This window comes from Bradyrhizobium liaoningense, assembly GCF_018130825.1.
GTDB classification, from domain to species: Bacteria; Pseudomonadota; Alphaproteobacteria; order Rhizobiales; family Xanthobacteraceae; genus Bradyrhizobium; species Bradyrhizobium liaoningense_B.
Genome location: NZ_JAFCJS010000010.1, coordinates 112,964 through 167,177, shown reverse-complemented (window position 1 = coordinate 167,177; position 54,214 = coordinate 112,964). Strand labels below are relative to the sequence as shown.

The window sequence follows — 54,214 nt, the reverse complement described above, 5'->3', positions numbered from 1 at the left end:
ACGGCGCGAACGCCGAGCAGACGCGTGCCCTTGGCAGCCCAGTCGCGCGACGAGCCGTTGCCGTATTCGGCGCCGGCGAACACCACCAGCGGCGTTTCTTCCCGCTGGTACTTCATAGCGGCGTCGTAGATCGACATCTGCTCGCCGTCCGGCCAGTGCTTGGTGAGACCGCCTTCCGGAATGTTGCCGTCGGCGCCCTTCAGCATGAAGTTCTTGATGCGGATGTTGGCGAAGGTGCCGCGCATCATCACTTCATGGTTGCCGCGACGCGTGCCGTACTGGTTGAAGTCGGCGGGACGCACCTGGCGCTCGCTGAGATACTTGCCCGCGGGCGAGGTGAGCTTGATCGAACCGGCCGGCGAGATGTGGTCGGTGGTGATCTTGTCGCCGAACATGGCGAGAATGCGCGCCTCGACAATGTCGGTGACCGGCTCCGGCTCCTTCTTCATGCCTTCGAAATAGGGCGGGTTCTGCACATAGGTCGAAGACATGTTCCAGCGATAGGTCTCGCTCTCGACCGTCTTGATCTTGCGCCAGTTGGTGTCGCCCTTGAACACGTCGGCATACTTCTTCTTGAAGATCGCCGAGGTCACGAACTTCTTCATGAAGGCGTTGATCTCCTTCGTCGTCGGCCAGATGTCCTTGAGGTACACCGGCTTGCCGTCCTTGCCTTCGCCGATCGGCTCGACGGCGAGGTTCTTGGTGACGCTGCCGGCGAGCGCGTGGGCGACGACCAGCGGCGGCGAGGCCAGATAGTTCGCCTGCACGTCCGGCGAGACGCGGCCTTCGAAGTTGCGATTACCCGAGAGCACGGCGGCGGCGACGATGCCGTTGTCGTTGATCGACTTCGAGATCTCCTCCGGCAGCGGACCGGAATTGCCGATGCAGGTGGTGCAGCCGAAGCCGACCAGGTTGAAGCCGACCTTGTCGAGATCCTTCTGCAGACCGGAGTCGGCGAGATAGCCCGCGACCACCTGGCTGCCCGGGGCGAGCGAGGTCTTCACCCACGGCTTGGCCTTGAGGCCCTTCGCGGCGGCGTTGCGCGCCAGCAAGCCGGCGCCGATCAGCACGCTCGGATTCGAGGTGTTGGTGCAGGAGGTGATGGCGGCGATCACGACGTCGCCATGGCCGATCTCGAAGTTCTTGCCCTCAACGGTGAAGCGCTTGGTCGGCTCCTCGGCCTTCTTGTACTCGGTGCCGAGCGCCAGCGAAAAACCTTCGGCGACCGAAGGCAGCGCGATGCGGCCTTCGGGACGCTTCGGGCCGGCCATCGACGGCACGACGTCGGCGAGGTCGAGGGTCAGCGTTTCCGTGAACACCGGATCGGCCGACTTGGCGGTACGGAACAGGCCTTGCGCCTTCGCATATGCCTGCACCAGCGCGACGCGCGGCGCCGCACGGCCGGAGGTCTTGAGATAGTCGATCGCGGCGGCGTCGACGGGGAAGAAGCCGCAGGTCGCGCCGTATTCCGGCGCCATGTTGGCGATCGTGGCCTTGTCGGCGACCGAGAGATTGTCGAGGCCGGGGCCGAAGAACTCGACGAACTTGCCGACCACGCCGAGCTTGCGCAGCATCTGGGTCACGGTCAGCACGAGGTCGGTGGCGGTGACGCCTTCCTTCATCGCGCCCTTCAGCTTGAAGCCGACGACGTTGGGCAGCAGCATCGACAGCGGCTGGCCGAGCATGCAGGCTTCCGCCTCGATGCCGCCGACGCCCCAGCCGAGGACGGCCAGACCGTTGACCATGGTGGTGTGGGAGTCGGTGCCGACCAGCGAGTCGGGGTAGGCGACCTCGAAGGTGCCGGTCTTCTTGCCGACCGTCATCTTCTCCTTCTTGGTCCAGACCGTCTGGGAGAGATATTCGAGATTGACCTGGTGGCAGATGCCGGTGCCGGGCGGCACGACGGAGAAGTTCGAGAACGCCTTCTGGCCCCACTTCAGGAACTCGTAGCGCTCCTGGTTCTGCTTGTATTCCTCGGTGACGTTCTTGGCGAAGGCCTTGTTGTCGCCGAAGAAGTTCACGATCACGGAGTGGTCGATGACGAGATCGACCGGCACCAGCGGGTTGATCTTCTCGGCGTCGCCACCAAGCTTCTGCATGGCGTTTCGCATCGCAGCCAGGTCGACCACGGCCGGAACGCCCGTAAAATCCTGCATCAGCACGCGGGCCGGGCGGAAGGCGATCTCATGCTCCAGCGACTTCTTGCGCAGCCACTTCGACACCGCGACGATGTCTTCCTTCTTGACCGAGCGGCCGTCCTCATTGCGCAGGAGGTTCTCGAGCAGGACCTTCATCGAATAGGGGAGTTTCGAAATTCCCTTCAGACCATTCTTCTCGGCCGTGGGCAGGCTGTAATAGACATAGGTCTTGGCGCCGACCTTGAGGGTCTTTTTGCATTTGAAGCTGTCGAGCGAGGTCATGTAGGAAATCCCAATTGTTAGTTATACCCGGCAGGGTATTTTAACACCGTCAGCGTAGCAGGCTGGGTCGCTTGCAGGGGCAGGTTGAGTTGCTGCATCAAGTAGTTCCGGGCTTATAGAAGCTTTCTAACCGCACCGCCACAGCCACAATCGTGCCGCAGCAATTGCTGAGCCAAAAATTCCCATGCGCTACCCCAAGATTTCCTGAGGCCTGGCTTTGAGCGGATTGGACCAAGGCAAGATGCAACTGTCCGGACGCGGGGTCGCCTGCGTGCGCGGCGGCCGCGAGGTGTTTTCGGGGCTCGATTTCGCGGCGGTCTCCGGCGAGGCGGTGGCGGTGACGGGTCGCAACGGATCGGGCAAGACCTCGCTGCTGCGGCTGATCGCAGGCCTGCTCATTCCGGCCGGCGGGACGATCGTACTGGACGGGGGCGACATCGAAATGACGCTGCCCGAGCAGTGCCACTATCTCGGCCATCGCGATGCCCTGAAGCCGGCGCTGAGTGTGGTGGAAAATCTGGCATTCTGGGCCGATTTTCTGGGCGGCCAGCGCTTTGACGCCGTCGAGAGCCTTGCGACCGTCGGCCTCGACCACGCCACCCATCTGCCCGCCGCCTTCCTGTCCGCCGGCCAGCGCCGCCGCCTCTCGCTGGCCCGCCTGCTCACTATCCGGCGCCGGATCTGGCTGCTGGACGAGCCGACCACGGCGCTCGACGTGGCCGGCCAGGACATGTTCGGCGGCCTGATGCGCGAGCACCTTTCGCGCGGCGGCATGATCATCGCCGCCACCCACGCGCCGCTGGGGATCGATTCGCGGGAGCTTCGAATCGGGGGTGCGGCGTGATTCCCATGGACCCTCAGCTTTCCAAGCGGCCAGGCGCCGGCCTCTCCGTTCCCTCCCCCCTTGCGGGGGAGGGTCAGGGAGAGGGGTGCCACACGGGGATTCTCTCGTTCGGTCCAAGTCCTGTTCTGACCCAACGCGCACCATTTCCTGGGCTACCCCTCTCCCCCGCCCTCCCCCGCAAGGGGGGAGGGAGCACACCGCCTTTGCGGCACGATGGGAGCGCCCCATGACCGCCCTTGCCGCCCTGATCCGCCGGGACATCAGGATCGCGCTCCGCGTCGGCGGCGGGGCCTTGATCGGGGTGCTGTTCTTCCTGACCGTGGTGGTCCTGATGCCGTTCGCGGTCGGGCCGGACCTGGCGCTGCTGTCGCGGCTGGGGCCGGCGATCCTCTGGCTCGGCGCGCTGCTGGCGAGCCTGCTCACCCTCGACCGGCTGTTCATGGCCGACCATGAGGACGGCTCGCTCGACCTGATCACGATGAGCCGGACCCCGCTGGAACTCGCCTGCGCGGCCAAGGCGCTGGCGCATTGGCTGGCCGCCGGCCTGCCGCTGATTGTCGCAACCCCCGTGCTCGGCCTGTTGCTAAACCTCGACATGGTCGCGACCGGCGCGGTGGCGCTGACTTTGCTCGCCGGCACGCCGGCCCTGACCTTCACCGGCATGATCGGCGCCGGGCTCGCGGTGACGCTGCATCGGGGCGGGCTGCTCATGGCGGTGCTGGTGCTGCCGCTGTCGATTCCGGTGCTGATCTTCGGCGTTGCCGCCTCGCAGGCCGCGATCGTCGGTCCCATGACGTTCGGGGCGCCGTTCTCGATCCTGTGTGCGCTGTCGCTGGTCAGCCTCGTGGTCGGGCCCTTCGCGGCGGCGGCGAGCCTGCGGCATGGGCTGGATTGAGTTGGACTGGACTGACCTTGACCCCGATCAACTTTCGTGACGCGCTTTTATGCTGATTGCGTGAGCATCAACCGGTGATTATCAGGATACCATGACGCTGATCGACCTCGCCAACCCCACGCGGTTCCTCGCGCTGACAGCGCGGGTGTTGCCGTGGCTTGCGGCCGCGACCGTCATCCTGCTCACCATCGGCCTCTATCAATCCGCCTACGCGCCCGACGACTACCAGCAGGGCGCGACCGTCAAGATCATGTTCATCCACGTGCCCAATGCGTGGCTGTCGATGTTCGTGTGGGGCGTGATGAGCATCGCCTCGCTGGGCACGCTGGTGTGGCGGCATCCGCTCGCCGACGTCGCGGCGAAAGCCGCAGCCCCGATCGGCGCCAGCTTCACCTTCCTCGCGCTGCTGACGGGCTCGCTGTGGGGCCGGCCGATGTGGGGCACCTATTGGGAATGGGATGCGCGTCTCACTTCTGTGCTGATCCTGTTCCTGATGTATCTCGGCCTGATGGCGCTGTGGCGCGCGGTCGACGATCCCTCGCGCGCGGCGCGCGCCGCGGCGGTGCTGACGCTGGTCGGCGCGATCAATCTTCCGATCATCAAGTTCTCGGTCGACTGGTGGAACACGCTGCACCAGCCGGCATCGGTGATGCGCATGGGCGGCTCGACGCTCGACAAATCCTTCCTGATTCCACTGCTGCTGATGGCGATCGGATTCACGCTGCTGTTCGTGACGCTGCATCTGGCGGCGATGCGCAACGAGATCCTGCGCCGCCGGGTCCGCTCGCTGCAGATGATGCAGGCGAGCCGGGTCGCGTTTTCGAGCGAAGTGGGCACCGCTTCGCATCAGGAAAACGCGTCAACAGGAGCGGCGTGATCATGTCGCTCGGTCCCTACGCCTCCTTCATCGTAACGTCCTATGCCGCTGCGGCTCTCGTGATCGCGATCCTGATCGGCTGGATCGTGCTCGACTATCGCAGCCAAACCCGGCGCCTGCGCGAGCTCGACCGTAGTGGCGTCACCCGCCGCTCGGGCCGCAGCGCGATGGACGCGTCATGAGCCATCAGTCGACCTCCGTCCCGCCGCAGCGCCGCACCTTCCTCATGGTGCTGCCGCTGATCGCCTTCATCGGCCTCGCCGTGCTGTTCTGGTTCCGGCTCGGCAGCGGCGATATCTCGCGGATTCCCTCCGCGCTGATCGGACGACCGGCGCCGCAAACCGTACTGCCGCCGCTGGAGGGATTGCAGGACAACGGCACGCCGGTGCCGGGGCTCGATCCCGCTGCGTTCAAGGGCCAGGTCAGCCTGGTCAATGTCTGGGCGTCCTGGTGCGTGCCCTGTCACGACGAAGCGCCGCTCCTGACCGAACTGGCAAAAGACAAGCGCTTCCAGCTCGTCGGCATCAACTACAAGGACGCCGCCGACAACGCGCGCCGCTTCCTCGGGCGCTACGGCAACCCGTTCGGCCGCGTCGGCGTCGACGCCAACGGCCGCGCCTCGATCGAATGGGGCGTCTACGGCGTGCCGGAGACGTTCGTCGTCGGGCGCGAGGGCACCATCGTCTACAAGCTGGTCGGCCCGATCACGCCGGACAATCTGCAGAAGGTGTTGTTGCCGCAGATGGAGAAGGCGTTGAAGGCGGGGAGCTAGCGCCGCGCGCTCGTGCCACACGCTCAACTGTCATCGCCCGACTTGATCGGGCGATCCGGTATTCCAGAGACGTCAGTCGTATACGGAGAAGCCGCGGCGTACTGGATGCCCCGGTCAAGCCGGGGCATGACAGCGGTATGCTGGGGGGGCGCTTCGCCCTACCCCTTCCGCACATCCCCGGCTTCGGCCTCGCTGGTCTCCAGCGAGGCCGGCTCGATCCCGTAGCGCTTGGTCAGCGGCATCTGGGCGATGGCGAAGATCATGGTGATCGGGGTGACGCCGAACACCTTGAAGTTCACCCAGAAATCCGTGCTCTGGGTGCGCCAGACGATCTCGTTCAGCACTGCCATGCCGGCAAAGAACAGCGCCCAGCGCAGCGTGAGGATACGCCAGCCCTGCGGCGTCAGGTTGAACATCTGGTCGAACATCACGGCGATGAAGGAGCGGCCGAACAACAGGCCGCCGCCGAGGATCGCGGCGAACAGACCGTAGATGATGGTCGGCTTGACCTTGATGAAGGTCTCGTCGTGCAGCACCAGGGTCAGCGTGCCGAACACCAGCACGATCACGCCGGTCACGATTGCCATGATCGGGATGTGGCGCGTCACCACATAGGAGGCAGCCATCGCCGCGACGATCGCGACCATGAAGGCGCCGGTCGCGGCGAACAGGTTGAATTTCGCATTGACGAAGAAGAACACGAGCAACGGACCGAGCTCGGTCGCAAGCTTGAACAGCGGATGCGGCTGGGTCTTGTCCATTCTCAGCTTTCGATTCCGGCGATGGCGCGGGCGAAATCGCGCGCAGTAAACGGCGCGAGATCGTCGACGCCTTCGCCGACGCCGATGAAATGCACCGGCAGTTTGAACTTCTCCGCAAGCGCCACCAAAATGCCGCCGCGCGCGGTGCCGTCGAGCTTCGTCATCACGAGGCCGGTGACACCGGCGGTGCGATGGAACGCCTCGACCTGCGACAGCGCGTTCTGGCCGACTGTAGCATCGAGCACCAGCAGCACGGCATGCGGCGCAGTGTCATCCACCTTGCGGATCACGCGCACGACCTTTTCGAGCTCGTTCATCAGCTCGGCCTTGTTCTGCAGCCGGCCGGCGGTGTCGATCAGCAGCACGTCGATGCTCTGCTCCTTAGCCGCGGTGAGCGCGTTGAAGGCAAGACTGGCCGAATCCGAGCCCTGCGCGCCCGCGATGACCGGCGTCTTCGTCCGCTCGCCCCACACCTTGAGCTGCTCGATCGCGGCCGCGCGAAACGTGTCGCCGGCGGCGAGCATCACCTTGCGGCCTTCGGATGCGAATTTCTGCGAGAGCTTTCCGATGGTGGTGGTCTTGCCGGAACCGTTGACGCCGACGACGAGGATGACGAACGGCTTCTTGGCCACATCGATCTCAAGCGGCTTTGCCACCGGCGACAGCACCTTCTCGACCTCGGTGGCAACGACGTCCTTGACCTCGTCCGCCGAGATCGCCTTGTCGTAGCGGCCTGCGCCGACGGCATCGGCAATGCGCACCGCGACGGAGGTCCCGAGGTCGGCCCGCAAGAGCACGTCCTCGATGTCGTCGAGCATGGCGCGGTCGAGCTTGCGCTTGGTGACGAGGTCGGCGACCGCGGTCCCGAGCGAGGACGAGGTACGCTTCAGCCCGTTGGACAGGCGGCGCCACCAGCTCAGCTTGGGGGTCTCGGAGGTGGTATCGTTCATGGTGGCGTGTTAGCCGTTCCGGCTCGCAAACGAAAGCCTTGACCGAAAGTCTTGCAATTGCTCGATGTTCCCGCATTGACCGCCGACGAGATCCTGGCCCGCGTGCTCCATCGCGATGGGTTGATGCTGATCATCGACAAGCCGGCCGGCCTGCCCGTGCATCGCGGCCCCAAGGGCGGCGCCAATCTGGAGGATTCCTTCGACGCGCTCCGCTTCGGCCTGCCGCGGCCGCCGGTGCTGGCCCACCGGCTGGACAAGGACACCTCCGGTTGCCTCGTGCTCGGGCGCCATCGCAAGGCGACCGCCTCGCTGGGCCTGCTGTTCAAGCATGGCAAGATCGGCAAGACCTACTGGACCGTGGTCGAGGGCGGCCCTGCCGAAGATGAGGGCACCATCGACATGCCGCTCGGCCGGCTCAATGCCGAACGCGGCTGGTGGCAGAAGCCGGATCCGGACGGGCAGAAGGCGATCACCAACTGGAAGGTGATGGGCCGGGGCGATGGTTTCACCTGGCTCGCCATGGAACCGGTGACCGGGCGGACCCATCAATTGCGCGTGCATTCGGCCGAGAGCGGCTGGCCGATCTTCGGCGATAACATTTACGGCAACGGCCCGCGCTTCGGCGAGCCGAAGCTGCATCTGCATTCCCGCGAGATCGTGGTGCCGATCTCCCGCAACAAGGAGCCGGTCCGCGTGGTCGCGCCGGCCCCGCCGCATATGCACGAGAAGCTCCGTGCGTGCGGGTGGAATGGGGAATAGGTGTCGACCCTCATGGTGAGGAGGCGCGTCGGCGCAGTCTCGAACCATGAAGGCCCAACTGTCGCCCGCGGCCATCCTTCGAGACGCCGCTACGCGGCTCCTCAGGATGAGGAGTGGTGGCCGGTCTGGGAGCAGGGCAGTGCTCCGCCATCCGCGCCATGGTTTACGAAACGTTCAGGGCTCGCCTCTAATGATAACGGTCGCTTAGAACAAGCTTCCGTCAATCCGCTCAGGACGAGCCGCGCGTCATGCCCAAGGCCGAGCTATCGATCATCGACGAGGTCGAATCCGCACTTCGGATCGGCTCGCCGGAAAAGGGCCTGGAAACGGCGCGGCGCGTCACCGACCTGTTCCTGTCCTCCGCCGGCAGTTTCAGCGACGAGCAGATCGCGTTGTTCGACGACGTGCTCGAGCGTCTGATCCGCACCATCGAGCTGCGTGCGATTGCCGACATGGGCGCACGCGTGGCGCTGGCCGAGATCAGCGCGCAGCTCGCGCCGATCGCGCAGGCGCCGCCTTCCGTGATCCGCCGCCTCGCCAACAATGACGAGATCCGCATCGCCGGTCCCGTGCTGCAGGAATCCGCGCGCCTCGACGATGGCGAGCTGGTCAAGATTGCCTCCAGCAAAGGCGAGCCGCATCTGCTCGCAGTCGCCGGCCGCTGGTGGCTGAAGGAGATCGTCACTGACGCATTGCTGGCGCGGCGCTATCCCAGCGTCAGCCGCCGGCTCGCCGCCAATCCCGGCGCGCGTGTCTCCGGAAGCGGATTCACCGTCATCGTCGGCCAGGCCGAAAGCGATCCCGAGCTCGCCGTGAGCGTCGGCGTCCGCGTCGACCTGCCGTCGGAGCTACGCCGCCAATTGCTGCGCTCGGCGACGGACGTGGTCCGCACGCGCCTGTTGTCGCGCGCGCCGCCGCATCTGTTCGAGGAAATCCAGAGTGCGATCGCCGCCGTCGCCGTCGGCGTCGAGCGCGAGATGTCGGGCGTTCGCGATTTCGAAGGCGCCAAGCGTGCCATCGCCCATCTCAAAGCCACCGGCCAGCTCAACGAGGCGACGTTGCTCGGCTTCGCCAGGCAGCGGCGCTATGAGGAGACCGCCGCGGCCCTGGCGGCGTTGTCCGGATCGACCGTCGAGGTGATTCGCCCGCTGATGCAGAGCCTGCGCGAGGACGGCCTACTGGTGCCGTGCAAGGCGGCGCAGCTCAGCTGGGACACGACGGTCGCCGTGCTCGAAAGCCGTTTTGCGACCGGTGCGATGAAGCCGGCCGACCTTGCCAAGGCGCAGGGGCATTACGCGCGCATGACGCCGGACAACGCAAGGCGCACGCTGCGGTTCTGGCAGGTCAGGGCGTCGTAGGCGGCGCGCTTTTTCGTACGGCTCATCCACACCCTCGGTGTCGTCCCGGCGAAGGCCGGGACCCATAACCACAGGAAGCAGTTAAGCTACGGCTGCCAGTTACTCTGCTTTGTTGGGACAAGCACCGCTAGCAATCGATAGATCACGCGGTATGGGTCCCGGCCTTCGCCGGGACGACGTTGGGGAAACAGCGCGTCGCAACTCTCTACAGCCGGATTATACGGTCAACCGTTCGCCATCGCTGCCGGCGATCATCACCGGCACGATGCTGCCCACCCGCTCGTCCGCAATCGCCACCGGCAGATAATGCTCCGTGCGGCCCTGCCCCTCGCTCTCGATCAGCACATCGCGCGTCGCGCCGATCTCGGCTTGCAACCGCTGCCGTAATGCCGCGTCTCCCACCGCGCGCAGCCGCTTCGCACGCTCCTTGATCACGCCACCCGCCACCTGCGGCATCCGCGCGGCGGGCGTGCCGGGGCGCGGGGAATAGGGGAAGACGTGCAGGAACGTCAGTCCGCATTCTTCGACGAGATCGAGCGAGCGCGAGAACATCTCCTCGGTCTCGGTCGGGAAACCCGCGATGATGTCGGCGCCGAAGGCGACATCAGGGCGCAGGCGGCGGACCTGGTTGCAGAACGCGATCGCATCGTGCCGCAAGTGCCGCCGCTTCATGCGCTTCAGGATCAGGTCGTCGCCTGACTGCAGGGACAGGTGCAAATGCGGCATCAGACGCGCATCCTCAGTGATCGCGTCGAGCAGGTCGCTGTCGGCCTCGATCGAATCGATCGAGGAGATGCGCAGGCGCTTCAACTCGGGCACGTGCCGCAGGATCTGCTTGGTCAGCATGCCGAGCTTGGGAGCGCCGGGCAGGTCAGCGCCATAGCTGGTGAGATCGACACCGGTCAGCACGATCTCGGCATGGCCGCGCTCGGCCAGCGCCCGCACCTGCTCGACCACGGCACCCATCGGCACCGAGCGCGAATTGCCGCGACCGAACGGGATGATGCAGAAGGTGCAGCGATGATCGCAGCCGTTCTGCACCTGCACGAACACGCGGGGCAGGCCGGTCGCAAAGCCGTCGACGAGATGCGGCGCCATCTCCCGGACGGACATGATGTCGCTGACGGCGATCTTTTCGCTGGCGCCGATGTCGAACGCATCACGCGTCTGCTGCCACGCCTCGCTGCGCATCTTGTCGTCATTGCCGACGACGCGATCGACCTCGGCCATGCCGGCGAACATCGCAGCTTGCGTCTGCGCCGCGCAGCCGGTGACGACGATGCGCGCCTCCGGGCGCTCGCGCTTCAGCTTGCGGATCGACTGACGCGCCTGCGCGACCGCCTCGTTGGTGACGGCGCAGCTGTTGATGACGATGGTGTCGGAAAGGCCTGCGCCTTCCGCCTTGCCGCGGATCACCTCGGCCTCGAAGGCGTTGAGGCGGCAGCCGAAGGTGACGATGTCGACGGCCATCAGCCGACCGGCGCGAACAGCGCCGGATCGAAATTGCCCTCAAATTCGAAGGTCGCCGTGCCCGTCATCAGCACGTGGTCATCGCGCTCGCGCCATTCGATGCCGAGCTTGCCGCCGGGCAGCGTGATCTCGACCTTGCGCTCGGCGCGCTTCAGGCGCGCGGCCGCAACCGCCGTCGCGCAGGCTGCCGAACCGCAGGCTCGGGTCAGGCCCGCGCCGCGCTCCCAGGTGCGGATCGTGATGTGCTCGCGATCGACGATATGGGCGAGCGTGATGTTGGCGCGCTCGGGGAAGATCGGGTGGTTTTCGAGCAGCGGACCGAAGCGCCCGAGATCGTAGGCGTTGACGTCGTCGACCCAGAACACCGCGTGCGGATTGCCCATGCTCACCACTGAGGGCGAATGCAGGATCGGATTGTCGATCGGCCCGATCTGCAATTCGATGTAGCGGGTGTCGCGAAACTCTTCCGCCAGCGGAATGTCCTGCCAGCCGAATTTTGGCGCGCCCATGTCCACCGTGTAGAGCTCCGGCGCCGGACCCTGCCAGGCATTGAGCAGGCCGGCGGCGGTCTCGAAAGTCGCCGTGCTCTGGCCGGTCTTCTCGAAGATGCGGCGGACCACGCAGCGCATGCCGTTACCGCAGGCGCCGGCTTCGGAGCCGTCATTGTTGTAGATGCTGATGAAGGCCTCGGTGCCGTCGAGCCGCGGCTTCTGCAGCACCATGAGCTGGTCGTAGGGCACGCCGCCCTGCGCGGACGCCACGGCGCGGGCGTCGTCCGGCGTCACCCGGCCTGCGGAATCGCGCATGTCGACAACGACGATCTCGTTGCCGATGCCGTTCATCTTGGCAAATGCGTGGTTGGCCAGCGCGCTCATGAAAATTCCCGAATTTCGCCTGCCTTATATGGCGATCCTTGGCCGCTTGGCCAGTGATTTGCCACCCCGAGCAGGACATCTGCCATGACGCATCTGTCATGGGACGAATTCGGCGCTCGCGTGTTAGAACGGCGCGGTTCGCGCGACCCGGGATACGCGGCCCGGTTAAGGCCTTGGTGGGCAAGGTCTGGGGAGAATAAAATGAACATTTTTCGTCGTTTCGCTATGGCTGCGCTGATCCCGGCGGCGGCCATGTCGTTTGGGCTGTCCAGCGCGCTGGCGCAGACCCCGAGCCCGGCGCCGGCGGCATCGGCAAGCCCCTCTTCGACAAGCCCCTCTTCGACAAGTCCTGCGCCGGCCCCGTCGGCCTCGCCCGCTCCGGCTGCAAGTGCCTCGCCCGCCCCCGCGGCAACACCCTCGCCTGCGGCGAGCGCCTCACCCGCTCCTGCAGCATCGCCAGCGCCCGCAGCCAGCGCCTCGCCCAGCCCGCCGCCGGCTGCGGCCGCCACCCCTGCCCCGGTGCAGACCGCCGACCCCTTCGGCCTCGAGACCACGCTGGAGCCGAAGAAGGTCGTGATGGTCAAGGGCACTGCCAATTGGGATTCCGCCTTCGACACGCTGATCGACGCCTTCAAGGCGCTGAACACGCTGCTGGACAAGCAGGGCATCAAGCACGCCGGCAATTCGATGATCGTCTACACCTCGACGGATGACACCGGCTTCACCTTCCTCGCCGAGATCCCGGTCGAGCAGGACCCGAAGAACCTGCCCAAGGACATGAGCGTCGGCAAATCGCCGGAGGGCAAGGCACTGAAATTCGTCCATCGCGGCTCCTACGACAACATGGACAACACCTATGAGGCGATCACCAATCACCTCGACGACAAGAGACTGGAAGCCAAGGACACCTTCATCGAGGAATACCTCACCGATCCCCTGAAGACGGCGGAGGACAAGCTCGTGATCAATGTTTTCGTGCCGCTGAAGTGAGACTGATGAAAAAGCCTGCCGTACTCGCCGCCGTCCTTGCCACCACTTTGCTGGCCGCACCCGCGCGCGCCGACGATTTTCCCGCCGCGATCTCGGTGAGCGGCGAAGCCTCCGTGTCCGCGGCACCTGATCTCGCGCAACTCGACGCCGGTGTCGCCAACGACGCCAAGACGGCGAAGGAGGCCTCCGATGCCAACAACGCCGCGATGGGCAAGGTGCTGCTGGCGCTGAAGGGCGCCGGCATCGCCGAGAAGGACTACCAGACCTCGCGGCTGTCGCTGCAGCCGCAATACGGCCAGAACAAATCCACCGGCGCCTCGCCTGTCGTCGGCTTCCGCGCCTCCAACCGCGTCACCGTGAAGATCCGCGACGTGACCAAGGTGGCCACCATCATCGATACGCTGGTCAGCGCCGGCGCCAACGACATCGGCAACATCTCCTTCGAGGTGACGCAGGCCTCAAAGCTGCTCGACGACGCGCGCGAGCAGGCGGTGGCCGACGCGCGGCGCAAGGCGGAGATCTATGCGAAGGCCACCGGCGTGACGCTTGGCACGCCGCTCAGCGTCTCCGAAGGCGGTGGCCCGGTGCCGCTGTTTAGGACGCGGATGGACAAGGCCCCGATGGCTGCGCCCGCCGCGGTTGCGCCGGGCGAGGAGACGCTGTCGGTGACGGTGAATGTGAGCTGGGCGATCAAGCAGGGGCAGTAGCCTCTTTCGTAAGAGGCGCATCGCCGCAACACCTAATCAATCATTCGCGCTGATATCAGTAAAAAGGAACCCCGCCGGCGTCTTGGTAAAGACGAAGATGAGCTCGCCGCAGAAGATGAAGTAACTGTCGTTCTTATAATCATCGCGATCGTAGACGGCCTTGCCGCGCTGGATACACGCGCGATTTTTTGCCGTGAACGAGGTCCGATAGGTCTTGGCGCCAAATTGCGCGGCGTCGCGAATTGCGTTGTCGTTCATGAACGGCAATCGTGTCATACCGGCGACGGCGACGGAATCGTTTGCCTTCAGCGCCGCGCGAAACTTCTCGATGAAGCCATCGAATTCCTTCTGCAAGGCAGGAGAAGCGACGGCGTCCTTCGCCCGGGCGACGGCTGGAGCAAGGTTCACAAGAGCGGTTGCGAGCACAATTCTCAGCAAAAATCCCACAGGTCGGCTCCGTCCGTCGATCGATCAAGGTCTTCCGACCGAAAGAAATTCATGGTGTTTTGTTGCGTCAGGGGCTTTCTGGTTCAACGGCGCAGAGCCGCACGAACTTGTCGCCGGAGCAAAGCGGACATTGCCTTCGTCGCATCACGCCGCCGGGTTTATGGATACACGACCTAAATCTCCACCACCTGCCCCGGCTTCATCGCCACGAACTTCTCCTGCGGAATCTTCGCCGCATCGAGCGCTTCGACCAGCGCCTTGGCCGGCGCATCGATCGCTTCGTCCGTGAGCTGGAACGTGCCGTGGTGATGCCCGAGCGCGGCCTCGGCGCCGCAATCGGTCAGCGCTTTCACCGCATCTTCCGGGTTCATGTGCTGGTCGCGCATGAACCAGCGCGGCTCGTAGGCGCCGATGGGGAGGATGGCGAGGCGTAGGGCCCCGTGCTTCTCGGCGACGCGGCGGAAATGCCGGCCATCGCCATAGCCGGAATCGCAGACCACGTAGATTTTCCCGGCCGGCGTCTCCAATACGAAGCTCGCCCACAACGCCTTGTTGCGGTCGAACAGGCCACGCGCGGTCCAGTGCCGGGTCGGCACCAGATGCACGGCGACGCCTTCGCCGAGCTCGACGCGGTCGTGCCAGTCGAACGCTTCCGCCCTGATCGTGGGATCGACGCCGCGCATCGTCACATCGTTGCCGAGCGGGGTCACCACGCGCGGGCCAAAATTCTTCGCGAGGCGCGACAGCGTCGCCATGTCCAGATGATCGTAATGGCCGTGCGAGACCAGCACGACGTCGATCTTCGGCAGCTTCTCGAAGGCGACGCCGGGATCGTTGTGCCGCTTCGGCCCGGCCCAGGCGACCGGCGAGACCCGCGAGGACCAGACGGGATCGACCAGGATGTTGACGCCGCCGGCCTGGATCAGCCAGCTGGCGTGGCCGACGAAGGAGAGCCGCACCTTGTCGCCGTCGACCCGCGCCGGCGGGGTGTCGGCATGGGGGCTCGGAACCCAGTCCGGCCAGGTCGCCCGCTGCCGCTTGCCGCTGAACTGCCAGCGCAGCACCTCGCGAAGCGATTTTGGCGGCGCGCCGTCCGGATCGAAGAAGTGCAGGCCGTTGAAATGGTCGGAGGCGGGTCCGTCATAGGTCTTCATGCGGGACATCCAGAGGGAGGGGACGCCGACCAGGGCACCGGCTCCGGCAAGCAGTCCGAAAAGGCGGCGGCGGGTGACCGGCACGGGCGGGCTTCTAGGGTTGGTCGGGGTGGCAAGACATCACCGGCTATATGGGCGGGGCCGCCGGAAAAGGAACCCATCGTCAAAAATGACCTATTTTCAGAGTCTTATCTTACCAAAGGCGTCCCGGTACCCTAACTTTCCTTGACTTTTAGGCGGGAGCGGCGTTTAACCCCGCCACTTTCTCGGAAAGGCTTTCTTTTCGACCCGCCGACCGGCCCTCGAGGCCGGAGGTCAACGCCCGACAGCGCTATGCGCCCTCGGGCGCAAAGGTGTTTGGAAGATCGCCATTCTGGCGAGCAGGACAAGGACAACGGCATTGTTCGACAATCTGTCGGAACGGCTTGGTGGCATTCTCGATCGTCTGACGGGGCGCGGTGCGCTGACCGAAAAGGACGTCGACGCCGCGATGCGCGAAGTGCGCCGCGCGCTGCTGGAGGCAGACGTTGCGCTCGAGGTCGTGCGCAGCTTCACCGAGCGCGTGCGCGAGCAGGCGATCGGCGCCACCGTGGTCAAGTCGGTCACGCCCGGCCAGATGGTGGTCAAGATCGTCCATGACGAGCTGATCAACACGCTCGGCGCCGAAGGCCAGACCATCGACGTCAATTCCGTGCCCCCGGTGCCGATCATGATGGTCGGTCTCCAGGGCTCCGGTAAGACCACCACCACCGCGAAGCTCGCCCGCCGCCTGGTCCAGCGCGACAAGCGCAAGGTGCTGATGGCCTCGCTCGACGTCTATCGCCCGGCGGCGATGGAGCAGCTGGCCGTGCTCGGCCGCGACCTCGACATTCCGACCCTGCCGATCGTGGCGGGCCAGCAGCCGCCGCAGATTGCGAAGCGCGCGCTCGAAGCCGGCAAGCTCGGCGGCTACGACATCGTGCTGCTCGACACCGCCGGCCGCACCACGCTCGACGAAGAGATGATGGCGGAAGCCGCGGCGATCAAAGCGGCGGCCAATCCGCACGAAGTGCTGCTGGTTGCCGACAGCCTCACCGGCCAGGACGCGGTAAACCTCGCGCGCTCGTTCGATCAGCGCGTCGGCCTCACCGGCATCGTGCTGACCCGCGTCGACGGCGACGGCCGCGGCGGCGCTGCGCTGTCGATGCGCGCGGTCACCGGCAAGCCGATCAAGCTGATCGGCACCGGTGAAAAGACCGATGCGCTGGAGGATTTCCACCCCGATCGTATTGCCGGCCGCATCCTCGGCATGGGCGACGTGGTCTCGCTGGTCGAACGCGCCGCCGCCAATATCGACGCCGAGAAGGCCGCGCGCACCGCCGAGCGCATGCGCAAGGGTCAGTTCGACCTCAACGACATGCGCGAGCAGCTGTTGCAGATGTCGAACATGGGCGGCATCAGCGGGCTGATGGGCATGATGCCCGGCATCTCCAAGATGAAGAACCAGATCGCGGCGGCCGGCATCGACGACAAGATCCTGAAGCGCCAGGTCGCGATCATCGATTCCATGACGCGTGACGAGCGCCGTCATCCCGACCTGCTCAAGGCAAGCCGCAAGAAGCGCATCGCGGCCGGTAGCGGCCAGAGCGTCGAGCACGTCAACAAGCTCTTGAAGATGCACCGGAACATGGCCGACGTGATGAAGGCCATGGGCTCGGGCAAGCGCGGCCCGCTCGCGGGCATCGCGCAGGCGATGGGCTTTGGCGGCGGCATGAAGATGCCCTCTCCGGAAGAGATGAAGGCGATGCAGGAGAAGATGCAGGCCGGCGGCGGTGGCCTTCCGAATCTGCCGAAGGATCTGCCGCCCGGTCTTCGCAGCGGCCTGCCCAACCTTCCCGGCCTGACCGGGCTGAGCGGCAAGCCGACGCTGCCGGGCCTCGGCGGTTTCCCGGGCAAGAAGAAATGAGGAATTCGTCGCGGGGGATCGCACCGGTCTCGCGTGGCGCGGAATACCAATCAACCGAACAAAACGTACTTTGAAGGAGAACTAGATGTCCGTCGTTATCCGCCTCGCCCGTGCAGGCACCAAGAAGCGTCCCGTCTATCACGTCGTCGTCGCCGATTCGCGCTTCCCCCGCGACGGCCGCTTCATCGAGCGTCTCGGCTATTTCAACCCGCTGCTGCCGAAGGACAACGAGACCCGCCTGAAGCTCGACATGGACAAGGTGAAGTCCTGGCTCGCCAAGGGCGCGCAGCCGTCGGACCGCGTGATGCGCTTCCTCGATGCTGCCGGCGTCAAGAAGCGCGAAGCGCGCAACAACCCCGAGAAGGCCGTGCCGCGCAAGGAGCGCAAGGCGCAGGCCGAAGCCGCCGCCAAGGGCTAAGGCTAGATCATGTCGGCGCTGGTCTGCGTCGCGCGGATCGGCGCCGCGCATGGTGTGCGCGGTGCGGTCAAACTATGGACCTTCACCGAAGATCCGTTTGCCGTGAAGCACTACGGTCCGCTGCTCGCCAAGGACGGCAAGCGCCAGTTCGAGGTCGCGACGGCGCGCGAGGCGAAAGACCATCTGGTCGCGACGTTCAAGGGCGTCACGACCCGCGATGAGGCCGAGCGCCTCAACGGCATCGAGCTCTACGTCCCGCGTGAAAAACTGCCCGCGACGGACGAGGACGAATATTACCACACCGATCTGATCGGGCTCGCCGCTGTCACCACGGATGGCGATGCGCTCGGCCGCGTGCTCGCGATCCATAATTTCGGCGCCGGCGACATCATCGAGATCGCACCGCTCAAGGGCGCGACGATGCTGCTGCCGTTTTCGAATGCGGTGGTGCCGGAGGTCGACCTCAAAGGCGGCCGTGTCGTGATCGCGCTGCCGCAGGAGATCGAGGGCGATCGGGACGAGGACGAGACCCCTTCCGCGAGTCGTCCCGGCGAAAGCCGGGACCCATAACCACAAGTCGTGGTTTTGGCTAAGCTGGTAGCTCCAGCCGTCGCACAATTGAGTGCGATGGCTATGGGTCCCGGCCTTCGCCGGGACGACGAGAACTGAGATCCGATGACGTCCCCCTCACCCTGGCGCGCAACGGTGCTGACGCTGTTTCCGGAGATGTTTCCGGGGCCGCTTGGCGTGAGCCTGGCGGGCCGGGCGCTCGCCGCCGGGCTCTGGGAGATCGAGGCGCGGGACATCCGGGCCTCCGCCACCGACCGCCATCGCAGCGTCGACGACACCCCTGCGGGTGGCGGCCCGGGCATGGTGCTGCGGGCGGATGTTCTGGCGGCTGCCATCGATGCTGCAGAGATCGGGCCTGAGCGGCCGCGTCTGCTGATGAGCCCCAGGGGTCGGCCATTGACCCAGGCCCGCGTCATGGAGCTCGCCCAGGGCCCGGGGCCGCTGATCGTCTGCGGGCGGTTCGAGGGGATCGACCAGCGGGTGATCGACGGGAGGGGCCTGGAGGAGGTCTCGATCGGCGATTACGTGCTCTCAGGGGGCGAAATCGCAGCTTTGGCCCTGATCGACGCCTGCGTCCGGCTGCTGCCGGGGGTGATGGGCAAGGAAGCCTCGGGAACCGAGGAAAGCTTCTCCGACGGCCTGCTCGAATATCCCCAATATACCCGCCCCCAGCTGTTCGAGGGGGTCCCGATCCCGGAAATCCTGACCTCCGGGGACCACGCCAAGGTTGCCAGCTGGCGCCGGGCGCAATCCGAGGCCCTGACAGAGGCCCGGCGGCCGGATTTATGGGCCCAAATCCCACCCAAGCCCCCGAATCGGCCCCGTCGCCAAAAAACGCCAAAAAACAAGACAGACGGGTGACAAACGCTCCGGCTTGCCTTATAGGAGCGGCCAAATCCGCAATAGCTGGATAGACGAATTTCGCGCAGCCCCCGATCTGCGGCTGGGCGCGCCGATGGAGATTACCCCATGAACCTGATCCAACAGCTTGAAAAAGAGCAGTTCGAGAAGCTCTCCGCCACCAAGGAGATTCCGGAATTCGCCCCCGGCGACACCGTGATCGTCAACGTGAAGGTCGTCGAAGGCGACCGCACCCGCGTGCAGGCCTATGAAGGCGTCTGCATCGGCCGTTCCGGCGGTGGCCTCAACGAGAGCTTCACCGTTCGCAAGATCTCCTATGGCGAGGGCGTCGAGCGCGTATTCCCGCTGCTCTCCCCGATGATCGACTCGATCAAGGTGGTGCGCCGCGGCAAGGTGCGTCGCGCCAAGCTCTATTATCTCCGCAACCTTCGCGGCAAGTCGGCCCGCATCGTCGAGAAGCAGGACCGCCAGGCCGCCGTCGGCGAGTAAGCTTCGCCACCAGGCAAGTCTTTCGAAAGCGCGGGGCTCGGCTCCGCGCTTTTTTTGTTGCGTCAGTGCGGCGCGCAAGGTGCCCGTCCCTCACCCTGAGGAGCGCGGAACGCGCGTCTCGAAGGGCGAGGCCACCAGCCGGGCCTTCATCCTTCGAGACGCGCGCCAAGAGCGCGCTCCTCAGGATGAGGGGCATGCATGGCGCGCGTTGGCGGGCATTTGAAACCACTCGCGATTCCAATTCGGCCTGCTATATATTCTTGGAATGTTTCCAGATCTGACCAGCTTCGCACCTGTCCGGCGCATCGTCATCGACGATCGCTCGCGGCTGCCTGGCCGGTTCTTCGGACGCTTCGCGACCTCGGCAACGTCAGAGCTTACGCGCGCAGCCTAAAAGCTGCGCTGACGATTTTGTTGCCCGCGCGCGAGGCGCGCAATCCGCTTTCATAACATTCCCGGAGCTCAAGCTCATGTCCAAGCCGACCACCCTGTACGACAAGATCTGGAACGACCATCTGGTGCACGAAGCCAACGACGGCACCTGCCTGCTCTATATCGACCGTCACCTGGTCCACGAGGTGACCTCGCCGCAGGCGTTCGAAGGCCTGCGCGCGACGGGCCGCAAGGTCCACGCACCCGAGAAGACGCTCGCGGTCGTCGACCACAACGTGCCGACCACCGATCGCACCAAGCCGAACCCCGATCCTGAGAGCATCGAGCAGATCAAGGCGCTGGCCGAGAACGCCAAGGAATTCGGCATCGAATATTACAACGAGTTCGACAAGCGCCAGGGCATCGTCCACGTCATCGGCCCCGAGCAGGGCTTTACCCTGCCCGGCACCACCATCGTCTGCGGTGACAGCCATACCTCGACGCATGGCGCGTTCGGCGCGCTTGCGCACGGCATCGGCACGTCCGAGGTCGAGCACGTTCTGGCGACGCAGACGCTGATCCAGAAGAAGGCCAAGAACATGCGCGTCACCGTCGACGGCAAATTGCCCGACGGCGTGACCGGCAAGGATATCATCCTGGCCATCATCGGCGAGATCGGCACCGCGGGCGGCACCGGCTACGTGCTGGAATACGCGGGCGATGCGATCCGCGCGCTCTCGATGGAAGGCCGCATGACGGTCTGCAACATGTCGATCGAAGGCGGCGCGCGCGCTGGCCTGGTTGCACCCGACCAGAAGGCCTACGACTTCCTGCGCGACCGTCCGAAGTCGCCGAAGGGCGCGGCGTGGGACGCGGCGATGCGCTACTGGGAGAAGCTGCGTTCCGACGAAGGCGCGCATTTCGACCACGAGCTGCGCCTCGATGCAGCAAAACTGCCGCCGATCGTGACCTGGGGCACGAGCCCAGAGGACGTCATCTCGGTCACCGGCATCGTGCCCGATCCCGACAAGATCGCGGACGAGGCCAAGCGCATCTCCAAGCACCGCGCGCTGAAATATATGGGCCTGACCGCGGGCACGAAGATCACCGACATCAAGCTCGACCGCGTCTTCATCGGCTCCTGCACCAACGGCCGCATCGAGGACCTGCGCGCGGCAGCGAAGATTGCTGAAGGCAAGACCGTTTCAGCGAACGTCAACGCCATGGTGGTGCCGGGCTCCGGCATCGTGAAGGAGCAGGCCGAGGCCGAGGGGCTCGACAAGATCTTCATCAAGGCCGGTTTCGAATGGCGCGAGCCGGGCTGCTCGATGTGCCTCGCCATGAACCCGGACAAGCTGAAGCCGGAAGAGCGCTGCGCTTCGACCTCGAACCGCAACTTCGAGGGCCGCCAGGGCTTCAAGGGCCGCACGCATCTGGTGTCGCCGGCAATGGCGGCGGCTGCCGCGATCGCGGGTCACTTCGTCGACGTCCGGGACTGGCGGTAAGCCGGTTCCTGCAATTGTAGCGATCGCGGCAAAGCGCCGTTAATCGCCCGCAACGACACTGCGTCCTCGCGACGGTTCGCGAGGACGCAAAGCCATGGCCAACAAGCCCGAATATGTCGATCTGATCAGCGAGGCGACGCGCCAGCACCGGCGGCGCGCCGCGCCGCTTCGCATCGTCGCGAAGCCCGAGGTCGAGGAGACCTCAAAGCTCAGCCGCTGGCCGCCGGCGATGTTTCGGCAGTGGAAGGTCGAGAACCTGATGCGGTGGAAGGCTTCGTCGTGGAAGCTGAAGGATTGGCTGTAATGACCGGATGAACAAAGGGCGCCGTCACGGCGCCCTCTTCATTTCGATCGTGCTTACCAATAGCGGTACGGGTTGTGCCAGCGGCGCCAATGGTGCCAGCGGCAGATACGGCGCGGGCCGTAATAGGTCCAGATGATCCGGCAGCGGCGCGGATAGTGGTAGTAGGGATAGTAGCCGCCGTAATAATAGCGCCGGTGGAAGTGGCGATAGCCGAAATGGGGGCGATAGCCCCAGTGGCGGTGGTAGCCGCCGTAATGACGAAATCCGCCGTAGCGAATACCGCCGCCGTGGAAGGCCGGCGCGGCGCGGAAGCCGCCGCCATGAAAGCCGCCGCCGCGGAATCCGCCGAAATGTCCGCCGCCACCGCGGAAGCCACCGCCGCCGTGAAAATGTCCGCCACCACCATGTCCGCCGCCGCCATGCCGGACCTGCGTGACGAGGTCGTCGGCCGCGGCCTTCGTCGCGGGTGACGTCGCCGGATTGATCAAGCTGAGCGCTTCGGCGCGGCGCGCCGTCCCGGCCGTCAGCATCAGCGTCGCGGCAGCCGCAATCCCGAGCAAGCGCATCGGGCTTGCCCTGAGACCCAAACTCCTCGGCATGGAATTCTCCCTGAATGTGGACAGCGGCATTGCGGCGCAACGTCTCGCGCCGCCGCTGTTCATTTGCAGTCGCTCCCGAGATTAAATTACGGACAGCGACGTGAACGCGTTATGAATAGACGAGGTTTCCGAGCGGCACGACGCCGTAGCCCGGATGAAGCGCAGCGCAATCCGGGAATGGTGTCACACGCCGCACGAAATTCCCGGATTTCGCTACGCTCCATCCGGGCTACAAGATTGCGAAGGAATTCTTGCGATGACGGTCTACGCGATTGCGCAATTGAAGATGACTGACCGCGCTGCCTATGACCGCTATCAGGCGCGGTTCTTTGACGTGTTCAGGAAGTACAACGGGCGGCTGCTCGCCGCCGATGAACATCCGCGCGTGCTCGAGGGCGCATGGCCGCACGACAAGCTCGTCATGATGTCGTTTCCCGACGAGGCGGCATTCCTCGCCTTCTCGAACTCGCCCGAATACGAAGACATCTCGCGCGACCGCAAGGCGGGGGCGCAGGCGACGGTGCTGCTGGTGAAGGGATTTGCGCCGGCCGGTTAGCGGATCACCAGAACGGCCCGTAGCCGAACACGAAGGGGGCGGGCACGGCGTAGGGATAGGGACGATAATAGGCCGGGCGCGCGTAATAGCGTGGATCACGGCGCACGGCAGGCCGCACGATGTCAGAGGTTCGCACGTGTCGCCGCGCATCGAAAACCGCGATCCCCGCCGAGGCCTCCGGCACCGTCACCCTGTGTGCCGCAGAAGCGCGAGGCAGGCCGGCGGCAAGCGCGACGGCAAATGCGGCCAGTGCAATCCATCTCGCCATGATGACCCTCACGAGGCCTCCGCGCTGCCGGCGTCAGCCCCGGCGCCAGTAGCAGCTCATATGCGGCGTGATTACTGTGCCGCTGGGCCTGTGTTCCTGCACATAGGCGACGTTGCATTCGCGGACCGCGTCGGGACCGGGATTGTAGCGGGGATAGACGCCATCAGGGGTGTAATAGGGCGTGACGCGCAGGCGCGCCGGGGGCCGCCGGCGCGGTGGAGGGACGTCGTCGGGCGAGACCGCCTGGGCCAGCCGGATCTCGGGAGCAGCCATCTGCGCCTGGGCATTGGCCTTCGCGCCGACAAAAAAAGTCGAAAACAACCCCATGCACAGTAGAACCGGTACTGCTGTTCCCGCCCGCATCACATCACCACCGACCTGAGCCAACCCCTTGATGCGCCGTACGCTCCTCGTTTTCGCGCGCGGCGTCAACGCCCCGATCCTATAAAGCGGGATGCATCGCCGCGGAACCCGCGCTATGACGGTCTCATGTGGACGGAATTGAAAGCGCCCTCGCTGGCCGAAATGGAAGCGACGGCCCATGACATCTTCGACCGCCTGCCGGCGGAATTTCGCAAGCTCTGCGAGGGCGTGATTCTCCGCGTCGACGACTTCCCGACCGACGAGGTCCTGGACGAGATGGAATGCGAGAGCGAGTTCGACCTGCTCGGCCTGTTCCAGGGCGTCGGCCTGCCCCAGCAGAGTCTTGGCGACGTGGCGCGGCTGCCCAACATGGTCTGGCTCTACCGCCGCCCGATCCTGGACTACTGGGCCGAGCACGACGAAAGCCTCGGCCATATCGTCCGCCACGTCCTGATCCACGAGATCGGCCACCATTTCGGTCTCTCGGACGACGATATGGCCGCGATTGAGGCTAAGGCAGACTAGATCTGCCGAATTCGGCCTAGGATTCCCGCCCCGATCGCGATAAATAGCGGTTCCCCCAGACCTACCCGGGAAAGCGCAACCATGGACAAGTTCACCACGCTGGAAGGCGTCGCGGCGCCGCTGAAGATCATCAATGTCGACACCGACATGATCATTCCGAAGCAGTACCTCAAGACCATCAAGCGCACCGGCCTTGGCAAGGGGCTCTTCTCCGAGCAGCGCTACAAGGACGACGGCAGCGAGAACCCGGATTTCGTCCTCAACCAGCCCGCCTATCGCAATGCGAAGGTACTGGTGGCCGGCGACAATTTCGGCTGCGGCTCGAGCCGCGAGCATGCGCCCTGGGCGCTGCTCGACTTCGGCATCCGCTGCGTGATCTCGACCTCGTTCGGCGACATCTTCTACAACAACTGCTTCAAGAACGGCATTCTGCCGATCCGCGTTTCGCAGGAAGACCTCGACAAGCTGTTCGACGACGCCGAGCGCGGCGCCAACGCGACGCTGACGATCGACCTGCCGAACCAGGAGATCCGCGGTCCCGACGGCGGCAAGGTCAAGTTCGAGATCGATCCGTTCCGCAAGCACTGCCTGATCAACGGCCTCGACGACATCGGTCTCACCATGGAGAAGAAGACCTCGATCGACACCTATGAAGAGAAGCTCAAGCGCGAGCGCGCCTGGGCCTGATCGTAAGTTTTCGTCCGAGCCCCGGCGTTGCAAGCGCCGGGGCTTTTTCTTTGCCCCGCTCGTCTCCTATAGCTTCGCTGCATGCTGCCCGAGATCGTCACCTTCTGGCATGGCCCGATGGACGCACTGCGCCAGACCTGTCTGCGCTCGCAGCTCGCGGCCGGCCACAAGGTTACGGTCTACAGCTTCGACCCCATTCCCGGCCTGCCGGCGGGCGTCGCGAACGCCGAGGCCGAAGCGATCCTGCCGCACGCGTTCTCGGAGCGGCTGCGGCCGCCGCAGCCCGACGGCAGCTGGCGCGACTGGACCACGCTGCAGTTCAGCGACTTCTTCCGCATGAAGCTGATGGCGAAGGGGCTCGGCCTCTGGCTCGATGCCGACGTGCTGCTGCTCAAGCCCGCCGAGATCGATCCGGCAAAACCCTATTTCGCCTGGGAGCGGCCACGCCAGCTCGGCAATTCCGTGATCTACCTGCCGCCCGACCACGGCATCGTTGCCGCCTTTGAAGAGCTGATGGAGCAGGAGGAGCTGACGCCGAACTGGCTCTCGGTCCGCCACCGCATCACCTTCATGATGCGCCGCCTGCGCGGCGGTTCGAACCGGCTCTCGGATATTCGCGTCGCGATCTACGGCCCCGCGGCACTCACCGCGCTCGCGCGCCGCACCGGCGAATTGCAGAACGCGCTGCCGAAGCAGTCGTTCTATGCCGTGCATGCCGAGCCAAAGCTGTTCTTCGATCCCACGAGCTATCTCGGCCTCGTCACCAACCCCGAGATCATCGGCCTGCACATCTCGCCAAAGGGCCGCGGCGGCGAGAAGCCGATTCCGGGCAGCCTGTATGCCTGGGCGGCGGAGAGATTTGCGTAGCTCTCGTCGCGTGTCCCGGACGCGGTGCGGCGCGAAGTGCCGCTCCGCAGAGCCGGGACCCATCACGCCGGATTACTGGGTCCCGGCTCTGCGCAGCAGCGTTGCACGCTGCAGCGCGTCCGGGACACGACCTTGATCGCTTCTCAATTTGATCCAGCGCAACGCGCTCCTGCACCATTGTGCCTAATCTGGCTCCAATTCCACGATCCCAACGGAGCCTCGCATGAGCACCGCAAGCAGGCCTTATCCCATCGTTCAGGACCTCATCGAGTCCTTCGCAAACTGGCTGAAGCATCGCCGCGAGATGAACGAGATGCGGCAGCTCGACCGCGCCGATTTCGACCGCATCGCGAGCGATCTCAGGATCGCGCCTGATGATCTCGAAGAGCTGGTCCGCCACGGCAAGCATGCCGCGGACGAGCTGCCGAAGATGCTGGAACAGCTCGGCATCAGTGCCGAGGGGCTCGGCCGCGCACAGCCGCTGCTGCTGCGCGACATGGAGCGGGTCTGCGCGCTCTGCAATCACAAGGGAGAGTGCGGCCGCGATCTCACTGAGGGCACCGCCGCGGAGAACTATCACGGCTATTGCGCCAACGCCGCGACGCTGGAGTCGCTCGACCGCGCCGACCTCGCGCCGCGGTGATCGAAAATTGATTGTCCCGACGCGCGCAGCCGCTGCTGTCGCGCGCGACATGGAGCGGTTCTGTCCCGCTCTGCAGTCACAAGGGACAGTGCGGCCGCGATCTCGCCAGCGCTACCCTCACCGGGAAAGACCTCGACCATCTGCCGGACCGCCGATAGCGGCGCACAGCAGAGCTCCCACCTTGTGGGCACTTCGCCGCGTGGCGACGGGCGCCAATAGTATGATGTATGCAACATCCTGTTCGCGCGGCGAGGAGGCCGGAAAGCTCTCCGCAATAGTCCGTGCTTGATCTCGACTATTGGCTCTGTTTGGATGATTGCATTCGGCAATTCATACTTTGGACAATTATGGCAAATGGAATCGATGGATACAGTCGTTCATTGGGGGCTCGTCCACAAACGAATATCGTGACCGCCCAACGCAAGGAGATCGGGAACCGGCTCTTGGCGGCGTTGCCGCCGGCGGACCTCGGTTTGCTCACGCCCCACTTCCAGAAGGTCTCGTTCGAACCCGATGCCGTCCTGGTGCGATCGGGCGATGAGCTCGACCCGGTCTATTTTCCCCATAGCGGCGCAATCGCCTTCATGCTCGATATGCCGGACGGGCAAACGGTCGCGACCACCTTGATGGGACGGGAGGGCGCTTTGGCCTCGTTCTCCGTGCTCGGCCCGTCGCCTTCATCGGTGACCGCGATTGCCCGCGTAGCCGGCACTGCATCGGTGATCTCCGCCGCCAAATTTCGCGCTGCCCATGCGCAAAGCGCAGCCATCAGGAATGTCGTGCAGGTCCACGCCCGCGCCGTGCTGTTGCAGCTCCAGCACGTCGCCGCTTGCAACGCGCTGCACCGGGTGGATGGCCGCATGGCGCGGTGGCTCCTGCAGCTTCACGACCGCGTTCCCGAGGACCTGCTTCCGGTGACGCAGGAGGCGCTGGCGCAATTGGTCGGGGTGCGGCGGACGACAGTGACCCTGACGATGAGCAAGCTGCGCGAGGCCGGCGCCATCCCGTCCGAGCGGCGCGGGTTTGTCGAGATCCATCGGGGGCGGCTCGAGAGGATCGCATGCGATTGCTATGCGCTCATGCAGCGCAAGATCGATCGGATGTATTGCCAGGAATTGGCGGCGCCGCATCCTGCCGATAGGCCGTTCCGGGAAAGGGCCATGGTCGCCTCCGACTGAGCGGGCGACTTCCTCCTGGCGCGAGATTGCGCTAGGTGCTCGATAGCCGATGCGCCCCGGAAATCATGCGTCATTCACGGCGTAGCGGATCAGTCGTTCACAAGCCGCTTCGCTAACATCCGCTCCTGGTGCGCCGATGTCATCAAGGAAGTCGCGCGCGATGAAGCCCTCAAGAAAATAATCATACCGCGTGCCGGCTCGGAAGACCGGATCGGCGGTGTCAGGGGATTCACTCGAAACAAGGACTTCGGCGCTACAGCTCCACGGCTGGACCATGTAGATCGTTTCCGTCTCCGACCAGTTCTGTCGAGACAAGAGCAATTCTTGCAGAGTCACCTCATCCCCCCTCGGCATCAGAAGAGCCGATACGGCACTCTTAGGTGTACGCTCTAGCCCTTCCCCATCGCTGCGATTGCATCCGCGATCTCGATCGTGCGCCTGGCCATGTCGGCGTGCAGGCGCTCCACCATCGCACCATCCAGACGGATCGCGCCGCGCGCGGCGTTCTCCGGCAATTCGAACGCCGCGATGATCTTTCGGGCGCGTGCGACTTCCTCCTCCGGCGGGGTGAAGATCGCGTTGCAGGCGTCGATCTGCGAGGGATGGATCAGCGTCTTGCCGTCGAAGCCGAGGTCGCGGCCCTGCGCGCATTCGGTGGCGAAGCCGTCGGAATTGGCGATGTCGCTGTAGGGGCCGTCGAGAATCTCGAGGCCATGGGCGCGCGTCGCAAGGATGCAATGGGTGATCATCGGGATCATCGCGGCGCGGCCGGGCAGCATCCGGATGCGCGTCTCGCGCGAGATGTCGTTCGGGCCGAACACGAAACCGGAGAGCCGCGTTTTGGGATCGCGGCCGGCGGCGGCCAGCTCCTCGGCGTGCAGCACGGCGCGCGCGGTCTCGATCATGGCCCAGACCTTGACGGTGGGCGCGGCACCGAGTTCGGCGAGACGGCGGCCGATGGCGTCGAGATCTTCGATGCTTGAAACTTTTGGAACCAGGATGCCGTCGGGCGAAGCCTTTGCGGCCATCGCGACGTCATCGGCCCACCAGGGCGTGTCGAGGCCGTTGGTGCGGATCAGGACCTCGCGCTTGCCGAACCCCTTGGCCGCGATCGCGGCGGCGATCCCGTCGCGGGCCACCGCCTTGGCCTCGGGGGCGACGGAGTCTTCGAGATCGAGGATCAGGCCGTCGGCGGCCAGATTCCGCGCCTTTTCCAGCGCGCGGGGGTTGGAGCCGGGCATGAACAGATGGCTGCGGCGCGGGCGGGTCATGCGATCGTTCCTTCCAGTTTCCTCGTCTCTCTTATGACCTGAGCCGATAGCACTTGGCATGCCTATTCGAAAGGCTTGTTCGTTCCCGGGCTCTATGGTTAGGCATAGGTCATGATGACATTCCCGAAGCATTTGCTGGAAGGCTACAAGGCCTTCGCCACCCAGCGGCTGCCGACCGAGCAGACCCGCTATCGCGAGCTGTCGGTGAAGGGACAGTCGCCGGAAGTGATGGTGATCGGCTGCTGCGACAGCCGCGTCTCACCCGAGGTGATCTTCGATGTCGGCCCGGGCGAATTGTTCGTCGTCCGCAACATCGCCAACCTCGTGCCGGTGTACCAGCCCGACGGCAACGCGCACGGCGTCTCGGCGGCGCTGGAATATGCGGTGACGGTGCTGAAGGTGAAGCACATCGTGGTGCTCGGCCACGCGCAATGCGGCGGCATCCGCGCCTTCGTCGACAAGATCGAGCCGCTGACGCCCGGCGACTTCATCGGCAAATGGATGCAGATGTTCATCAAGCCCGGCGAGGTGGTCGAGCAGCGCGACCACGAGTCCATGGCGCAGTTCGTCGAGCGCATCGAGAAGGCCGCGGTGTTCCGCAGCCTGGAGAACCTGATGACCTTCCCGTTCGTGCGCAAAGCCGTGGATGCCGGCCAGATGCAGACCCACGGCGCCTATTTCGGCGTCGCGGAGGGATCGCTGTTCGTGCTGGACAAGGTCGCGAAGGAATTTCGCGCGGCGTAGCGTAGGCCGCCGCTCCTGTAGGGTGGGCAAAGGCGCGCTTGCGCCGTGCCCACCATCTCTCTCGATTTTAGGAAGGTGGTGGGCACGCTTCGCTTTGCCCACCCTACGGCAGCGGAGTTACGCCGCCTTCTTCTTCGCGGTGATCAGCTTGCGGTTGATCAGGACTTCCGCGATCTGGATCGCGTTGAGGGCTGCGCCCTTGCGCAGATTGTCGGACACGCACCAGAGCACGAGACCGTTCTCCACCGTCGCGTCCTCGCGGATGCGGCTGATATAGGTGGCGTCCTCACCGGCCGCCTCATAAGGCGTCGCGTAGCCGCCGGGCTCCTGCTTGTCGATGACGAGACAACCCGGCGCCTTGCGCAGGATCTCGCGGGCTTCGTCCGCGGTGATCGGATTCTCGAACTCGATGTTGACGGCTTCGGAGTGGCCGACGAACACGGGCACACGCACGCAGGTCGCGGAGAGCTTGATCTTGGGATCAAGGATCTTCTTGGTCTCCGCCATCATCTTCCACTCTTCCTTGGTGTAGCCGTCCTCCATGAAGACGTCGATGTGGGGGATGACGTTGAAGGCAATGCGCTTCGGAAACTTCTTCGCGACCAGTTCGTCATTGGTGTAGACGGCCTTGGTCTGCGAGAACAGCTCGTCCATCGCGTCCTTGCCGGCGCCCGACACCGATTGATAGGTCGAGACCACGACGCGCTTGATCGTCGCCTTGTCGTGCAGCGGCTTGAGCGCGACGACGAGCTGCGCGGTCGAGCAGTTCGGGTTGGCGATGATGTTCTTCTTCTTGAAGCCTTCGGTCGCGGCCGCGTTCACTTCCGGCACGATCAGCGGCACGTCCGGATCCATGCGCCAGGCCGAGGAATTGTCGATCACAACGGCGCCGGCGGCGCCGATCTGCGGCGACCATTCCTTCGACACCGAGCCGCCCGCCGACATCAGGCAGATGTCGACGTCCGAGAAATCGTAATGCTCGAGCGCTTTGACCTTCAGGGTGCGGTCGCCATAGGAGACCTCGACGCCGACGCTGCGGCGCGAGGCCAGGGCCACGACCTCGTCCGCGGGGAATTTGCGCTCATCGAGGATGTTGAGCATTTCCCGTCCGACATTGCCGGTCGCGCCGACGACTGCGACTTTGTAACCCATCGTTCACTCTCCGATGAAAAAGCCCGTTCCTGAAGCTGACGCTTAAACAGGAAGAGCAGCGCTTCTATGCGAGAACCGGCCTCAAGACAACGTTGGACCATGCCCGAAGGCCGTGGATGCAGTCGCCAGAGGCCAGGACGGCCGTTAGCCCTACCCAGATCCATCTGACGCTCGCAGCCTTCGCCGACGAGGTGGTCGGCACGGTGGCACGCCTGTTCGCCTATGTAGGGGCGCTGCTCCTGTTTGCCATCCTGGGCCTCGCCGCCCTCGGCCAGCTGCCTGCCTTGCGCGATGATGAGCCCGCCTCCAGGCCCGGCTGGAGCATCGCCGACCGCTCGCATCCGGCCTTCGCCCTCAGCCGGCTCGATTCATCCGAGAAAACAGCATCTTACGCCATCCTCCGGCATCCCGAAGGGGGCCGCAGGGACGTGATGCGCTGGGCGAGCGAGGCCGACAAGCCTCTGGCCCAGCTTGAGATCTACCGGGAGGGCGGCGAATTCGAAGTGGCCCGCCCGGCGGCGGCCGACCTCGCCGTCCAGATGGGTTTGGCTGCGGACACCCCGCTCGAACAGGCCGGCCTGATCGACACCAAATTCGGTCCCGTCGCCCTGTTCCGGCCGACCGGCACGGCGAAGGCGGCCTGCCTCGGCTACCTCAAGCGCAGCGAGGAGCCGGCGCTGCAGATCTCCGGCTTCTCCTGCCAGGGCGATACGCTGCCGGCGCAGCGCGCGGCGGTCGCCTGCACGCTGAACCGGCTGACGCTGCTCACCTCCGGCAACGAGCCGAAGCTGGCGGAATTGTTCGCCCGTGCCGAGCTGAGGCGCCGGGGTTGCGATGCCCAGGGCTCGCCGGACTGGCTGCTCGGCGCCGCGAACGCGCAATTGCGCGGGGCGCTTTGACCTGCGTCAAGGATCTGCATCAAGCTCAAGTGGCTGGTTTGCATGCAACTTTTGCCGGCGCGCCCGATTATTCCGCGCTGGTGTGACCCAATAGACCTAGTTGCAGCCACCCCGGCCGGGCTAGTATGGGGCGAAATCGACTGGCGGCGTGCCGCCTGAAGGGGACGTGATGAGCTCGAAATTCTCTGCCGCGAACAAACTGGCGACCTGGCTTGCGGCGGGCGCCGTGGTTGCGATCGCCTTCGCGGCGCCGGCTGCGGCCGACACCAAGACCAAGCGCTATGACGAGCGCGGCCGGCCCTATTATGGCCCGAGCGGTCCCAACGCGGTCTATCAGCAGGGCCGCACCCGTATCTATGTGAGCAAGCGCTCCTGGCTCGATGGCGGCACCGAGGTCAATCCGGGCGACCGCAAGTTCATGGATTACGCCTTCCCGCCGGAGATCGGCTATCCGACCTTCGCACGCGAGAACAACAACCGGCCGATCGATCGCCAGCCGCTGAGCACGCCGGCCGACGTCGGCGGCTATCCGCGGAATTTCCCGCTGTACTGAGCGGACTGATTTCCGAATCAAGATGGCCGGGCTCACGCCCGGCCATTTTTGTTTTGGTGAGATGCCGTAGGGTGGGCAAAGGCGCCCTTGCGCCGTGCCCACGATCTCTCTCGATCACGAAAAATGCGTGGGCACGCTTGCGCTTTGCCCACCCTACGATTCCTGTTGCTTGGGTGAGATGCGTGCGCATCACGCGTTCGCAGCCGGATCGTACCGCCTGCAAAATTCCTCGATTGCCTCGGAGCGGAAATCGCCGAGCCGTTCAAAGATGAGCGCATCCGGCCAATCCCACCAGGCAATCCGGCGCAGGCTTGCCGCGACGGCATCAGGAAAGCGCTTGCGGATGGGGCGCGCGGGAACGCCGCCGACAATCGTGTAGGGCTCGACATCGCGGCTGACGACTGCGCCTGCGGCGATCACGGCGCCGTCGCCGACGTTCACGCCCGGCAGCAGGATGGCGGCGTGGCCGATCCAGACGTCATTGCCGACGATGACGCGGTCGCCGCGGCGCTCGGCGAAGAAGTCGCGGTCGCGCGTTGCCGACGCCTCGTAATATTCGGGGCAATAGGTGAAGCGATGCTGGGACGGACGGCCCATCGGATGATTGGGCGCACCGATCCGCACCGAATTGGCGATCGCCGTGAACTTGCCGATCGCGGCGTCGGCGACGTCGCAATGCTCGCCGAGATAGGAGTAGTCGCCGAGCGAGGCGTATTCGATGCGGGTGTTGGCGAGAACTTCACAGCGCCGCCCGATCTGCGCCTCGCGCCGGCGCACCGTTTCATGGATGATGGTTTCCGCGATCTTGGGGCGGGGTGCGCCCATGAGGTGGCTCCGAGTGCAGGTGCCGTAGGGTGGGCAAAGGCGCGAAGCGCCGTGCCCACCATCTCTCTCCAATAGCGATGAAGTGGTGGGCACGCTTCGCTTTGCCCACCCTACGAGAGCGGTGCTTGCCGTCAGGCGTGCAGCTTCTGCAATTCCTTCAGGATCGCTTCGCCCATCTGCGTGGTGGAAGCAGCCGTGGTGCCTTCCGACTTGATGTCGGCGGTGCGCAGGCCGCTGGCGAGCACGGCGGCGATGGCGGCGTCGACCTTGTCGGCGAGATCGCCCATGTCGAAGGAGTAGCGCAGCGCCATGCCGAAGGACGAGATCATCGCGATCGGATTGGCGAGGCCCTTGCCGGCGATATCAGGGGCCGAGCCGTGCACGGGCTCGTACAGCGCCCTGCGCTTCTTGGTCTTGACGTCGACCTCGCCGAGCGAGGCCGAGGGCAGCATGCCGAGCGAGCCCGTCAGCATCGCCGCGATGTCGGACAGCATGTCGCCGAACAGATTGTCTGTGACGATGACGTCGAACTGCTTCGGCCACTTCACCAGCATCATGCCGCCGGAATCGGCGAGCTGGTGCTCGAGCGTGACGTCGGGGTATTCGCGCTTGTGGACCTGGGTCATGACCTCGTTCCAGAGCACGCCCGACTTCATGACGTTGCGCTTCTCCATCGACGTCACCTTGTTCTTGCGCTTCCTGGCAAGCTCGAAGGCGACGCGGCCGATGCGCTCGATCTCATAGGTGTCGTAGACCTGGGTATCGATGGCGCGCTTCTGGCCGTTGCCGAGATCGGTGATGGTCTTGGGCTCGCCGAAATAGACGCCGCCGGTGAGCTCGCGCACGATGACGATGTCGAGGCCCTCGACCGCCTCGCGCTTCAGGCTCGAGGCTTCCGCCAGCGCCGGGTAGCACACGGCGGGACGGAGGTTGGCGAACAAAGCGAGATCCTTGCGCAGGCGCAGCAGGCCGGCTTCGGGGCGCACCTCGTAGGGCACCGCATCCCACTTCGGGCCGCCGACCGCGCCGAAGATGATGGCGTCGGCGGCAAGCGCCTTGGCCATGTCGCCCTCGGAGATCGACACCTTGTGGGCGTCATAGGCCGAGCCGCCGACCAGGCCGGTGTCGGTCTCGAACTTGGCGATCCCGGCCGAATTCAGCCAATCGATCAGCCGCTTCACCTCGCCCATTACCTCGGGGCCGATACCGTCGCCGGGGAGCAGCAGCAATTTGTGGGTCGCCATGGTCGTTTCCTCTGAGATCGAATTCGGCCGGAGTGCTAGAGCGGCGTTGCGCGCTTGGCAAGACACCATTGCCGCGCCGCGGCTGTGCAAGGCCGGCAGGGCCTGCCACAGTGCGCCCTGCCGGAGTATCCCTTGCACGCCCCTGAGCGCCCTCCACCCGACGCGCACCCTGCGCGGCTGATCCTGACCCTGTCGCTGGCGGCGACGGTCGGGCTTGGTATCGGCCGCTTCGCCTATGCGCTGGTGCTGCCCGACATGCGGGAGGACCTCGGCTGGTCCTACTCGGCGGCCGGTTTCATGAACACCATCAACGCCGTCGGCTACCTCGCGGGCGCTCTTGTGGCCTCCCGGCTGATCCGGCGCGTCGGCTGGTCGGCGGCGATCCGCGGCGGAACCCTGGCTTGCGTCGCCGCGCTCGCAACTTGCGCGCTGACCGGCAATTTCGTCGCGCTGAGCCTTGCCCGCCTCGTGCTGGGCCTGGGGGCGGCGGCCGGCTTCGTCGCCGGCGGCGCGCTGGCCGCGGCGATTGCGCAGTCGCGCCCCGAACGGGCCAATTTCCTGCTCAGCCTGTTCTATGCCGGCCCCGGCATCGGCATTCTCGCCTCCGGGCTGATCGCCCCGTTCACGCTGCAATATTTCGGACCGGGCTCGTGGTGGCTGGTGTGGTGGGCGCTGACGCTGCTGTCCGTTGCCATGACGATCCCGCTATTCCTGATCCGCATCGAGAGCGGCGCGCGTTTCTCGGAAGGCAGCCACGCCGCTTTCGCGATCCTGCCCGTGCTGATTTATCTGGCCGGCTACTTCCTGTTCGGCGCGGGCTACATCGCCTACATGACCTTCATGATCGCCTATGTGCGCGATGGCGGCGGCGGCGCCGCGGCGCAGGCGGCGTTCTGGAGCCTGATCGGCCTGTCCGCCTTCGTCACGCCCTGGGCCTGGCGCGGCGTGCTGGCGCTCGACCGCGGCGGGCTCGCCACTGCGATCATCCTCGGCACCAACGCGCTCGGTGCCGCCCTGCCGATGTTTGGGCATTCGCCCGCATGGCTCGCGGTGTCGGCGATCGTATTCGGCGTCGCCTTCTTCGCCGTGGTCGGCTCGACCACCGCCTTCGTGCGCTTCAATTATCCGCCCGAGGTGTGGCCGACCGCGATCGCGGCAATGACGATCTCGTTCGGCGTCGGCCAGACACTCGGCCCGATCGTGGTCGGCGCGATCACCGATGCGCTGGGGAGCTTGAGCTACGCGCTGAATGTCTCGGCCGCGCTGCTGGCGCTGGGTGCTGCGCTATCGCTGCTGCAGCGAAAGGTGGGGCCAGCCAAGCAACCGGTGCCGTAGGGTGGGCAAAGGCGCGCAGCGCCGTGCCCACGATTCTCTTCATGATGGACGGAATGGTGGGCACGCTTCGCTTTGCCCACCCTACGGCAGCAGAGCTAGCTCCCACTGAACGAATTATACCCCTGGTCTTCCCAATAGCCGCCCTTGTAGTCGTTGGTGACTTCCATCGAGACCACGTATTTCGGGTTCTTGAAGCCGAGCTTTGTCGGCACGCGGATCTTCATGGGGAAACCGTAGGCGCGCGGCAGAATCTCGTTCGCGTATTTGAACGTCATTTGCGTCTGCGGATGCAGCGCGCTGCGCATGTCGAGCGGCGAGTTGTAGCCGTCCTTGTCGGCGCACTGGAACCAGACATATTTCGCGCGCGTGTCGGCGCCGATCAGTTTTAAGAAATCGCGCAAGGGCGTGCCGGTCCAGCTGCCGATCGCGCTCCAGCCCTCGACGCAGATGTGACGGGTCACTTGCGTCACCTGCGGCAGCTTGTAGAGCTCCTCCAGCGTCCAGGACTTCTTGTTGTCGACGAGGCCGCGCACTTCGAGCTTCCAGTCGGCGCCATCGACATCGGGCGCGTCGTCGAGATCGTAATAGGCATTGAAGGGGAACGGCTTCGTGATCGCGCTCTCGGGGAAGGTCGGTGCCAGCGCGTCGGGATTGAAGATGAAAGCCTGCACGGCGTCGTTGAATTTCGAGACCTGTGCCAGCAGCGTATCGGCCGAGGACGAGTCCACGACGTCGCAGCCTGTCAGCAGCGTCAGCGCCCCCAGGCTGGCGCCGCCCGCAATGAAGCGGCGACGGGTAAAATCCGGCATCGTCTTGATGGCGTCCTTGATGAGCAACCGCTTGTCGACGCCGGGAATCAGGAATGAACGCTTGGCCATCGCTATTCTCCTTATCGCCCGATGATCATCGCGCGCAGGCTCTTCGGCACCAGCAGCGCGAGCAGGACGTGAATGACGAGGAAGGCGCAGATCGCGGCCATGCAGAAGAAGTGCACGTAGCGCGCGGTCGGATAGTCGCCGAACAGCATGACGAGATAATAGAGCTGGACCGGCTTCCACATGCCGAGGCCGGACAGCACGATCAGCACGCCGACCACGATGATGCCGGCATAGAGCAGGCGCTGCACGTAATTGTAGACGGTGAGATCGTCATGGCCGAGCTTGAAGGTCAGGGCAGCCCTGACGTCGTGGAGCACGCCTGACGGCGTGATCGGCAGCAGTTTTTTCCGGAAGCGGCCGGTGGCGAAGCCGGTGACGACATAGGCGAGGCCGTTGATCATCAAGAGCCACATCGCCGCAAAATGCCAGAGCAGGCCGCCGCCGAGCCAGCCACCCAACGTGTACTCGCGCGGGAAGCTGAAACCGAACAGCGGCGACGCGTTGTAGATTTGCCAGCCCGACAGGATCATCAGGATCATGGCGAGAGCGTTGATCCAATGCATGACGCGGACCCAGGCCGGCTGGATCACTTTGGTCGGGGTGGCCCTGACCTGCTCGTCGGTGACTGTGAGGCTCGCCATGATGGTTCCGTCCTGAACGTCGTGTGACACCGAATATACGCCGATGCGTCCGCTTTCGTTACGCCCCGTTGGCCATCGAATCGATGCCCGCGGGCTATGCTGGTCACAAAAAGGCGAGCCGGGCACCCCCGGCTCGCCGTCTCGAAGCATCCGGTTTGGGGGATGAAACCGGGCTGCGCGGTGTTACGTCGCCGGCATCAGCACGGTGTCGACCACATGGATGACGCCGTTCGACTGGTTGACGTTGGTGATCGTCACCATCGAGGTACCGCCCTTGGCGTCGACGATCCAGACCTTGCCGTCCATCTTCTTGACCGTCAGCTCCTCGCCCTCGGCGGTCTTCAGCTTCTTGCCGTCGGTGAGGTCGGAGGCCTCGAGCTTGCCGGGCACCACATGGTAGGTGAGGATCTTGGTCAGCGTCGCCTTGTTCTCAGGCTTGACGAGGGTGTCGACGGTGCCGGCCGGCAGCTTGCCGAAGGCGGCGTTGGTCGGCGCGAACACCGTGAACGGGCCCTTGCTTTCCAGCGTCGGCACGAGGCCGGCGGCCTTCACGGCGGCGACCAGCGTGGTGTGATCCTTCGAATTGACCGCGTTCTGGACGATGTTCTTCGACGGGAACATCGCGGCCCCGCCGACCATCACGGTCTTCTCCTCGGCACGCACCGGCGCGACCACGGTCGCGGTGATGGCAAGGGCGCTGAAGGCGGCGGCAGCGAGATAGGCAATGCGCTTCGACATGGAGAATCTCCCGATTGAATTGAGCCGGCGATGGCCGGTGTTAGAGTTGGGCAACAACGGTGCTTGCGACCTCTTGGCGTGGAGCAGCAGCGCCGTCGTTGGACCGAACTACGGGAGGGTTTGCGATGCGGTTTCGGGGAAAAATTCTTTGTGATGCGTGAAACTATCGGGCGGCGCATCCGTGTGGCAGCGCGCGCTCAGCGCTCGGTGTCGTAGGGTGGGCAAAGCGCAGCGTGCCCACCAAACGCAAATGCGGAGAGAGATGGTGGGCACGGCGCTTCGCGCCTTTGCCCACCCTACAGCAGTGCGCCCGTTGCGGCGGTGTGCCCGTTGCGGCCGTGTGCCCGCTTCAATCCCTGTTGTTCGGCGTCTGGATGAACCCGCGATTGTGCGTCGGGCTGATCAGCAGCTCGTTGATGCAGACGCGCGGCGGCATGCTGGCGATGAAGGCGATGGTGCGCCCCAAATCTTCAGGCTGCAGCATCCGGGCCTGCTCCTCTTCGCTCGGCACCACCGGACGCAGCTTCAGGATCGGGGTCGCCACCTCGCCCGGCATCAGGCAGCAGGCGCGCAGGCCGTTGACGCATTCGTCCATGTTGAAGGAATGGGTCAGCGCCAGCACCGCATGCTTGGTGGTGGTGTAGGCCGGGCCCGGCATCTTCGAGACGTGGCGGCCGGCCCAGGACGAGACGTTGATGATCGAGCCGTCCTGCTGCTTGCGCATCGTCGGCAGCACCGCGCGCATGCAATAGAGCACGCCGTTGAGATTGACCTGGACCAGCTTGTCCCAGCCCTCCTGTTCCATGTCCTGCCAGCTGCGTTTGGGAACATTGATGCCGGCATTGTTGACCAGCAGATCGATGCGGCCGTGCTTGGCGACGATCTGATCGGCCGCCTTCCGGGCCGCCGCGGCGACGGACACATCCAGCGCGATGGCCTCGGCCGCCCCGCCCGCGGCCGTGATCTTGGCAACCACGGCATCCAGGGCGTCCCTGCGCCGGCCGGACACCACCACCGTCCAGCCATCAGCGGCGAGCGCCTCGGCACCGGCCTCCCCGATCCCGCTGCCGCCGCCCGTCACCCAGGCCACGCGTTTCCCGTTTTTTGACATGCAAACTGTCTCCGTTGCTTCATTGGGGCGGTTTTTGCTAATCCAGCCCTCGGTTTTGACCGGCCTTGTCAGTCTTGCGGTCGAGGAAATCTTGCATGAACCACGCAGCCAACGCCAACCTGTTTTCCCGCCTGTTCGACGGCCTGGATGATCCCAAACGCCTCGCGATCGAGACGCAGGACGGCGCCCATATCAGCTATGGCGATCTGATCGCGCGCGCAGGCCAGATGGCGAACGTGCTGGTCGCGCGCGGCGTGAAGCCGGGTGACCGCGTCGCCGTGCAGGTGGAGAAATCCGTCGCCAACATCGTGCTCTATCTGGCGACCGTGCGGGCCGGCGCGGTCTACCTGCCGCTCAACACCGCCTATACGCTGAACGAGCTCGACTACTTCATCGGCGATGCCGAACCCTCGCTGGTGGTCTGCGATCCCTCCAAGGCGGAAGGTCTCGCGCCGGTCGCCGCCAAGGTGAAGGCCAAGGTCGAGACGCTCGGCGCTGACGGCAAGGGCTCGCTGACGGACGCCGCCGACAAGGCGAGCAGCGAGTTTACAACGGTGCCGCGCGAAAACGATGATCTCGCCGCGATCCTCTACACCTCGGGCACCACCGGCCGCTCCAAGGGCGCGATGCTCACCCACGACAATCTGGCGTCGAACTCGCTCTCGCTCGTCGGCTACTGGCGCTTCACCGACAAGGACGTGCTGATCCACGCGCTGCCGATCTACCACACCCATGGCCTGTTCGTTGCGACCAACGTGACGCTGTTCTCGCGCGCGTCGATGATCTTCCTGCCGAAGCTCGATCCGGACCTGATCATCAAGCTGATGGCGCGCGCCACGGTTCTGATGGGCGTGCCGACCTTCTACACCCGCCTGCTGCAGAACGCGGCGCTGTCGCACGAGACCACCAAGCACATGCGGCTGTTCATCTCGGGCTCGGCGCCGCTGCTCGCCGACACCCATCGCGAATGGTCGGCGCGCACGGGACATGCGGTGCTCGAGCGCTACGGCATGACCGAAACCAACATGAACACGTCGAACCCCTATGACGGCGAGCGCGTGCCCGGCGCGGTCGGCTTTCCCCTCCCCGGCGTGTCCGTGCGCGTCACCGAGCCCGAGACCGGCAAGGAATTGCCGCGCGAGGAGATCGGCATGATCGAGGTGAAGGGCCCGAACGTGTTCAAGGGCTATTGGCGGATGCCGGAGAAGACCAAGTCCGAATTCCGGCCCGACGGCTTCTTCATCACCGGCGATCTCGGCAAGATCGACGACAAGGGCTACGTCCACATCCTCGGCCGCGGCAAGGATCTCGTGATCTCGGGCGGCTTCAACGTCTATCCCAAGGAGATCGAGAGCGAGATCGACGCCATGCCGGGCGTGATCGAATCCGCCGTAATCGGCGTGCCCCATGCCGATTTCGGCGAAGGCGTCACGGCGGTGCTGGTCTGCAACAAGGGCGCCGATGTCAGCGAGGCCTCGGTGCTGAAGGCACTCGACGGGCGGCTCGCGAAATTCAAGATGCCCAAGCGCGTCTTCGTCGTCGACGAGCTGCCGCGCAATACGATGGGCAAGGTACAGAAGAACGTGCTGCGGGATACGTACAAGGATATTTACGCGAAGAAGTGAGACGCGCTCGTCGTCCTTGCGGATGAAGCCGTAGGGTGGGTTAGCTCCGGGCTGCGCGAAGCGCAGTCCCTTGGCGTAACCCACCTCTTTGCATTCCGCGACGGCAGAAGCGGTGGGTTACGCTAGCGAACTGTGCTTCGCACAGCCGCCAGCTAACCCACCCTACGAAGTCAGCCCACCAGGCTCATCACAAACCTGCTGCCGACGATAAACAGATAACACCCGAATGCGGCCTCCAGCGTCCGCTTGGACATCGCGTGCGCGGCTCTCACACCGAACGGTGCGGTGACAAGGCTCATCGGCATTACCAGCACGGCGCCGATCAGCGAGACGTAGCCGAGCGCGAAGGGGACTTGCAGCGCTGCGACGCCGGGATAGGTCGTCGCCGCCGGCCAGCCGGCATAGATGTAGCCGAGCGCGCCGGGAATCGAGATCAGCACGGCGAGCGCCGACGAGGTCGCGACCGCCTGGTGAATCGGTCGGCTGTAGAAGGTCATCAACAGGTTCGAGAACAGGCCGCCGCCGATGCCCATCAGCGTGGACAGGATGCCGACGCAGAAGCCGTAGGCGCGCATCAAGGGTCCTTTCGGCAGATCGTCGCCGAACTTCCAGCCTTCGCGCGCGAAGATGAGACGCGCGGCCGCCGACCAGGCGACGCAGACGAACACGATCTTGAACAGCCGCTCCGGCGCGAAGCGCGCGACGACGCTGCCGGCGACGACGCCGATCACGATCGGCAGCCACCAGACGCGCAGGATCGACATATCCACGGCGCCGCGCTTGTAGTGCGCCTGGAACGAGCGGATCGAGGTCGGGATGATCACCGCGAGCGAGGTGCCGATGCAGAGCGGCATGCGCACCTCCAGCGGCACGCCGGCGATGCGGAAGCATTCGTAGAACACGGGCACGAGAATCGCGCCGCCGCCGATGCCGAACACGCCGGCCAGGAATCCCGAGAGCGCGCCGGTTGCGATCAGCAGCAGCGCGAGCTCGACGACGTCGAAGACATCGAGACCGCTCATCGGCGGCGATCCGCCGGCAGCTCTCGCGGACGCGCGATTGCCGTCAGGCTGACATGGGTGGGCATGGGCAAGTCCCGGACTGCTTGGATCCGGCCAAGGTAGACCCTTCCGTTTTTCGGCGCTATCTCTGGCAGGCGGCATACTCCCTTGCGAAATGCGGAAGGATGGCGATGGACCAGCTTGCGGCGATGGCGACCTTCGTGCGGGCCGTGGACGCCGGCAGCCTGTCGGCGGCGGCGCGATCATTGCCGAGCTCGCTGACGTCGGTGAGCCGGCAGATTTCCGCGCTCGAGCGGCATTTCGGCACGCGCCTTTTGATGCGGACGACGCGGCAGCTCGCACTCACCGAGGATGGGCGCATCCTCTACGAGCGCGCCAAATCGATCCTCGGCGAGTTCAAGGAGATCGAAGAGGGACTGGCCGGCAATCGCCGCGAGCCGTGGGGGCGGCTGCGCGTCAGCGCGCCGACATTGATGGGGCGCCTGCTGATCGCGCCGCTGCTCGGCGATTTCCTACGCGCCTACCCATCGCTATCCGTGGACCTGCTGCTGGTCGATCGCAACGTCGATTTGATCGAGGAGGACGTTCACCTGGCGCTTCGCGTCGGGCGCATGCCCGATTCGCAGCTGGTGATGCGAAAGCTCGCGGAGGTGCAGATGATCCACTGCGCCTCGCCCGATTACCTCGCCCGCCGCGGCGAACCGCATACGCCTGCCGACCTCACGCAGCATGATTGCCTGGTGTTTTCCGACGCGCCGGGCGCTGCAACGTGGCGATTCGGCCGCGAGGCGAATGGCGGAACGCGCGTCCGCATCCCGGGACGGCTTTGGATCAACAGCCTCGATGCGCTCGCGGCCGCCGCCGAGAGCGGCGCAGGCATCGTCCGGGTGCCGTCATGGCAGGTGGAGCGGCAGCTGGCTGAAGGACGCCTGCGGCGCCTGCTGCGCGCGCACGAGCCGGCGCCGGCGCCGCTGCACGCGCTGTATCAGCCGTCGCGACTCGGCTCGACGAAGATTCGCGCCTTCATCGATTTCCTGGTCGAGCGGTGGCGCGGAAGCGATCCGCTCAGCCGGTGATCTCTGTGGCGGGGTGGAATGCAGGGTGCGCATATCCGGACCGGATCAAATCAGATGGTGAGGAGGAGGGTTGGCGCCGGGGAGAGCAAGGCTGGTGACGCCTTTGGTCGATCTCTGCCCGGTTTGGACGGCATGGTCCGTTTAGAGGTGTTCCAATAGTAATTTCAACGCGCCTCGGCTCTTTCGGAAAGGGTGAATCAATATTCTTTTCTTCGTTGGCGGACCGAGGCCCTGGTATACCAAGCCCCTGATTGGCCTTGTTTCATCAAGGCTGTAGAGCTGAACCGGGGTTCGATTTATGGCGATTTGGTGATTGCGCAGGCCAAACCGACTCCGTAAATAGAGCCGACCTTTCGCGATCCCCGCGCGCGCCCTCAAGGGCCGCCATACAACATCAAAGCCCATGACCGCACGGATCGAACGACCGCTTTCACCACACATGCAAGTCTACCGCTGGACGCTGACGATGGCGCTGTCCATCATCCATCGCGCCACCGGTATCGCCCTTTACGCCGGAACCCTGCTGCTGGCCTGGTGGCTGATCGCGGCGGCTTCAGGCCCCGCCGCCTATGCCCATGTCCAGGCCTTCACCGGCAGCATCATCGGCCGGCTGATCGTGTTCGGCTACACCTGGGCGCTGATGCACCATATGCTGAGCGGCATCCGGCATTTCGTCTGGGACCTCGGCTACGGCTTCAAGGCCAATGAGCGCGAGGCCCTGACCTGGGGCGCAGCGATCGGCGGCATCGCCCTGACGGTGCTGATCTGGATCATCGCCTACGCGATCGGAGGTGGACGATGAGCGCAGCTGATACGCCCAAGCGCAGCATGCGCACCCCGCTCGGCCGCGTCCGCAATCTGGGCGCTGCGCATTCCGGCACATCCGATTTCTGGCGCCAGCGCCTCACCGCGGTGGCGATGACGCTGCTGATGATCCCGGTGCTGGTGATCATCATGATGACGCTCGGCCGCAACCAGGCCGGCGCCAAGCAGATCCTCGGCTCGCTGCCGATCGCCGTCATCATGATGCTCTTCATCGTCGCCAGCGCCTGGCACATGAAGATCGGCATGCAGGTCGTGATCGAGGACTACGTCCACAACGAGAAGCTGAAGCTCGTATCGATCATGCTCAACAACTTCTTCTCGATCGCGGTCGCGCTCGCCTCGATCTACGCGATTCTCCAACTGTCATCCGGAGTGTAACCCATGGCCAACGAGACGAATGGCAAGGGCAACGGCGCTCCCGCCACCAACGGCAAGGCCTATCCGATCGAAGACCACACCTATGACGTCGTCGTGGTCGGCGCCGGCGGCGCCGGTCTGCGCGCCGTCGTCGGCTGCAGCGAGGCCGGTCTTCGCACCGCCTGCATCACAAAAGTGTTTCCGACCCGTTCGCACACGGTCGCGGCGCAGGGCGGCATCTCGGCTTCGCTCGGCAACATGCACAAGGACGACTGGCGCTGGCACATGTACGACACCGTGAAGGGGTCGGACTGGCTCGGCGACCAGGACGCGATCGAATACATGGTGCGCAACGCGCCCGACGCGGTCTACGAGCTCGAGCATTGGGGCGTGCCGTTCTCGCGCACCGAGGACGGCAAGATCTACCAGCGTCCGTTCGGCGGCATGACCACCGAATTCGGCAAGAGCCAGGCGCAGCGCACCTGCGCCGCCGCCGACCGCACCGGCCACGCCATGCTGCACACGATGTACGGCCAGTCGCTGCGCCACGCGGCCGAGTTCTTCATCGAGTTCTTCGCCATCGACCTGATCATGGACGACCAGGGCACCTGCCGCGGCGTCATCGCGCTCAAGCTCGACGATGGCACGCTGCACCGCTTCCGCGCCCAGACCGTGATTCTCGCCACCGGCGGCTACGGCCGCGCCTACGCCTCCTGCACCTCGGCGCACACCTGCACCGGCGACGGCGGCGGCATGGTGCTGCGCGCCGGCCTGCCGATGCAGGACATGGAGTTCGTGCAATTCCACCCGACCGGCATCTACGGCTCGGGCTGTCTCGTCACCGAGGGCGCGCGCGGCGAAGGCGGCTATCTCGTCAACTCCGAGGGCGAGCGCTTCATGGAGCGCTACGCGCCGTCAGCAAAGGACCTCGCCTCGCGCGACGTCGTCTCGCGCGCGATGACCATCGAGATCCGCGAGGGCCGCGGTGTCGGCAAGAAGAAGGATCACATCTTCCTTCATCTCGACCATCTCGATCCCGCGGTGCTCGCCGAGCGCCTGCCGGGCATCTCCGAATCGGCCAAGATCTTCGCCAATGTCGACGTGACGCGCGAGCCGATCCCGATCGTGCCGACCGTGCACTACAACATGGGCGGCATCCCCACCAACTATCATGGCGAAGTGCTGACCAAGAAGGACGGCGACGACAACGCGATCATCCCTGGCCTGATGGCGATCGGCGAAGCAGCCTGCGTCTCCGTGCACGGCGCCAACCGCCTCGGCTCCAACTCGCTGATCGACCTCGTCGTGTTCGGCCGCGCCGCGGCGCTCCGTCTCGCCGAGAAGCTGACGCCCAACGCCAAGCAGCCGGAGCTGCCGGCGAACTCGTCGGACCTCGCGCTCGGCCGTCTCGACCATTATCGCTACGCCTCCGGCGGCACGCCGACCGCGAAGCTGCGCGAAGGCATGCAGCACGTGATGCAGAACAACTGCGCGGTGTTCCGTACCGGCGAAGTCTTGAGCGAAGGCCAGAACCTGATCCAGAAGGTCCACAGCGGCATCACCGACATCGCCGTGTCCGACCGCTCGCTGGTATGGAATTCGGACCTCGTCGAGACGCTGGAGTTCGACAATCTGATCTCGCAGGCCGTGGTGACGATGAACTCGGCCGCCAACCGCACCGAGAGCCGCGGCGCTCACGCCCGCGAGGACTTCTCCGACCGCGACGACAAGAACTGGATGAAGCACACGCTGGCCTGGCTCGACGATGCCGGCAAGGTCAAGATCGAGTACCGCCCGGTTCACAACTACACCATGACCAACGACGTGCAGTACATCCCGCCGAAGGCGCGCGTGTACTGATCGAACAGCGAAGGCCTTATCGAAATGGTTGAATTCGCACTTCCGAAGAACTCCAAGATCACCGGCGGCAAGACCTGGCCGAAGCCCGCGGGCGCGACCGAGCTCCGCGAGTTCAAGGTCTATCGCTGGAATCCTGATGACGGCAAGAATCCGAGCGTCGACACTTATTACGTCGACACGAATGATTGCGGTCCGATGGTGCTGGACGGCCTGATCTGGATCAAGAACCACATCGACCCGTCGCTGACCTTCCGCCGCTCCTGCCGCGAAGGCGTGTGCGGCTCCTGCGCCATGAACATCGACGGCCAGAACACGCTGGCCTGCACCCGCTCGATGCACGACGTCAAGGACGGCGCGGTGAAGATCAACCCGCTGCCGCACCAGCCGGTCGTCAAGGACCTCGTCCCCGACCTCACCAATTTCTACGCGCAGTATGCCTCGGTCGAGCCGTGGCTGAAAACGACCTCGCCCACGCCGCAGAAGGAATGGCGCCAGAGCCACGAGGACCGCGAGAAGCTCGACGGTCTCTACGAATGCATCCTCTGCGCCTGCTGCTCGACCTCGTGCCCGAGCTATTGGTGGAACAGCGAGCGCTATCTCGGGCCCGCCGCGCTGCTGCAGGCCAACCGCTGGGTCTCCGATTCGCGCGACGAGGCCACCGGCGAGCGCCTCGACAATCTCGAGGACCCGTTCCGGCTCTATCGCTGCCACACCATCATGAACTGCGCCAAGGCCTGCCCGAAGGGCCTCAACCCGGCCGAAGCCATCGCCGAGCTGAAGCTCAAGATGGTCGAGCGCCAGATCTAAGGGCAACCGAATCGGACATCGCGGGAGCCATCCAGCCTCCCGCGATCGCCCTCTCACGCCTGCGCCGTGGGACGAACGACGATATCGCTGACATCGACGTCTGCCGGCTGCTCGACAGCGAACGCGATGGCTCGGGCGATGGCATCCGGTGCGATGGCGATTTCGTCCATCATGGCTGCAATTTCCGCTTTGATCTTCGGGTTCGTCATTGAGCCCGGAAAGTCGGTCTTCACGAATCCCGGTGAGATGCCCGTGACGCGCAATCGCTTCCCCGCCTCGAGGCGCAGGCCCTCCGAGATCGTGCGGACAGCGTTTTTCGTGCCTGCATAGACCGCCTGGTTCGGTACGACCTTCAGGCCTGCCGTCGACATCACCGTCACGAAGTGACCAAAACCCTGCCGACGGAAGACCGGAAGCGCGGCGGCGATGCCGTAGAGAAATCCCTTGAGGTTGACATCGATCATCGCCTCCCAATCGTCGACATTGAGATCGTCGATCGGCGAAATTGGACCGATACCGGCATTCGCGACAAAGACGTCGAGCCTGCCATATGTCCGGCAGGCGAACGCAACGAACTCCTCGAGCTCCCGGCGGTCGGCGACATTCGTCGCTCTGTGAACAGCCTGCCCTCCGGCGCCAACAATCTCGTCGACCAGCAACGACAGCCGCTCCGCGCGACGCGCGCCGAGAATGACTTTTCCGCCGCGCGCAGCAAGGAGGCGCGCAGTTGCCGCGCCGATGCCACTGCTGGCTCCCGTAATGGCGATAACTTTTCCCTCCATCGTCACGGCTTCCCTCCTTTGGCAGAGATTCTTCCGCCCGCGGTTTTGCACCGTCGTCGTGGACGGTCTATGATCTGGACACCGTAATTTCGTCGCGAACGTCCAGAACCGATGACCGACGCCCTGTCCGATCTGCTCTCGTTTCTCGAAATCCGGGGTGCCCGGTGCACGCGGTTCGAGGCCGGCGGAAAATGGGCGTTCAGATTTCCCGCAAAGCCGGCGTTAAAATTCGCGGCAGTCCTGCGCGGAGAATGCTGGATCATGCTGCCGGGGCGGAATCCGCAACGGCTGACGGCGGGCGATACGTTCCTTCTCGCCGAAGCTCCGCAATATGTGCTCGCAAACGATCCGCAGCTCGAGCCGCAGGACGGACTGGCGTCCTTCGACTGGGAGCATTCCGACATCGCCCGCCACGGCGGATCCGAGACGGCGCTGCTCGCCGGCAGTTTCGTTTTCGAGGCACTTCACGTGCGATTGCTGCTCGATGCGTTGCCGGAGTTCATGCTGATCCCAGCGGCGGACGGGACGGCCCCTCTCCTGCGCGGCCTTCTCGAAATTCTCGATCGCGAGATTCACTCCGGGCAGATGGGCGTCTCCTTTGTGACCCGGCGCCTTGCCGAGGTGCTTCTCGTTCAGGTCCTGCGGGGGTACGGCACGCGCTACGGCAACGACGAAGCCAGCTGGGTCGGCGCCGCGGCCGATCCGAGGATCGGGGCCGCACTGAACCTCATGCATGCCGACGTCGCGCGTCGCTGGACGGTCGACGAGCTGGCGCGCGCTGCCGGCATGTCGCGGTCTGCATTTGCGGTCGCGTTCAAGCACAGGGTTGGCACGCCACCGCTCGATTATCTGTTGCGTTGGCGCATGCAGGTCGCGCGCTCCGGATTGCTGAGGGGCGAGACGATCGCGGCCGTTGCCGCCAAGGTCGGCTACGCATCGGCCAGTGCGTTCGGCAATGCGTTCAAGCGCATTCACGGCACGCCGCCAAAGCGATATGGGTCCGCTGACAGATCGATGCCGCGGGACGGTCCCGAGCCGGCAGGGGCGACTGGCGAGCTGAAGCCCGAGATGGTCGAGCGGCGGATCTAGCATCGTTCATGCCATGGCCCCCGGCCACCGCGGCCGGGGCATGCCACGATCGGCGTCAGTTTGAGTAGAATTTGCCGCAACGCGCGTGGCGCGCGATTCGATCGAATACAACCCAAGATTATAGTCACAAGCCGCTTCCTTCCCGGCGGGAAATTCAAGTAAGCTCTCCGGTCTGGGACCGGAGCGACCGTGCAGGGAGCGCAACGCAATTCGCTGAGGCTTTTGCAGTGGATGATGGTTGCATCCCTGGCGCTGCCGATTGCGCTGTTCGCGATCGCCTCCACGATCTCCTACACCTCGACCAGGGACATCGCCGACCGCGAGATCGAGCGTACGCTCGATGTCGCGCATGAGCATGCGCTCAAGGTGTTCGAGACCATCGACCGCAGCCTGTCCGAGCTCAACGAGGTCGTGCGCGGCCTTCCCGACGACGTCATTCGCGCGCGCGAAGCGGCGCTGCACCGCCGGCTGAAGCGGCTGACCGATTCGCTGCCGCAGCTCAAATCGGCCTGGATCTTCGACGCGGACGGAAAGGCGCTGGTCAACAGCCTCGTTTCGCCGCCATCTCAGTTGAGCTTTTCGGACCGCGACTATTTCTACGCCCATGTCGACCAGAGCATCGGCACCTTCATCGGCATGCCGCTGACGCCGCGTCCGCCCTACCAGGGCGCGCGCTTCTTCAGCATGAGCCGCCGCCGCGACTCCGACGACGGCAGCTTCATCGGCGTGATCCAGGCCTCCGTCCTGCCGGAATATTTCGAGAGTTTCTACGCCAGGATCGGCTCGGATCCCGGCAGCTTCTTCGCGATGGGTCGCACCGACGGCGTGGTGCTGGCGCATTTCCCGCGGCTCGACCGCGACCTCCGGCTCGATCCGGGCGGACCGGTCGGCCGCGAGATCGCCGCGCACCCCGCGCAGGGGCTCATGACCATCGCCTGGCCGTCGGACGGGATCGAGCGCCGCATCGGCTACAGGCGTGTCGCCGAATATCCGATCTATGTCAGCGCCGGGCTCGAGACGTCGGCGATCCGCGCGCGCTGGCTCGCCACCATGGGCCAGCATCTGGTGTTCGGCGTTCCCGCCACGGCGCTGCTGTTCCTGCTGCTCGCATTCGCCTTCCGGCGCACCCAGCATCTGCAGATGGAAGCCGCAAAGCGGCGCGAAGCCGAGGAGGCGCTCAAGCACAGCCAGCGTCTGGAGGCGCTCGGCCAGCTCACCGGCGGCGTCGCCCACGACTTCAACAATCTGCTGACCGTGATCCGCGCCTCGGTCGATCTGCTGAACCGCCCGCAGCTGAGCGAAGAGCGACGGCAGCGCTACATCACGGCGATCGCGGACGCGGTGGCGCGCGCGGCCAAGCTGACCTCGCAGCTGCTTGCCTTTGCGCGGCGCCAGACCCTGAAACCGGAAGTGTTCGACGTCGGCGAGCGTTTGCAGTCGCTGCACGACATGCTCGCGACGCTGCTGGGACCGGCCATCGAGATCGCGATGCGGCTGCCGGCGGAGCCGTGCCTCGTCAATGCCGATGCCAGCCAGTTCGAAACCGCGCTGATCAACATGGCGACCAATGCGCGCGATGCCATGCTGGGCAAGGGCAGGATCAGCTTCACCGTCGAGGCGGCGACGACCATTCCCGACACGCCGGCGCACGTCTCGGGCAGTCATATCCCGGCAAGCCTTGGCTTCGTCGGCGTCATCGTCAGCGACACCGGCGTCGGCATTCCGGCCGCGCGCCTCGGGCGGATCTTCGAGCCGTTCTTCACCACCAAGCAGGTCGGCCACGGCACCGGTCTTGGCCTGTCCCAGGTGTTCGGTTTCGCCCGGCAATCCGGCGGCGAGGTGACGGTCGCGAGCGAAGTCGGCCAGGGCAGCACCTTCTCGCTCTATCTCCCGCGCGTGCCCGCGGACCTCCTGCCGCAGCAGCAGGCGCCGAACACCGCGCCTGCGATGGCCGGCAGCGGCATGTCGGTACTGCTGGTCGAGGACAATATCGAGCTCGCCAATTTCGCCGCCGATGGCCTCACCGCGCTCGGCTACACCATCACGCTGGTCGACAATGCCGCCGATGCGCTTGCCGAGCTTGTCGTCGACGCCGATCGTTTCAATGTCGTGTTCTCCGACATCGTGATGCCCGGGATGACCGGGCTCGATCTGGCGCGGGCGATCCGCGATCGCGGCATCAAGGTGCCGGTCGTGCTGACCACCGGCTACAGCCAGGCGCTGTCCCAGGAAGGCAGCCTCGGTTTCGATCTCGTGCAAAAACCCTATTCGGTCGAGGAGCTGTCGCGCGTGCTGCACCGGGCTGCGCGGCTGCGGCGGGTGCGCGACGGCGCCGCCGAATAGGGCATTTGGGAACTGACCGGAACCGGCTGATTTGTCTCGCGTTATCCGGCCATGCAAAAGCCAGCCGGGAAACGCGACCAGGGCAAGACGCCACCCATTGTCGAGATCAAAGGCGAGAATGGCGAGGAGGTCGCTCCGCCGCCGCCCGAGGTGCTCGAACCCGATCCCGAGCTCTCTCCCGAAGAGGCCGAGCAGGCCCGCAAGGATTATCTGCTGACCCGGTTCTGGATCAGCGCGCGCGGCTTCTGGGGCCGCAACGGCGACCGCCTCGCCTGGCCGTTCTCGATCGGCCTCGGCGTGCTGATCGTCCTCACCGTCGGCTTCCAGTACGGCATCAATGTCTGGAATCGCGCGATCTTCGATGCGATCGAGCAGCGCGACGCGACGAGCGTCTTCCATCTCACCGCCCTGTTCTTCCCGCTCGCGATCGGCAGCATCGTGCTCGGCGTCGTGCAGGTGTTCGCGCGCATGGGCATCCAGCGGCGCTGGCGGGCCTGGCTCACGAGCAGCGTGCTGACACGCTGGCTCACGAACGGGCGCTACTACCAGCTCAACCTCGTCGGCGGCGACCACGAGAATCCGGAATACCGGATCGCGGAGGATTTGCGCATCGCGACCGACTCGCCGGTCGATTTCCTCGCCGGCGTCACCTCGGCGCTGCTGTCGGCCGCGACCTTCATCGTCGTGCTCTGGACCATCGGCGGCGCGCTCACCGTCACGCTCGGCGGCTCCTCGGTGACCATTCCCGGCTTCCTCGTGATCGCCGCCATCCTCTACGCCACGATCGCATCCGGCTCGATCATGGTGATCGGCCGTCGCTTCGTGCAGGTCTCGGAGGACAAGAACCAGGCCGAGGCCGATTTCCGCTACACGCTGACGCGCGTGCGCGAGAACGGCGAGAGCATCGCGCTGCTCGGCGGCGAGCAGGAGGAGCGCGACGGCCTCGACCGCAATTTCACCAACGTGCTGCGGCAATGGGCGCGGCTCGCAGGGCAACACATGCGCACCACGCTGGTGTCGCAAGGGTCGAGCCTGGTTGCGCCGGTCGTGCCGCTGCTGCTCTGCGCGCCGAAATTCCTCGACGGCAGCATGACGCTCGGGCAGGTGATGCAGGCGGCGTCCGCCTTCACTATCGTGCAGAGCGCGTTCGGCTGGCTGGTCGACAATTATCCGCGGCTCGCCGACTGGAACGCCTGCGCGCGCCGCATCGCCTCGCTGATGATGTCGCTCGACGGTCTCGAACGCGCCGAGCAGGGCGACGGCCTCGGCCGCATCAAGCGCGGCGAGACGCGCAACGAGGCGATGCTGGAGCTGCGCGATCTCTCCGTCACGCTCGATGACGGCACCGCGGTGGTCGGCGAGACCGAGGTGGTGATCGAGCCCGGCGAGCGGCTGCTGGTCGCCGGCGAATCCGGCACCGGCAAGAGCACGCTGGTGCGCGCCATTGCGGGGCTGTGGCCGTGGGGCGGCGGCAGCGTCAATTTCCATCCCGACCGGCGGCTGTTCATGCTGCCGCAGCGGCCCTACGTGCCCTCGGGATCGCTGCGCCGTGCCGTCGCCTATCCCGGGGCCGAAGAGGATTGGACGGTCGAGGAGATCGGGGAAGCCCTGCACAAGGTCGGCCTCGATCATCTCAAGGAGAAGATCGAGGACGAGGGACCGTGGGACCAGACGCTGTCGGGCGGCGAGAAGCAGCGCCTCGCCTTCGCGCGGCTGCTGCTGCACAGCCCTGATATCGTCGTGCTCGATGAAGCGACCTCGGCGCTCGACGAGAAGAGCCAGGACAAGATGATGAAGATGGTCACCGACGAGCTGCCGAAGGCGACCATCGTGAGCGTCGCGCATCGCGTCGAGCTGGAAGCCTTTCACAGCCGCAAGATCGTGCTGGAGCGCCGCAAGGGCGGCGCAAGGCTCGTCAGCGACGTCGACCTGATCCCGCGCAAGGGCCGGCGCAGGCTGCTCGGGCGATTCCTGAGGCAGCGGAAGGTGGCGAAGCAGGCGGCGTGAGGCACGCGGCCTGTAGCCCGGATGGAGCGAAGCGCAATCCGGGAAAGTCCATCCGTGCGGCGAGAATCCCGGATTTCGCTGCGCTCCATCCGGGCTACGGACCTTTCGCGAAGATTGGAGTCCCCGCCAAAACCGGCTATGCATGCGCCGCTTGCAACGAGGACCTGCTGCTTGACGCCCGACAATGCTCCATCGACCGCGCCGTTCGGCGCGTTTGCGCCGAACGCGGCGCAGGCCGCGATCATCAGCCTCGCGACGCGATCGGGGCTGAAGCGCGGCGCGTTTAGGCCCTGGCTGTCGCGGCTGGTCAATCTGCTGCGCGGCGGGCCGATCGATGTACAGTACCAGGGCGCCTCGTTTCGCTTCTATCACCAGGGCAGCGCGACCGAGCGCGGCGCGTTGTTCAATCCCGACTACAATCTCGACGAGCTCGACTTCCTGCGCCAGCACACGCCCGCTGGCGGCGTGTTCGTCGACGTCGGCGCCAATGTCGGCACGTTTGCGCTGGTGATGGCGCGGCAGGTAGGACCCACGGGCAAGGTGGTCGCGATCGAGCCGCATCCGCTGACCTTCGGACGGCTCTCCTTCAACCATGCCGCATCGAAGGCGACGCAAGTGCGCCTGATTCAGGCCGCGGCGGGCGAGCGCGACGGCGAGCTGATGATCGAGAGCGGCGGCGGCAATCTCGGCGCCACGCATGTCGTGACCGGCGCGGCCAGCGCCGACGCCATCAAGGTGCCGTCACTGCGCTTGATGCGCATTCTCGACGAGGCCGACGTGCGCCAAGTCGATTCGCTCAAGATCGACGTCGAGGGTTTCGAGGACCGCGTGCTGATCGGCTTCTTCCGCGACGCACCGCAATCGCTGTGGCCGCGCGCGGTGGTGATCGAGCATCTGTCACAAAACGAATGGCAGCAGGATTGTATTGCCGATATGGTCGCGCGCGGCTTTGCAGTCGTGCGCAAGACACGAAGCAATACGTTCCTGTCACGCTGACGGGACCAACAACGGAGGTTGTGATGATCGACCATCTCGGTTTCTCTGTCTCCGACTATGAGCGCGCGAAAGCGTTCTATGCGAAGGCGCTGGCTCCGCTCGGCTACGGCCTGATCATGGAGGTCACCGCGGAGCAGACGGGTCATGCTGCGGCGGCCGGCTTCGGCGCCGACGGCAAGCCGGATTTCTGGTTCGGCGGCGAAGGCGCCATGAACAAGCCGGTGCACATCGCGATCGCGGCCAAGGACCGTGCCACCGTCGATGCCTTCTACAAGGCGGCGATCGCGGCCGGCGGCCGCGACAACGGTCCGCCGGGCATCCGCCCGCATTATCACGCGAACTATTATGGCGCCTTCGTGCTCGATCCCGATGGCCACAACATCGAAGCGGTCTGCCATCTGCCCCAATAGGGCGCTTCGACACGATGCGATAAGGGAACATCGGCACGGCATCGTCGTTATCGTCCTCTGGACAATGATCTCGATGATGCCGATGCCGATCGAACCGCCCGAGATTCCACCGGCAACACCGGGGACTCCCGCTGAACCGCCGCCGGGCATTCCGCCTGGCAATCCGCAGCCCGACATCACGCCGCCGGTGCGCGA

General features: G+C 65.2%; 59 protein-coding genes (2 of these 59 cut by a window edge). 38 read left to right on the top strand and 21 right to left on the bottom strand.

Annotated elements, in window-relative coordinates:
* Positions 1 to 2,420: the 5' portion of an aconitate hydratase AcnA gene (gene acnA / locus JQ603_RS33380; protein WP_212346426.1), read on the bottom strand. It extends 301 nt beyond the left edge of the window; the window shows 2,420 of its 2,721 coding nt (coding positions 1-2,420); its start codon is at positions 2,418 to 2,420; its stop codon lies off the left edge, out of view.
* A 241-nt stretch (positions 2,421 to 2,661) separates the two neighbouring features.
* Between acnA and ccmA the strand changes: the two genes are divergently transcribed.
* From ccmA to JQ603_RS33355, 5 genes are all read left to right on the top strand, one after another.
* A complete protein-coding gene (gene ccmA, locus JQ603_RS33375) occupies positions 2,662 to 3,264 on the top strand; it encodes a heme ABC exporter ATP-binding protein CcmA (protein ID WP_212346649.1) in 603 nt (200 codons plus the stop codon).
* Between the two features lie 226 nt (positions 3,265 to 3,490).
* Entirely contained in the window at positions 3,491 to 4,159 is a 669-nt protein-coding gene (gene ccmB, locus JQ603_RS33370) for a heme exporter protein CcmB (protein ID WP_080139572.1), read from the top strand.
* A gap of 91 nt (positions 4,160 to 4,250) precedes the next feature.
* Positions 4,251 to 5,036, top strand: coding sequence for a heme ABC transporter permease (locus JQ603_RS33365; RefSeq protein ID WP_212346425.1), 786 nt, complete (start codon positions 4,251 to 4,253; stop codon positions 5,034 to 5,036).
* On the top strand, positions 5,033 to 5,218 hold the full coding sequence (ccmD, locus tag JQ603_RS33360; protein ID WP_212346422.1) for a heme exporter protein CcmD: 186 nt from the start codon (positions 5,033 to 5,035) through the stop codon (positions 5,216 to 5,218). The genes JQ603_RS33365 and ccmD overlap by 4 nt, the downstream gene beginning before the upstream one ends.
* Positions 5,215 to 5,808 (top strand): DsbE family thiol:disulfide interchange protein, encoded by a 594-nt coding sequence (locus tag JQ603_RS33355; protein ID WP_212346419.1) that lies wholly within the window; start codon positions 5,215 to 5,217, stop codon positions 5,806 to 5,808. Before ccmD ends, JQ603_RS33355 begins: the two co-directional genes overlap by 4 nt.
* Positions 5,809 to 5,966: 158 nt before the next feature.
* Here the strand turns inward: JQ603_RS33355 and JQ603_RS33350 are convergent, their stop codons facing one another.
* Together JQ603_RS33350 and ftsY are read right to left on the bottom strand one after the other, a co-directional pair.
* Positions 5,967 to 6,569: a septation protein A gene (locus JQ603_RS33350; protein WP_018643916.1), complete on the bottom strand. Its 603-nt coding sequence runs from the start codon at positions 6,567 to 6,569 to the stop codon at positions 5,967 to 5,969.
* A 2-nt stretch (positions 6,570 to 6,571) separates the two neighbouring features.
* Complete coding sequence (gene ftsY, locus JQ603_RS33345) at positions 6,572 to 7,519, bottom strand: signal recognition particle-docking protein FtsY (protein WP_212346416.1); 948 nt, start codon at positions 7,517 to 7,519, stop codon at positions 6,572 to 6,574.
* Between the two features lie 57 nt (positions 7,520 to 7,576).
* On the opposite strand from ftsY, the gene JQ603_RS33340 reads away from it, so the two are divergent.
* The gene (locus tag JQ603_RS33340; protein ID WP_212346646.1) at positions 7,577 to 8,278 is read left to right on the top strand and encodes an RluA family pseudouridine synthase; all 702 of its coding nucleotides are present in this window, start codon (positions 7,577 to 7,579) and stop codon (positions 8,276 to 8,278) included.
* A gap of 248 nt (positions 8,279 to 8,526) precedes the next feature.
* Positions 8,527 to 9,636 (top strand): DUF2336 domain-containing protein, encoded by a 1,110-nt coding sequence (locus JQ603_RS33335; protein ID WP_212346414.1) that lies wholly within the window; start codon positions 8,527 to 8,529, stop codon positions 9,634 to 9,636.
* A 216-nt stretch (positions 9,637 to 9,852) separates the two neighbouring features.
* Here the strand turns inward: JQ603_RS33335 and mtaB are convergent, their stop codons facing one another.
* Both mtaB and dapF read right to left on the bottom strand, forming a co-directional pair.
* Positions 9,853 to 11,106: a tRNA (N(6)-L-threonylcarbamoyladenosine(37)-C(2))-methylthiotransferase MtaB gene (gene mtaB, locus JQ603_RS33330; RefSeq protein WP_212346411.1), complete on the bottom strand. Its 1,254-nt coding sequence runs from the start codon at positions 11,104 to 11,106 to the stop codon at positions 9,853 to 9,855.
* A complete protein-coding gene (gene dapF, locus JQ603_RS33325; RefSeq protein WP_212346409.1) occupies positions 11,106 to 11,981 on the bottom strand; it encodes a diaminopimelate epimerase in 876 nt (291 codons plus the stop codon). Before dapF ends, mtaB begins: the two co-directional genes overlap by 1 nt.
* Positions 11,982 to 12,182: 201 nt before the next feature.
* Between dapF and JQ603_RS33320 the strand changes: the two genes are divergently transcribed.
* Both JQ603_RS33320 and JQ603_RS33315 read left to right on the top strand, forming a co-directional pair.
* A complete protein-coding gene (locus JQ603_RS33320; protein WP_212346407.1) occupies positions 12,183 to 12,971 on the top strand; it encodes a GyrI-like domain-containing protein in 789 nt (262 codons plus the stop codon).
* A 5-nt stretch (positions 12,972 to 12,976) separates the two neighbouring features.
* Positions 12,977 to 13,678 (top strand): SIMPL domain-containing protein, encoded by a 702-nt coding sequence (locus JQ603_RS33315; protein WP_212346405.1) that lies wholly within the window; start codon positions 12,977 to 12,979, stop codon positions 13,676 to 13,678.
* A 36-nt stretch (positions 13,679 to 13,714) separates the two neighbouring features.
* Here the strand turns inward: JQ603_RS33315 and JQ603_RS33310 are convergent, their stop codons facing one another.
* Together JQ603_RS33310 and JQ603_RS33305 are read right to left on the bottom strand one after the other, a co-directional pair.
* Positions 13,715 to 14,125 (bottom strand): hypothetical protein, encoded by a 411-nt coding sequence (locus JQ603_RS33310; protein ID WP_349630769.1) that lies wholly within the window; start codon positions 14,123 to 14,125, stop codon positions 13,715 to 13,717.
* 173 nt (positions 14,126 to 14,298) lie between these two features.
* A complete protein-coding gene (locus JQ603_RS33305) occupies positions 14,299 to 15,363 on the bottom strand; it encodes an MBL fold metallo-hydrolase (protein ID WP_212346404.1) in 1,065 nt (354 codons plus the stop codon).
* A 316-nt stretch (positions 15,364 to 15,679) separates the two neighbouring features.
* Here JQ603_RS33305 and ffh point away from each other — a divergent pair, with 316 nt between their 5' ends.
* The 7 genes from ffh to JQ603_RS33270 all read left to right on the top strand — a co-directional run bounded on the left by ffh (position 15,680) and on the right by JQ603_RS33270 (position 21,743).
* Positions 15,680 to 17,224, top strand: coding sequence for a signal recognition particle protein (ffh, locus tag JQ603_RS33300; RefSeq protein WP_212346401.1), 1,545 nt, complete (start codon positions 15,680 to 15,682; stop codon positions 17,222 to 17,224).
* Between the two features lie 85 nt (positions 17,225 to 17,309).
* Positions 17,310 to 17,642: a 30S ribosomal protein S16 gene (gene rpsP, locus JQ603_RS33295; RefSeq protein WP_018643926.1), complete on the top strand. Its 333-nt coding sequence runs from the start codon at positions 17,310 to 17,312 to the stop codon at positions 17,640 to 17,642.
* Positions 17,643 to 17,651: 9 nt separating this feature from the next.
* Positions 17,652 to 18,212 carry a ribosome maturation factor RimM gene (gene rimM, locus JQ603_RS33290; protein WP_212346399.1) on the top strand — a complete coding sequence of 187 codons (561 nt, stop codon included), beginning with the start codon at positions 17,652 to 17,654 and terminating at the stop codon, positions 18,210 to 18,212.
* A 105-nt stretch (positions 18,213 to 18,317) separates the two neighbouring features.
* The gene (gene trmD, locus JQ603_RS33285; RefSeq protein WP_212346396.1) at positions 18,318 to 19,073 is read left to right on the top strand and encodes a tRNA (guanosine(37)-N1)-methyltransferase TrmD; all 756 of its coding nucleotides are present in this window, start codon (positions 18,318 to 18,320) and stop codon (positions 19,071 to 19,073) included.
* A 108-nt stretch (positions 19,074 to 19,181) separates the two neighbouring features.
* Positions 19,182 to 19,562: a 50S ribosomal protein L19 gene (rplS, locus tag JQ603_RS33280; protein WP_018643929.1), complete on the top strand. Its 381-nt coding sequence runs from the start codon at positions 19,182 to 19,184 to the stop codon at positions 19,560 to 19,562.
* A gap of 470 nt (positions 19,563 to 20,032) precedes the next feature.
* Entirely contained in the window at positions 20,033 to 21,439 is a 1,407-nt protein-coding gene (leuC, locus tag JQ603_RS33275) for a 3-isopropylmalate dehydratase large subunit (protein WP_212346393.1), read from the top strand.
* Between the two features lie 94 nt (positions 21,440 to 21,533).
* Positions 21,534 to 21,743 carry a hypothetical protein gene (locus tag JQ603_RS33270; protein ID WP_212346390.1) on the top strand — a complete coding sequence of 70 codons (210 nt, stop codon included), beginning with the start codon at positions 21,534 to 21,536 and terminating at the stop codon, positions 21,741 to 21,743.
* 53 nt (positions 21,744 to 21,796) lie between these two features.
* Here the strand turns inward: JQ603_RS33270 and JQ603_RS33265 are convergent, their stop codons facing one another.
* A complete protein-coding gene (locus JQ603_RS33265) occupies positions 21,797 to 22,342 on the bottom strand; it encodes a hypothetical protein (RefSeq protein WP_212346386.1) in 546 nt (181 codons plus the stop codon).
* Between the two features lie 256 nt (positions 22,343 to 22,598).
* On the opposite strand from JQ603_RS33265, the gene JQ603_RS33260 reads away from it, so the two are divergent.
* Positions 22,599 to 22,898, top strand: coding sequence for a DUF1330 domain-containing protein (locus JQ603_RS33260; protein ID WP_212346384.1), 300 nt, complete (start codon positions 22,599 to 22,601; stop codon positions 22,896 to 22,898).
* Between the two features lie 4 nt (positions 22,899 to 22,902).
* On the opposite strand, the gene JQ603_RS33255 is transcribed toward JQ603_RS33260, so the two are convergent.
* Complete coding sequence (locus JQ603_RS33255) at positions 22,903 to 23,166, bottom strand: hypothetical protein (RefSeq protein ID WP_212346383.1); 264 nt, start codon at positions 23,164 to 23,166, stop codon at positions 22,903 to 22,905.
* A gap of 33 nt (positions 23,167 to 23,199) precedes the next feature.
* Positions 23,200 to 23,493, bottom strand: coding sequence for a hypothetical protein (locus JQ603_RS33250; protein ID WP_212346381.1), 294 nt, complete (start codon positions 23,491 to 23,493; stop codon positions 23,200 to 23,202).
* Positions 23,494 to 23,655: 162 nt separating this feature from the next.
* Between JQ603_RS33250 and JQ603_RS33245 the strand changes: the two genes are divergently transcribed.
* From JQ603_RS33245 to JQ603_RS33225, 5 genes are all read left to right on the top strand, one after another.
* Positions 23,656 to 24,054, top strand: a complete 399-nt coding sequence (locus tag JQ603_RS33245; protein WP_212346379.1) for a metallopeptidase family protein — start codon at positions 23,656 to 23,658, stop codon at positions 24,052 to 24,054.
* 81 nt (positions 24,055 to 24,135) lie between these two features.
* The gene (leuD, locus tag JQ603_RS33240; RefSeq protein ID WP_212346377.1) at positions 24,136 to 24,741 is read left to right on the top strand and encodes a 3-isopropylmalate dehydratase small subunit; all 606 of its coding nucleotides are present in this window, start codon (positions 24,136 to 24,138) and stop codon (positions 24,739 to 24,741) included.
* An 81-nt stretch (positions 24,742 to 24,822) separates the two neighbouring features.
* The gene (locus JQ603_RS33235) at positions 24,823 to 25,608 is read left to right on the top strand and encodes a hypothetical protein (RefSeq protein ID WP_212346375.1); all 786 of its coding nucleotides are present in this window, start codon (positions 24,823 to 24,825) and stop codon (positions 25,606 to 25,608) included.
* Between the two features lie 223 nt (positions 25,609 to 25,831).
* On the top strand, positions 25,832 to 26,251 hold the full coding sequence (locus JQ603_RS33230; RefSeq protein ID WP_212346372.1) for a hypothetical protein: 420 nt from the start codon (positions 25,832 to 25,834) through the stop codon (positions 26,249 to 26,251).
* A 407-nt stretch (positions 26,252 to 26,658) separates the two neighbouring features.
* Complete coding sequence (locus JQ603_RS33225) at positions 26,659 to 27,429, top strand: Crp/Fnr family transcriptional regulator (protein ID WP_212346640.1); 771 nt, start codon at positions 26,659 to 26,661, stop codon at positions 27,427 to 27,429.
* Positions 27,430 to 27,492: 63 nt separating this feature from the next.
* On the opposite strand, the gene JQ603_RS33220 is transcribed toward JQ603_RS33225, so the two are convergent.
* Together JQ603_RS33220 and JQ603_RS33215 are read right to left on the bottom strand one after the other, a co-directional pair.
* Positions 27,493 to 27,765, bottom strand: a complete 273-nt coding sequence (locus tag JQ603_RS33220; RefSeq protein WP_212346369.1) for a hypothetical protein — start codon at positions 27,763 to 27,765, stop codon at positions 27,493 to 27,495.
* A 53-nt stretch (positions 27,766 to 27,818) separates the two neighbouring features.
* Complete coding sequence (locus tag JQ603_RS33215) at positions 27,819 to 28,700, bottom strand: HpcH/HpaI aldolase/citrate lyase family protein (RefSeq protein ID WP_212346366.1); 882 nt, start codon at positions 28,698 to 28,700, stop codon at positions 27,819 to 27,821.
* A 111-nt stretch (positions 28,701 to 28,811) separates the two neighbouring features.
* Here JQ603_RS33215 and JQ603_RS33210 point away from each other — a divergent pair, with 111 nt between their 5' ends.
* Positions 28,812 to 29,444, top strand: coding sequence for a carbonic anhydrase (locus tag JQ603_RS33210; RefSeq protein WP_212346364.1), 633 nt, complete (start codon positions 28,812 to 28,814; stop codon positions 29,442 to 29,444).
* A 117-nt stretch (positions 29,445 to 29,561) separates the two neighbouring features.
* Here the strand turns inward: JQ603_RS33210 and JQ603_RS33205 are convergent, their stop codons facing one another.
* On the bottom strand, positions 29,562 to 30,596 hold the full coding sequence (locus tag JQ603_RS33205; RefSeq protein ID WP_212346362.1) for an aspartate-semialdehyde dehydrogenase: 1,035 nt from the start codon (positions 30,594 to 30,596) through the stop codon (positions 29,562 to 29,564).
* Between the two features lie 116 nt (positions 30,597 to 30,712).
* Here JQ603_RS33205 and JQ603_RS33200 point away from each other — a divergent pair, with 116 nt between their 5' ends.
* Positions 30,713 to 31,495 (top strand): hypothetical protein, encoded by a 783-nt coding sequence (locus tag JQ603_RS33200; protein ID WP_212346360.1) that lies wholly within the window; start codon positions 30,713 to 30,715, stop codon positions 31,493 to 31,495.
* A gap of 169 nt (positions 31,496 to 31,664) precedes the next feature.
* Entirely contained in the window at positions 31,665 to 32,048 is a 384-nt protein-coding gene (locus tag JQ603_RS33195; protein ID WP_212346358.1) for a hypothetical protein, read from the top strand.
* Between the two features lie 189 nt (positions 32,049 to 32,237).
* On the opposite strand, the gene JQ603_RS33190 is transcribed toward JQ603_RS33195, so the two are convergent.
* Both JQ603_RS33190 and leuB read right to left on the bottom strand, forming a co-directional pair.
* A complete protein-coding gene (locus JQ603_RS33190; protein ID WP_212346356.1) occupies positions 32,238 to 32,873 on the bottom strand; it encodes a DapH/DapD/GlmU-related protein in 636 nt (211 codons plus the stop codon).
* 131 nt (positions 32,874 to 33,004) lie between these two features.
* Positions 33,005 to 34,117 carry a 3-isopropylmalate dehydrogenase gene (gene leuB / locus JQ603_RS33185; protein ID WP_212346354.1) on the bottom strand — a complete coding sequence of 371 codons (1,113 nt, stop codon included), beginning with the start codon at positions 34,115 to 34,117 and terminating at the stop codon, positions 33,005 to 33,007.
* Between the two features lie 132 nt (positions 34,118 to 34,249).
* Between leuB and JQ603_RS33180 the strand changes: the two genes are divergently transcribed.
* A complete protein-coding gene (locus JQ603_RS33180) occupies positions 34,250 to 35,452 on the top strand; it encodes a YbfB/YjiJ family MFS transporter (RefSeq protein WP_212346352.1) in 1,203 nt (400 codons plus the stop codon).
* A gap of 95 nt (positions 35,453 to 35,547) precedes the next feature.
* Here the strand turns inward: JQ603_RS33180 and JQ603_RS33175 are convergent, their stop codons facing one another.
* The 4 genes from JQ603_RS33175 to JQ603_RS33160 form a co-directional block, all read right to left on the bottom strand.
* On the bottom strand, positions 35,548 to 36,330 hold the full coding sequence (locus JQ603_RS33175; protein ID WP_212346349.1) for a molybdopterin-binding protein: 783 nt from the start codon (positions 36,328 to 36,330) through the stop codon (positions 35,548 to 35,550).
* An 11-nt stretch (positions 36,331 to 36,341) separates the two neighbouring features.
* The gene (locus JQ603_RS33170; protein WP_212346346.1) at positions 36,342 to 36,971 is read right to left on the bottom strand and encodes a cytochrome b/b6 domain-containing protein; all 630 of its coding nucleotides are present in this window, start codon (positions 36,969 to 36,971) and stop codon (positions 36,342 to 36,344) included.
* Between the two features lie 183 nt (positions 36,972 to 37,154).
* The gene (locus tag JQ603_RS33165) at positions 37,155 to 37,709 is read right to left on the bottom strand and encodes a fasciclin domain-containing protein (protein WP_212346343.1); all 555 of its coding nucleotides are present in this window, start codon (positions 37,707 to 37,709) and stop codon (positions 37,155 to 37,157) included.
* Positions 37,710 to 38,058: 349 nt separating this feature from the next.
* On the bottom strand, positions 38,059 to 38,820 hold the full coding sequence (locus JQ603_RS33160) for an SDR family oxidoreductase (RefSeq protein ID WP_212346340.1): 762 nt from the start codon (positions 38,818 to 38,820) through the stop codon (positions 38,059 to 38,061).
* Between the two features lie 95 nt (positions 38,821 to 38,915).
* Here JQ603_RS33160 and JQ603_RS33155 point away from each other — a divergent pair, with 95 nt between their 5' ends.
* Positions 38,916 to 40,445 carry a malonate--CoA ligase gene (locus tag JQ603_RS33155; protein ID WP_212346338.1) on the top strand — a complete coding sequence of 510 codons (1,530 nt, stop codon included), beginning with the start codon at positions 38,916 to 38,918 and terminating at the stop codon, positions 40,443 to 40,445.
* A 170-nt stretch (positions 40,446 to 40,615) separates the two neighbouring features.
* Here JQ603_RS33155 and JQ603_RS33150 read toward each other — a convergent pair whose 3' ends face one another.
* The gene (locus JQ603_RS33150; protein WP_212346335.1) at positions 40,616 to 41,467 is read right to left on the bottom strand and encodes a sulfite exporter TauE/SafE family protein; all 852 of its coding nucleotides are present in this window, start codon (positions 41,465 to 41,467) and stop codon (positions 40,616 to 40,618) included.
* Positions 41,468 to 41,655: 188 nt separating this feature from the next.
* On the opposite strand from JQ603_RS33150, the gene JQ603_RS33145 reads away from it, so the two are divergent.
* The 5 genes from JQ603_RS33145 (at position 41,656) to JQ603_RS33125 (ending at position 46,392) form a co-directional block, all read left to right on the top strand.
* On the top strand, positions 41,656 to 42,543 hold the full coding sequence (locus JQ603_RS33145) for a LysR family transcriptional regulator (protein ID WP_245004018.1): 888 nt from the start codon (positions 41,656 to 41,658) through the stop codon (positions 42,541 to 42,543).
* 403 nt (positions 42,544 to 42,946) lie between these two features.
* Entirely contained in the window at positions 42,947 to 43,345 is a 399-nt protein-coding gene (sdhC, locus tag JQ603_RS33140; RefSeq protein WP_212346332.1) for a succinate dehydrogenase, cytochrome b556 subunit, read from the top strand.
* On the top strand, positions 43,342 to 43,746 hold the full coding sequence (sdhD, locus tag JQ603_RS33135; RefSeq protein WP_212346330.1) for a succinate dehydrogenase, hydrophobic membrane anchor protein: 405 nt from the start codon (positions 43,342 to 43,344) through the stop codon (positions 43,744 to 43,746). Before sdhC ends, sdhD begins: the two co-directional genes overlap by 4 nt.
* Before the next feature lie 3 nt (positions 43,747 to 43,749).
* Complete coding sequence (gene sdhA, locus JQ603_RS33130; protein ID WP_212346328.1) at positions 43,750 to 45,585, top strand: succinate dehydrogenase flavoprotein subunit; 1,836 nt, start codon at positions 43,750 to 43,752, stop codon at positions 45,583 to 45,585.
* A 24-nt stretch (positions 45,586 to 45,609) separates the two neighbouring features.
* Positions 45,610 to 46,392, top strand: a complete 783-nt coding sequence (locus tag JQ603_RS33125; RefSeq protein WP_100236830.1) for a succinate dehydrogenase iron-sulfur subunit — start codon at positions 45,610 to 45,612, stop codon at positions 46,390 to 46,392.
* Positions 46,393 to 46,445: 53 nt separating this feature from the next.
* Here the strand turns inward: JQ603_RS33125 and JQ603_RS33120 are convergent, their stop codons facing one another.
* The gene (locus JQ603_RS33120) at positions 46,446 to 47,174 is read right to left on the bottom strand and encodes an SDR family oxidoreductase (RefSeq protein ID WP_212346636.1); all 729 of its coding nucleotides are present in this window, start codon (positions 47,172 to 47,174) and stop codon (positions 46,446 to 46,448) included.
* A 111-nt stretch (positions 47,175 to 47,285) separates the two neighbouring features.
* Here JQ603_RS33120 and JQ603_RS33115 point away from each other — a divergent pair, with 111 nt between their 5' ends.
* The 6 genes from JQ603_RS33115 to JQ603_RS38185 all read left to right on the top strand — a co-directional run.
* Complete coding sequence (locus JQ603_RS33115; protein ID WP_212346326.1) at positions 47,286 to 48,263, top strand: AraC family transcriptional regulator; 978 nt, start codon at positions 47,286 to 47,288, stop codon at positions 48,261 to 48,263.
* Positions 48,264 to 48,452: 189 nt separating this feature from the next.
* Positions 48,453 to 50,606: a hybrid sensor histidine kinase/response regulator gene (locus JQ603_RS33110; protein WP_212346324.1), complete on the top strand. Its 2,154-nt coding sequence runs from the start codon at positions 48,453 to 48,455 to the stop codon at positions 50,604 to 50,606.
* A gap of 51 nt (positions 50,607 to 50,657) precedes the next feature.
* Complete coding sequence (locus JQ603_RS33105) at positions 50,658 to 52,613, top strand: ABC transporter ATP-binding protein/permease (RefSeq protein WP_212346322.1); 1,956 nt, start codon at positions 50,658 to 50,660, stop codon at positions 52,611 to 52,613.
* A 171-nt stretch (positions 52,614 to 52,784) separates the two neighbouring features.
* Entirely contained in the window at positions 52,785 to 53,609 is an 825-nt protein-coding gene (locus JQ603_RS33100; protein WP_212346320.1) for an FkbM family methyltransferase, read from the top strand.
* Positions 53,610 to 53,632: 23 nt separating this feature from the next.
* Positions 53,633 to 54,019 (top strand): VOC family protein, encoded by a 387-nt coding sequence (locus JQ603_RS33095; protein WP_212346318.1) that lies wholly within the window; start codon positions 53,633 to 53,635, stop codon positions 54,017 to 54,019.
* Positions 54,020 to 54,101: 82 nt separating this feature from the next.
* Positions 54,102 to 54,214, top strand: partial view of a hypothetical protein gene (locus JQ603_RS38185; protein ID WP_245004027.1) — the 5' portion only. Its footprint extends 130 nt past the window's final position; only the first 113 of its 243 coding nucleotides appear in the window; its start codon is at positions 54,102 to 54,104; its stop codon lies off the right edge, out of view.

What these genes read in the sequence shown, in the direction of transcription:
- ccmA (WP_212346649.1), top strand. Translation starts at nt 2,662, where the DNA reads ATGCAACTGTCCGGACGCGGGGTCGCCTGCGTGCGCGGCGGCCGCGAG.
- ccmB (WP_080139572.1), top strand. Translation starts at nt 3,491, where the DNA reads ATGACCGCCCTTGCCGCCCTGATCCGCCGGGACATCAGGATCGCGCTC.
- JQ603_RS33365 (WP_212346425.1), top strand. Translation starts at nt 4,251, where the DNA reads ATGACGCTGATCGACCTCGCCAACCCCACGCGGTTCCTCGCGCTGACA.
- JQ603_RS33355 (WP_212346419.1), top strand. Translation starts at nt 5,215, where the DNA reads ATGAGCCATCAGTCGACCTCCGTCCCGCCGCAGCGCCGCACCTTCCTC.
- JQ603_RS33350 (WP_018643916.1), bottom strand. Translation starts at nt 6,569, where the DNA reads ATGGACAAGACCCAGCCGCATCCGCTGTTCAAGCTTGCGACCGAGCTC.
- ftsY (WP_212346416.1), bottom strand. Translation starts at nt 7,519, where the DNA reads ATGAACGATACCACCTCCGAGACCCCCAAGCTGAGCTGGTGGCGCCGC.
- JQ603_RS33335 (WP_212346414.1), top strand. Translation starts at nt 8,527, where the DNA reads ATGCCCAAGGCCGAGCTATCGATCATCGACGAGGTCGAATCCGCACTT.
- mtaB (WP_212346411.1), bottom strand. Translation starts at nt 11,106, where the DNA reads ATGGCCGTCGACATCGTCACCTTCGGCTGCCGCCTCAACGCCTTCGAG.
- dapF (WP_212346409.1), bottom strand. Translation starts at nt 11,981, where the DNA reads ATGAGCGCGCTGGCCAACCACGCATTTGCCAAGATGAACGGCATCGGC.
- JQ603_RS33320 (WP_212346407.1), top strand. Translation starts at nt 12,183, where the DNA reads ATGAACATTTTTCGTCGTTTCGCTATGGCTGCGCTGATCCCGGCGGCG.
- JQ603_RS33315 (WP_212346405.1), top strand. Translation starts at nt 12,977, where the DNA reads ATGAAAAAGCCTGCCGTACTCGCCGCCGTCCTTGCCACCACTTTGCTG.
- rpsP (WP_018643926.1), top strand. Translation starts at nt 17,310, where the DNA reads ATGTCCGTCGTTATCCGCCTCGCCCGTGCAGGCACCAAGAAGCGTCCC.
- rimM (WP_212346399.1), top strand. Translation starts at nt 17,652, where the DNA reads ATGTCGGCGCTGGTCTGCGTCGCGCGGATCGGCGCCGCGCATGGTGTG.
- trmD (WP_212346396.1), top strand. Translation starts at nt 18,318, where the DNA reads ATGACGTCCCCCTCACCCTGGCGCGCAACGGTGCTGACGCTGTTTCCG.
- rplS (WP_018643929.1), top strand. Translation starts at nt 19,182, where the DNA reads ATGAACCTGATCCAACAGCTTGAAAAAGAGCAGTTCGAGAAGCTCTCC.
- leuC (WP_212346393.1), top strand. Translation starts at nt 20,033, where the DNA reads ATGTCCAAGCCGACCACCCTGTACGACAAGATCTGGAACGACCATCTG.
- JQ603_RS33270 (WP_212346390.1), top strand. Translation starts at nt 21,534, where the DNA reads ATGGCCAACAAGCCCGAATATGTCGATCTGATCAGCGAGGCGACGCGC.
- JQ603_RS33265 (WP_212346386.1), bottom strand. Translation starts at nt 22,342, where the DNA reads ATGCCGAGGAGTTTGGGTCTCAGGGCAAGCCCGATGCGCTTGCTCGGG.
- JQ603_RS33260 (WP_212346384.1), top strand. Translation starts at nt 22,599, where the DNA reads ATGACGGTCTACGCGATTGCGCAATTGAAGATGACTGACCGCGCTGCC.
- JQ603_RS33255 (WP_212346383.1), bottom strand. Translation starts at nt 23,166, where the DNA reads ATGGCGAGATGGATTGCACTGGCCGCATTTGCCGTCGCGCTTGCCGCC.
- JQ603_RS33250 (WP_212346381.1), bottom strand. Translation starts at nt 23,493, where the DNA reads ATGGGGTTGTTTTCGACTTTTTTTGTCGGCGCGAAGGCCAATGCCCAG.
- JQ603_RS33245 (WP_212346379.1), top strand. Translation starts at nt 23,656, where the DNA reads ATGTGGACGGAATTGAAAGCGCCCTCGCTGGCCGAAATGGAAGCGACG.
- leuD (WP_212346377.1), top strand. Translation starts at nt 24,136, where the DNA reads ATGGACAAGTTCACCACGCTGGAAGGCGTCGCGGCGCCGCTGAAGATC.
- JQ603_RS33235 (WP_212346375.1), top strand. Translation starts at nt 24,823, where the DNA reads ATGCTGCCCGAGATCGTCACCTTCTGGCATGGCCCGATGGACGCACTG.
- JQ603_RS33230 (WP_212346372.1), top strand. Translation starts at nt 25,832, where the DNA reads ATGAGCACCGCAAGCAGGCCTTATCCCATCGTTCAGGACCTCATCGAG.
- JQ603_RS33215 (WP_212346366.1), bottom strand. Translation starts at nt 28,700, where the DNA reads ATGACCCGCCCGCGCCGCAGCCATCTGTTCATGCCCGGCTCCAACCCC.
- JQ603_RS33210 (WP_212346364.1), top strand. Translation starts at nt 28,812, where the DNA reads ATGATGACATTCCCGAAGCATTTGCTGGAAGGCTACAAGGCCTTCGCC.
- JQ603_RS33205 (WP_212346362.1), bottom strand. Translation starts at nt 30,596, where the DNA reads ATGGGTTACAAAGTCGCAGTCGTCGGCGCGACCGGCAATGTCGGACGG.
- JQ603_RS33200 (WP_212346360.1), top strand. Translation starts at nt 30,713, where the DNA reads ATGCAGTCGCCAGAGGCCAGGACGGCCGTTAGCCCTACCCAGATCCAT.
- JQ603_RS33195 (WP_212346358.1), top strand. Translation starts at nt 31,665, where the DNA reads ATGAGCTCGAAATTCTCTGCCGCGAACAAACTGGCGACCTGGCTTGCG.
- JQ603_RS33190 (WP_212346356.1), bottom strand. Translation starts at nt 32,873, where the DNA reads ATGGGCGCACCCCGCCCCAAGATCGCGGAAACCATCATCCATGAAACG.
- leuB (WP_212346354.1), bottom strand. Translation starts at nt 34,117, where the DNA reads ATGGCGACCCACAAATTGCTGCTGCTCCCCGGCGACGGTATCGGCCCC.
- JQ603_RS33175 (WP_212346349.1), bottom strand. Translation starts at nt 36,330, where the DNA reads ATGGCCAAGCGTTCATTCCTGATTCCCGGCGTCGACAAGCGGTTGCTC.
- JQ603_RS33170 (WP_212346346.1), bottom strand. Translation starts at nt 36,971, where the DNA reads ATGGCGAGCCTCACAGTCACCGACGAGCAGGTCAGGGCCACCCCGACC.
- JQ603_RS33165 (WP_212346343.1), bottom strand. Translation starts at nt 37,709, where the DNA reads ATGTCGAAGCGCATTGCCTATCTCGCTGCCGCCGCCTTCAGCGCCCTT.
- JQ603_RS33160 (WP_212346340.1), bottom strand. Translation starts at nt 38,820, where the DNA reads ATGTCAAAAAACGGGAAACGCGTGGCCTGGGTGACGGGCGGCGGCAGC.
- JQ603_RS33155 (WP_212346338.1), top strand. Translation starts at nt 38,916, where the DNA reads ATGAACCACGCAGCCAACGCCAACCTGTTTTCCCGCCTGTTCGACGGC.
- JQ603_RS33150 (WP_212346335.1), bottom strand. Translation starts at nt 41,467, where the DNA reads ATGAGCGGTCTCGATGTCTTCGACGTCGTCGAGCTCGCGCTGCTGCTG.
- JQ603_RS33145 (WP_245004018.1), top strand. Translation starts at nt 41,656, where the DNA reads ATGGCGACCTTCGTGCGGGCCGTGGACGCCGGCAGCCTGTCGGCGGCG.
- sdhC (WP_212346332.1), top strand. Translation starts at nt 42,947, where the DNA reads ATGACCGCACGGATCGAACGACCGCTTTCACCACACATGCAAGTCTAC.
- sdhD (WP_212346330.1), top strand. Translation starts at nt 43,342, where the DNA reads ATGAGCGCAGCTGATACGCCCAAGCGCAGCATGCGCACCCCGCTCGGC.
- sdhA (WP_212346328.1), top strand. Translation starts at nt 43,750, where the DNA reads ATGGCCAACGAGACGAATGGCAAGGGCAACGGCGCTCCCGCCACCAAC.
- JQ603_RS33125 (WP_100236830.1), top strand. Translation starts at nt 45,610, where the DNA reads ATGGTTGAATTCGCACTTCCGAAGAACTCCAAGATCACCGGCGGCAAG.
- JQ603_RS33120 (WP_212346636.1), bottom strand. Translation starts at nt 47,174, where the DNA reads ATGGAGGGAAAAGTTATCGCCATTACGGGAGCCAGCAGTGGCATCGGC.
- JQ603_RS33115 (WP_212346326.1), top strand. Translation starts at nt 47,286, where the DNA reads ATGACCGACGCCCTGTCCGATCTGCTCTCGTTTCTCGAAATCCGGGGT.
- JQ603_RS33105 (WP_212346322.1), top strand. Translation starts at nt 50,658, where the DNA reads ATGCAAAAGCCAGCCGGGAAACGCGACCAGGGCAAGACGCCACCCATT.
- JQ603_RS33095 (WP_212346318.1), top strand. Translation starts at nt 53,633, where the DNA reads ATGATCGACCATCTCGGTTTCTCTGTCTCCGACTATGAGCGCGCGAAA.